Below are 44,393 nucleotides of genomic sequence, written 5' to 3' on the forward strand. Positions count from 1 at the left end.
TTGGCTGACCTACTTCCCGCAGGCCGCGGCTTTTGATATGCAGCAGTTGCAAGCCAATCCTCAATTACAAGAGTTGATGATAGAGGTCAACGGCCAGTATTTACTGCCCCGCCACCCATCACAGCTCTATGAGGCCTTTGCTGAAGGTCTGCTGCTATTCTTGTTTTTGTGGTGGTACTCTGCCAAGCCGCGTCCACGTATGGCGGCATCGGCGATATTTTTATTAGGTTACGGTATCAGCCGCTTTATCATCGAGTTTTTCCGTCAGCCAGATGCCGACCAAGGCTTTATCTTACTTGGCTGGATGACCAAAGGCCAAATACTGAGCACACCAATGATTATCATCGGCTTTGTACTATTGGTTTATGCCTATAAACGCGGTATCTATGACTGGGGTAAGCAAGCGGCTTATTAAGCGCGCTTGCACTATAAACGTCCGAAAAACAGATTAAGACTTATTTAATGACGCGCTTTGATAGCGTAGAAGAGCAATATTATGAGCAGTTACAGTAGTAAAAACGAGCAAGCTTATTTGGACTTGCTGCGTCACGTCATGAATGAAGGCAGCGAAAAAGGCGATCGTACGGGCACAGGTACGCTAAGCCACTTCGGCGCGCAGATGCGTTTTGACTTATCAGACGGCTTCCCGTTACTGACCACCAAAAAAGTCCACTTTAAATCCATCGTGTATGAGCTATTGTGGTTTTTGAGCGGTAGCACTCATGTCGATTATCTACAAGAGAACGGCGTACGTATCTGGAACGAATGGGCCACAGCGGAGCAGACGGCGCGCTTCAATCGTCCTGCAGGCGATTTAGGACCAGTATACGGTCACCAATGGCGCAACTACGGCGCGACCAAAGACGAGAATGGCCGCTATAACAATGATGGCGTCGATCAAATCGCCCAAGTCGTGGAGCAAATCAAGACCAATCCCAACTCCAGACGCTTGATCGTCTCTGGCTGGAACCCAGGTGAAGCCGAGCAAGTCGCCCTGCCGCCTTGTCATACGCTGTTTCAGTTTTTTGTCGCGGACAACAAACTCTCCTGCCAGCTTTACCAGCGCTCAGCGGATTTATTCCTAGGTGTGCCGTTCAATATCGCCAGCTATGCCCTGCTGACCCACATGATTGCGCAGGTTTGCGGGCTGGGCGTGGGCGAGTTTATCTGGACCGGCGGCGACTGTCATATTTATCAAAACCACCGCGAGCAAGTTGAGCTGCAACTGACGCGTGAGTGTTATGCACTACCGACATTGACGCTCAACCCTGATGTTGATGATATTTTTGCATTTAATTTTGAGGATATTAGCGTAAACGGTTATGAATCACATCCCGCTATCAAAGCAAAAGTCGCGGTATAAAGACTGTTTTTTACTTCATATGACTGACGAAAACAATAAGGACATATTATGAGTTATGCCAATACCCAAGTCGCCCAAATCGCTGCTATCAGTAGCAATCGCTGTATCGGCAAGGACAATGAGCTGCCGTGGCATATCTCAGCAGATTTGCAGCATTTCAAACAAATGACCACCAAAGCAACAGGCGGTGCGGTTCAAGGTATCGTCATCATGGGTCGCAAGACCTTTGAGTCGATGGGCAGCAAGCCGTTGCCAAAACGTGTCAGCTTTATTATCAGCAGTCAAATGGACTATGCCGAAAAGAGCGGCCTAGTAGGCAAAGACAATGCGTATGTGGTGCATAATTTGGATGATGCTTTAACGCAAGCTGCCAGTCTCGCCCATGGTGCTCACTTAGATACGATTTGGGTCATCGGCGGCGAGCGGGTATTTCGTGATGCCTTTATGTACACCGATCGTATTGAGCTGACACACGTCGATACCGAGATCCCTGACGGCGAGGCGTTTTACCCTGAATTGCCGAGCGACTTTGCAGTCGCAGAAGCGTCTGAGTCGATGCATGATGAAAAAAGCGGATTGGATTTTAGATTTGTGACTTATAAAAGCGTGGCAAACTAAAAAATGACGAAAAAACTTTTACCACTCGCACTTCTCTTCGCATTTATGACAGGCTGCCAGAGCCTGCCTCAACGAGAGCCTGTTATAGTTCCCCCTAAAGTCATGCGCTCCGTAGACTTTACTATCCCTCCTCGAGTATCAAGAAGGATGAGTCGGGGAGAAAGTTTGGACCTTGTACTTAAATTATATGTTAATAAGAACGGCACAGTTGACAAGGTCAGTATTCAAAAATCGTCAGGTAATCGACATCTAGATAGAAATGCTATTATACAAGCTCGCAAAATGATATTTCATGCAGCAACTAAAGACAGTAAGTTTATAGAATCAACCGTGAGGTTACCTATTGTTTATAAAATGCTTAGAGATGATATGCTTCACTGAGCTATAGTCGATTCTAAATAAAACAGATACATTCTATTTCAGCGCGGAACTGGTATAAATTTTTCTGGCATCCTCTGCCTGCAATTCATCCCAGCCCCACGGTATCGTTTTTGTACTGAACTCACGATATATCTGTTTACTCATGCAGCACTTTATAAATGGTCTTGGCCAATACTGGACCGATGCCCTGCACGCCTGCTAGTTCTTGCTGCGAAGCCCCTAGCAGTTGCTGCATCCCGCCAAAGTGATTGAGCAAGTCGCGGCGGCGCTTTTCTCCCAGCCCCGGTATCACCTCCAGCACCGACGACGAACGGCGCTTATCGCGCTTCTTACGGTGCGCTGTGATGGCAAAACGATGCGCCTCATCACGAATATGCATCAGTAAATGCAGCGCCTTGCTGTCCATGGGCAGATCCAGCGGTTCATGATCGATAAAATGTAATACTTCTAAACCCGCCTTGCGCCCTTCTCCTTTTGCCACACTCACAAGCAGCGTGTCATTTAAGATACCCAGCTCGGTCAGCACTTCTTTGGCGATATTAAGCTGACCTTTCCCGCCATCAATCAGCAACAGATCAGGCAGTGGCTGTTTTTTATAGCGCCGCGTCAGCACTTGCTGCATCGCCGCATAATCGTCACCGCCTTGGATATCATGAATCGCATACTGACGGTAATCGCGACGCCGCGAGCCACCTTGGTCGAATACCACACAGCTACCGATGGTCGCCTCGCCCATGGTGTGCGAGATATCAAAGCATTCGATACGGTCTATGGCGCGATCAGTGACATCAGCCAGTACGTTCTTTAGCGCACCAAAGCGCGCATGCAGCTCTAGATAGTCGCCCAGTTTGGTTTTTAGTGCATTGTTGGTATTCAGTTTGGCCAAGTCCAGCCACTCTGAACGATGCTCGCGCACATTGGTTTTGATAACGACTTTGCTCTCAAAGTGGGTGGCCAATGCTTCGCTGACTGCTTGTTGGTCAGGCAGCGCATGACTGAGAATAATCTCACTTGGCAAGTCGTCGGTCACCTGAAAATAAAATGAGGTAATAAATGCCGACAAATTATCCGCGAGTGACTCACTACTATCGACATCAGGGAAGTAGTTTTTGCCACCAAGTACGCGGCCGCCGCGCACTGTCAGTACATTGACACAGGTCATGCCAGCTTGGCTAGCAATGGCAATCACATCCGCTTCGCCCTGTACGGTATATACAGCCTGTTTGGCCTGCACTTCGCGTAGCATAGACAGCTGATCCCGATAAAAGACTGCTTTTTCAAAATCTAATGATTCAGCAGCACTTTCCATTTTTTCGATTAGCGCACTGTGAATATCGCTTGAGTCGCCTTTAAGAAAACGAATAGTATTATTCACATCTTCTGCATACTCTTCTGGCGACACCAAGCCCACGCAGGGTGCACGGCAACGCTTGATTTGATATTCAAGGCACGGTCGCTTACGCTGTTTAAAAAACGTATTGGTACACTGGCGCATCTGAAACATTTTTTGCATGAGCACCAAGGTTTCTTTGGCCGCATGAGCAGAAGGAAAAGGCCCAAAAAACCGACCCTTTTGATGATTGCCTTTGCCGCGGCCATAAGCCAATCTTGGATAAGGCTTATCCGCTGAGATAAATACATACAGATAAGACTTATCGTCACGTAGTAGCACGTTATAAGGGGGACGGTACTCTTTAATCAGGTTTTGCTCAAGCAGCAATGCCTCGGTCTCACTACGGGTAATGATGGTCTCAATATCGTGAATACGTGCCACCAGTGCCCGCGTCTTTGGATGGTCAATGGTCTTGGCAAAATAGCTATTGACTCGGCTTTTTAGCGATTTTGCTTTACCCACATATAAAATATCGCCGTTTTTTCCCAGCATTTTATAGACCCCTGGCAAGTTTGGCAGGCGCTGGATTAGATGTTTGAGGCGGGCTTTTTTATCATCGACAGGACTCGACTCTGAGACATTAACCATAAAATTTATTGCTCTTAAGACACTGATATACAGCTATTTATGGGGCGGTAGCCTGCGTTTTACAAGCTATCAAACTTATCCGCTTACGCACAAAAAAACCAGCACGAGGCTGGCTTTTCTTTTTTATGCTAAGCAAAACTTCTAATGACGGAAGTTCGGTAATAGTGCAGGAATGCCCGGCAACATCCCAACCACCGCCATGACACCAGTCAATATCACAAAGGTAATGACAGGTATAATCCAACGGCTCATCTTTGATAGGCTCGCACTACGCTCTTTTGAGCCAATCAAACCTAGGTTATCAAGCACCAAGGTAATCGACCAGCCAAAGGCTGGGTTGACCAATGCCGAGGCAAAGACCACAATTGCAGCAGACTGCGTGGTTTTACCTTCGCGCGTCATCTCCATACCCGCTTCAAGCAGCGGAATAAAGACCCCGACGATCAGCGCCACACACATCACCGGCTCCCAAATCGCCAAATCCATCGGATAGCCCCAGACACCTGCGATCAAACAAAACAGTCCTGTGAGTACTGCACCCGCTGGAATCGGACGCTTGGCGATCGCCGCTGGTACGATATACGTACCCCATGATGATGCAAAGTTTGCGCCGCCAAGGATAGAGCCTGCGACCTGACGAATAGAAGCACTGGTCATGGTGTCATCGATATCCATCAACACGCGCTCGGTACGCTTTGGGTAGCTGATCTTTTGAAAAACTTGATGACCCAAAAAATCCGGCGACCACATAGCGACGGCCAATACCGCAAACGGCAATACCACCACGAAGCTTTCAATCGTCGGCAGACCCAGCATCCAGCCCGTGTCCTCCCCCCACCAGTACATGGGGTTCATATTTGGCAGGCCAGGCGCTGTCTCAAAGGCAAAAGGCGCGCCCATAGCAAAGGCCACACCGCCACCGAGCAAGCAGCTTAATGGTACAGCCAGCCAGCGCTTTTGGAAGTTTTCTAATACCGCGTACAGGATGATGGTCAGCAAAATCACCACAAAGGCGATATGCGCCATGCCGATACCTTCGGCCCATGCAAATAGATTTTTGACCTGCGAGAGGGTGCCAATAAAACCCAAATAAAGCAGCAGACCGCCACACACGCCTTTACTGGTCAAGTTTGCCAGCAGACTGCCTCCTTTACTAATGGCTAGTAATAGACCAAAAGCACCGATGAGCAAGCCAAAGGCCATCGGGTGACCACCAGCGGCAACGACGATAGGAATCAGTGGGATCAGCGGCCCGTGCGTACCAGCAAGGTTGGCCGTCGGAAGCAAAAACCCTGAAAACAAAATCACAAAGAAAGCGACAATTAACAACTCATAGCGCACGTTTTCTAATACAAAGGCATCGCTTAGCCCAAGCGGCCCTGCAAACGTAGCGGCAATAGCGCCTACCATCACGACCTTACCGATCGTTGCGGCCATCGCAGGGATGGTGTCTTCATACTCAAAACGATAATCACGAAACGGCAAGTTTACCCGCCAGCGCTTGGGCTGCATGATTTGTAGTTCATGATTTAAATAGGCGTCACGACTCTCAAAGCTTGAGCTGGGCTTGTGTAGATCAAGGTAGCTGCCTTGTGGCTCGCTGTCGTAATTGGATGGATTTGATGGTGGCGGAGTAGACCCTGAGGCAGGGATCTGAGTGTTACTCATCACATTTCCTTATGTCGACTGAGGCTTCGATGGACGGGCAGTGCACTGATGTGACTTGATAAAATCACAGGGCAGTACAAATTGCAGGCTATTGTATGTCACAGGACAGTGAAATGCGAGCGCGGAACCATGTAAAGATACTATGCGTCTCTGTTTGATTGATAACTTAAAGTTTTAAGTTATCATTTTTGCAAACTTATCAATCATTTATTTTAGAAAAACAACCCCAAATTGCTTAGCAATGACCGCGCTCAGGGCGACATGCTGCCGCATATATTCATCATTTATCTTATTTATAATGAGGCATACTTACGCTTTAAACCTAGCGGTCAAGACGATTTTTACTTATGATAAATAGCTTTCACGCTAGATACCCTGCAACAGGTGTCAGCCATTTGACTGAATAATTAAAAATCGAAAAGAAGTAACAGGATTCCTTTATGAGCTTACTACCCACCAACCTTGAGACCTTAAAACGTCGCGCCAAACAAAGCATCATGCCATTGTTGACACCGCATTTACTCAAACTGCGTATCAACACCTACGCGCCTTACGTCGGAGCTGGCATCAAAATCGAGCATATCAGTCTCGATCAAGGTTTATGTGTGGTCAGTATGGGTTTGAATAGCTTGAATAAAAACATCGTCGGCACCCAGTTCGGTGGCAGCCTCTACTCTATGGTCGATCCGTTTTATATGCTCATGCTGATGCATCAATTGGGCAGTCATTATGTGGTATGGGACAAAAGCTCACATATCGATTTTGTCGCGCCAGGCCATAGCAAGGTCACCGCAAGGATGAAGATACCGAGCGCTGAAATCATTACCATTCAAGAGCTGGCCAAAGATGGAGGGGCGGTATTTCGCGACTACAGTGTCGATATCGTCGATGAGCAGCAAAAGGTTGTGGCCACTGTCACCAAGACACTGTATATCCGTTTGCGCAAGCACAGTAAATCAAAGGATCAAAGCATACGCATCGACACCGATGCTGATAGCGCTTAACCTCATGCATCTGCGTTCATAGGCACACATGTATTTGCGACCATGTGCACAATAGACTCAGCAAGCACAGCGGATACAGTTACGCCCATACAAAAACCCCAATCCAGCTATCGCATAGATTGGGGTTTTGTCTTTTTGGTATGGCCCGCTTATTTATAAATAAACCTATGAATAAGGGCTGGTATCTATGTGTGTCCGAGCCTTTGCTGGCGGTGATAATCACAGACTAACAAAGACTCAGAGCACCGCTTAGATACTTATGATCACGTATGTGCTCACGTAACTTGTGCTTAGATACCTGGCGCTGTTTCAACCGCATCAGGAACACCAGCGTCAGTTTTTTTCTGAGCTGCTGGACGAGCACCAAGCTTTTCGCGGATACGTGCTGATTTACCAGAGCGCTCACGTAAGTAGTATAGTTTCGCACGACGAACCGCACCACGGCGTTTCACTTCGATGCTATCGATCAGTGGTGAATGCAACTGGAATGCACGCTCAACACCGACGCCGCTTGAGATTTTACGTACGGTAAATGCTGAGTTTAAACCGCGGTTACGCTTAGCGATGACCACACCTTCAAAAGCCTGTAGACGCTCACGCTCACCTTCACGTACTTTTACTTGTACGACAATGGTATCACCGGGTGCAAAGCTTGGGTGTTCACGCAATTGAGCGTTTTCGATGACCTGAACCAATGGATGCTTGTTGCTCATGAGAGTTATCTCCTCACATTAGATAATAGAGGCTTCACGCATATCACCTGTTTGTAATAATGAATTGCATCTTATTATAAAAAGACGCAACGTAAATGGGTTATAACCAACGGCCACAATGTGATGACTCGTTTTATTATTGCTCAAAATTTTATTTTTTAACTGTTTATCAAATTTAAAAACGATAAAACGAAAGGTTAACCCTTATTTTTTATCTGTTTTTGCCAGTGCCTTTAGCCACTTCGCTTGCTCTGCCGTGGGGGTAAACGCCTGCCATAAGTCTGGCCGACGCGCTTGCGTACGACTGACTTGCTGAGCAAAACGCCACTTAGCAATATTGGCATGATGACCTGAGAGTAATACCTCAGGGACGCTCATACCTGCAAACTCATGCGGCTTGGTATAATGCGGACAATCAAGCAAACCATCGACAAACGAGTCTTGCTCAGCGGACTGATCATCGCCCATGATATCAGGCAAACGACGTATCACACTATCCATCAATACCATGGCAGGCAGCTCACCGCCTGTCAGCACATAGTCCCCCAATGACACCTCCCTATCGACATATCGTGATAGTAAGCGCTCATCAATACCCTCGTAACGACCGCACAATATAATCATGCCATCGTACTCGGCCATGCTGACCACACTACTCTCACTGAGCGTCTGTCCTTGTGGCGACATATAAATCACCGGACAGTGCTCACTATCGACACGGCAGCCGTGCTGACTCGCTCGCAAGCGCGCATCCTCTATGGCTTTTGATAATGGCTCAGCCATCATCACCATGCCAGGACCGCCACCATACGGGCGCTCATCAATACGGCGGTAGTTATCGGTGGTATAATCACGTGGATTTATGCACTCAATCGTCACGTGCTCTCCAGCGACTGCCCTTCCAGTGATACCAAAATCACGAATCGTGGCAAACATCTCAGGAAAAATACTAATGACGGCAAAATACATCTGATATCTACTTAATTGACGCAATGATCATACTGGCGCTAACGCCAAAAAATTGTCTTACTCATACTATTACTAGTTATTAGCTTAATAGCTACTTGATTAATAGATCTCTGACTAATATCTATTTAACTAATAGTCACTTGGCCATGCCACCAGCACCGTTTTTTCAGTCATATCGACCTCAATAACGGTTTGTTTGTGCCATGGAATCAGGCGCTCTTCATCATCCAAGCTGTCTGAGTTTGCTTTCACGCGCATGATGTCATGCGCGCCAGTTTCAAACATTTCGGTGATATCGCCCAGATACTCTTCTTGCTCGTTTATCACGCGCAAGTCGATCAAGTCTGACCAATAATATTCATCCTCAGCCGTTTCTGGCAAGACGTCTTGCTCGACCCAAACGGTCACACCGTTCATCGTCTCCGCAACATTGCGATCAGGTACCTGCTCAAACTGAGCGACGATTCCTGTGCCTTGTTGACGCCATGCTTTCACCGTCAAAGGCTTCATGCCAGTGGCAGTTTTCATCCACCACGGCTGCATGTCAAATATCGCCGTCCGATCCTCTGTATCACTAAACACCCACAGCCAGCCTTTAATACCATAAGGCTTTTTAAGCTGACCGATTTTCATAAGGGTATTAGCGGCTGGAGCAGATGACATAACGGCTAACCTAGTAATGACTAACAAACGGTAAGTAAAACAATCACGATTAAAACAACAATCATTAAAAACTGCGTTAAAAGCGATAAACAGTTAATGGCGCACCCTGGTCAGACCAGTTACGCTATGTGTTCTCAAGTCTATTGAGATTGCCATAGTCAAACTATAACCACCTCAGCGACCAACAAACTTAAGCAGTGGCTTCAGTTTGAGCGGCAGACTTGCTATAAGCTTTTGCTAATGAAGCAACGCGATCTGAAGGCTGTGCACCTTTGGCGATCCACGCATTGTACGCTTCCATGTTTAGGCGTACTGCTTCTTCAGACTCTTTAGCGAGTGGGTTAAAAAAGCCGATGTTTTCAATATAGCGACCGTCACGCGCGCGGCGTTGATCAGCAACAACTACTTGATAAAATGGGCGTTTCTTGGCACCGCCCCGTGCTAAACGAATAACAACCATGTGAATTCTCTCTTTCGCAGGTATACCAAAAAGGGCATAATTATATCACAGTCTTGATTTATTGAAAACATAAACTGTGCTTATTTAATTATTTATTAACAATAGCTTAAATGGCTATCGATGTAAAATCCTTCTAGGATTTGCGTATGGCAATCCTCTGCTATTGCGCCGTTATTTTTGGTGGATGACATCCTTTCTAGACCAAATAACGCTATACTTTATAACGCCTCATGTAACCTATTGGATTGTTATGACTCCATCAAATCCGCCAACCCGTCGCAAAGGCTGGCTTGCGCGCTCTTACTCCAACACTTGGCTGACGACTTTGATGGTCGCCTTTATCGTGCTGATCAGTGTCAGTTTATCGATTTTGTTTTTTTGGCGCAGTCTGTATTTGCCAGAGCTCAAAAATCATGCGCGTTATTTGACCAGCGAGCTAAAGCTGATGAATAGCGTCAATAAAGATTGGCAAGCGCGCCCTGAGGTGCGCCAGTGGATTTATCGGCACTCGCATGTGGTGGTGGTGGATAATCCAAGCGACTTTCCGGAGGTGGCTGATAAAGCCTTTGTCGGTGTCTTTACCGACGTGTTGCAGCGAGAGATTGGCGCTCAATTAGGCCGACCTGTTGAGGTGTATTTTAAATTTAAGCCCACGCCGCAATTATGGGTACAAGACAGCCGTGACGACAGTTTTTGGATTCGTGAGCCTGTGGTGTATTACTCGCAGTATAGCCCAAGTCTGCTGGTGTTATTTTTGATTGGTTTGCCTATCTTGTCCTTGCTCACCATTATTTTACTGGCGCGGCAATTAAACCGTCCGCTGCGCTATTTGCAGCGCGCCGCGACCAATTATATCCGTCTTGGTCACGCCACCACTCTGCCCACTCAAAAAGGCCCAACAGAGATACGTCAGGTCAATATGGCCTTTAATCGCCTATTTACCACGCTCAGCCAAGCGCAAAAAGAGCGTACCATCATGCTCGCCGGTATCTCTCATGATTTGCGGACGCCGCTGACCCGAATGCGGTTGACCGCCGAGATGCTGCCGGATGATTTTTTTCGTGAAGGGCTGATTTATGATATTGAAGATATGGATGCTATTTTGGAGCAGTTTATCTCGTTTATGAAAGATGGCTCTGATGAGCCTGTGAGCCTGACCAACCTAGACACCATATTTAATGAAATCATGGTGCAATTTGCGCCAATGGAGTTTATCTATCAATCTGAGTGCCATAAAGTGGTACCCGTCCGGCCGCTTTCTATCAAACGTTTGATTATCAACCTTGTAAATAACGCCAATCGCTACGGCAAACCGCCCATTTATCTATCGGCAACCGTCATACCGACCTTTGTCGAAACCGCTGTGGATGAAGAAGCCGATGTGGTGACGGAAAACGTGGTAAACCAAGAAGCACAGGAGCAATTGGTAATCTGTGTGCGCGATTGCGGCGATGGCGTGGCAGAAGACCAGTTAGAGCGAATTATGCAGCCGTTCGAGCGTGGCGAGACGGCACGTACCACACAAGGCAGTGGTCTAGGCTTAGCCATCGTCAGCCGTATCGCAGGGTTACATCATGGTACGGTTGAGGCCATCAATCACCCTGATGGCGGTTTACAAGTGTGCGTACGTATCCCGCTACTCTCTAAGGTGGCTGGCGATGAAACCTTAGCCGCCGATACGCCCACTACCTCAGAGTCATCTGATGAGAAACACGCCATAGACAAGCCGCCTAACCCTTAAAAGTTAGGGTTAGGGGCAGACCCAAGCCGGCCCTTGGTCTTAAATCTCAGTCTTTGCTGCCAATTACCGGCGGGATGTACTTAGCACTATTGGTAAAGGCCAGCGGCTGGGTAATCTCCGCTTTGGCCGCCTCTACGGTCTGAGTGCTGCTCGGCTGCTGCACAAATAAATAATACCCCAAGGTAATCGCATTTACTATCACCAACCCGCCAAATAAGTATGGCATCCTTTGCCCTCCTCTACTATTGCTCTGCTGATCACTGACTGTCTTTGCTTATCATTGGTTTTCAATATCACGCTCACTTCTTTCTTGCGTCAACTCATCTGCCGCCAATATCTGTGTCAAGGGCTTAATCGGCCAAGTCATGACAAACCTTGCGCCACCAAGCTCACGGCTTTCATCTACCTTCATACTGCCGTTAAACCAAAAGGCGATGCGCGAAACGATAGACAGACCAAGTCCATAGCCACCCGATGCACGGGTGCGACTGTCATCCAAGCGCGAAAACGGGATAAATACCTTTTCGCGGTCTTCTTCTGGGATACCGTGACCATCATCTTCGACACTGACAAAGGCATTGCCCTTTTTGACGCCAGCACTAATGATAATAGTGGTTTCTGCATAGCGTAGGGCATTGCCAGCCAAGTTCTGAATGACACGGTGTAAATAGCGCTTATCAGCCACTGCCGTGACCTTCGCACTGGGGAGTTTGGTCACTATCTTGATGGGTTTACCTAGCGCGTTGGTTTCGCGCTCGACTTGCTCTAGCAGCTCTCGAAGATTGACAGGCTCTAGATCAAGCTTTGGTGAGCCTTCTTCTAGCTTGGCGTACGTCAAAATCTCATCAATCAAACTATTTAGAGACTCAATATCTTCATCGATATAGTCACGCTGCATAAAGCGCGAGTCCTCATCATCGGTATCGGCCAGCATATCGACGGCAAACCGTATACGGGCAACAGGCGTACGCAGCTCATGCGAGACCGCGCGTGTCAGCTCACGCTGTGACTCAATTAAACGTTTGATATGCGAGGTCATGGCGTTAAATGTCGCTGACAAGCGAGCAATCTCATCTTGGCCGATGACCTGTACTTGGATATCTAGATTGCCTTTACTGACTTCGTTGACGCCCACTTGTATCAATTGTAGCTTACGCTCAAGCGGAAAAATCAGCGCATACACACCCAAGCTAATAAGGAACATACTGATCAAAATCATACTGATGATCAGATTGAGCGGAAACCAGTTAAACAAAGGAACCGGGCCGATCAAGATAGCCATGTCATTGATTTCGGAAGGCACTATCACTCTGATCGCTGAGTTGCTCTTACTACTGTTAGTATCCTGCAAAGAGATGACCACCTCATCACGGCGCAAACGCGCTATCTGATCAGAATCCAGATCGAGGGTGTTGACCGCCTGAAACGCAAGCGGAAAAGAAAACTTGTCTTCTAACTCAGCGAGGCGTGCACGCTTATCCGATAAAGTCATGTGATAAGACAAATCATCTAACAAAAACACAGCAATAGCACGCACTTGCTGTTCGGTCACCTGTGACACCCTCGCGGTCAAGACGCTCTGGCTGTCGGGCAGACGATAATAAACATCTGCATATACCGGCTGATTGTTATAACGAACCACGGTATTGTCATTTTCAAAACGGCGTAGCTCGCTGGCGGTGAAGTCCACTTTATCAATCGGTATGACACTAAATGTCGAACCAAACAAGCTACTGGCATCTGATAACCAATACGCTCGCTGCTGCTCATTGTCCTGATGCGCAATTCCTTCACTGACCAAATGAAACGCCCCTTTGGCCATGGTTTCTCGATAGGACTGCACCCGCTCTTTATTGATGGTGTCCATCAATAACTGCGCGAACAAGGCCACGCATAAACAAACGATAAGCAGCCCGGCATAAATCCGAACGAAAATACTGTGTTTTAAAGAAGAAACTAATGACATACGTGCCGTGACCAACTTAGTAAATAAAATCCGCTGATAGTACTCAGCATAGTGCTGCTACATTATGATGGCTTAATTAAACCACATAACGCTGTATTTAAGTTTAAAAATTAAAATTTAGCCACAAAAAAACCAGCAAAGGTGCTGGTTTTTTTGTGAGAATGCGAGACAATCTGTTTTCACTCAGATGTGAGCTGATTAGTTGCCTTCTTTAACAAACAGATAACCCTTACTACGGACGGTCTTGATACGTTTAGGGTTTTCTGGATCATCACCGATTTTTGGACGGATACGTGAGATACGCACATCAATGGAGCGGTCTTGACCATCATATTCAATACCGCGCAGGCGCTCAAAGATATCTTCACGCGATAAAATACGACCAGCATTCGATGCAAGTAACCATAATAGGTCATATTCGGCGCTAGTAAAATCTACCAGCTCATCACTAAGCGTGACTGAACGACCACCATTATCGATGACCAACTCACCAAATTCAAGACGCTGTGGCACATCTTCTGATGGCGCGTTTTCTGAGCGACGTAGCAACGCACGAATACGAGCAAGTAGGACGCGTGGCTGCGCCGGTTTGGCAACATAATCGTCAGCACCCATCTCAAGGCCGAGTACTTGATCCATATCTTCAGTACGGGCTGTCAGCATCAAAATTGGATTCTGGTAATGGGGACGTACTTCACGGCACACTGTCAACCCATCGCTACCAGGAAGCATGACATCAAGCACCACCATATCAGGCTGTTCGTTGACGATACGGCGAATCGCACGATTGCCATCGGTCTCGATGGCGACTTCTAGACCGTTTTTGACCAAGTAGTCTTGGGTCAACATGGCCAGACGCTCATCATCTTCAACAATCAAGATTCGGGGGGTGTTGTCTTCTTCAGTCGTTGTCATTGTTATATCCTCTAATACATCTCATTTAAAAGCAGTAAAAGTAAGAGCGGTAAAATTAATAGCACCATATTGTGGCACGATTGATGTTTGTATAGCTGTTACAACTTGGTAGCACAGTATACTATTAAACGTACGGCTTCCTATACTATAGCCTATAGTCAGTAACAAAACCTATAAACTATAATGATTAAAACTTTAGTTTACGTCCAAAGATTCTACCTTTTTCATGCAAATTAACGGTTTAAAGACTTTTTTAGCGCTTTAATACTGGCATAGACATTGACGCATCACTGTTTACGCATCGCTCAGCACCTATGACAATAGCAATCATGTTTTCAACGCTCACGCAGCATTTACATACTATCGTCTCTAATATAGCCAGATATGCTCATTGTCGCCAGTGTCTTTTTATCTCTGTTAATAAAGTCAGCAGCAAACCACGATATTGATTACTTTTGTCATATGATTTTAGCTGACACCGAATATATGACAAACAAACCTATATAACAGACATAAAAAAAACAGCCCATGATGGACTGTTTTTTATGATTACTAACCATACCAAATAAGAGAGGCTGCTTAGTATGATAGAAAATACATTAAGCGCGGTTTTTATATTTACGAATCGTTTGTAGCTGTGCCACGGACTCTGCTAAAGAAGCCAAAGCGGCATTGGTCTGAACCGTATCAGACTGATTGACCAGCATTTGCTCTGCTTTTTTACGAGCTTCGATGATTTTACTTTCATCAAGATTGTGTGCACGCATGGCGGTATCCGCCAGTACGGTGACCATCTTTGGCTGAACTTCTAAAACGCCACCTGAAACATAAATCACTTCTTCTTCACCGTTTGGTGTTTGCACGCGCATCGCACCCGGTTTTAGCAAAGTAATAAGCGGTGTGTGACCTGGCAATACACCAATCTCGCCTTCGGTACCCGTAGCTATTAGCATGCTGATCTCGCCCGAATACAACTCTTCACGAGCACTTACGACGCGACATTGTAACGTTGCCATATTTAACTCCTTACGATCAAAACTCAATCAAAACTGCGATGCGTTATCTACTGGCAAGTAGACAGACAGTAGCCCACTTGCCTTTTAGCAATTGCTAACGCAACTTACGCTGCAGTAGATTTCATTTTTTCTGCTTTGGCCACTACTTCTTCGATGCTACCAGCCATGTAGAACGCTTGCTCTGGTAGGTCATCGTATTCACCAGCGATGATTGCTTTAAAGCTGGCAATGGTATCGCGTAGTGGTACATATTTACCAGGCGCACCAGTAAAGACTTCGGCAACGTGGAATGGCTGAGATAAGAAGCGCTGGATCTTACGAGCGCGATAAACAACCAGTTTGTCTTCTTCTGACAACTCGTCCATACCTAGGATGGCGATGATGTCTTTTAGCTCTTTATAGCGCTGCAACACTTCTTGCACACCGCGAGCGACGTTATAGTGCTCTTCACCAATGACTTGTGGATCTAGCTGACGTGAGGTTGAATCTAGTGGATCAACCGCAGGATAGATACCTTGTGAGGCGATGTCACGGCTTAGTACGACTGTCGCATCCAAGTGAGCAAACGTCGTTGCTGGTGATGGATCCGTCAAGTCATCCGCTGGTACATAGACGGCTTGCACTGAAGTGATAGAGCCTGATTGCGTTGAGGTAATACGCTCTTGCAGCAGACCCATCTCTTCAGCAAGTGTTGGCTGATAACCAACCGCTGATGGCATACGACCAAGTAGTGCTGATACTTCGGTACCCGCTAGTGTATAACGGTAAATGTTATCCACGAACAATAGTACGTCACGACCTTTGCCAGTGGCAGGATCTTTGGTGTCACGGAAGTACTCCGCCATGGTCAGACCCGATAGGGCAACACGTAGACGGTTACCTGGTGGCTCATTCATCTGGCCGTATACCATCGCAACTTTAGACTTACTGAAGTCTTCAGTGTTTACAACGCCAGCTTCTTGCATTTCGTGATAGAAATCGTTACCTTCACGAGTACGCTCACCCACACCAGCAAACACGGATAGACCTTCGTGTTTTAGAGCGATGTTGTTGATAAGCTCCATCATGTTGACGGTTTTACCAACACCGGCACCACCGAACAGACCAACTTTACCACCTTTAGCAAACGGGCAAAGTAGATCGATAACTTTGATACCCGTCTCTAGCAGCTCAGTGCTGTTTGACTGCTCAGCATAGCTTGGTGCATCACGGTGAATCGACCATTTTTCGTCAGCGACAACTGGACCTTCTTCATCGATAGGACGACCAAGAACATCCATGATACGACCTAGCGTACCTGTACCCACTGGTACAGAGATAGCCGCGCCAGTGTTGGTCACAGGCAAGTTACGCTTTAAGCCTTCAGTTGATCCCATCGCAATAGTACGTACGATACCATCACCTAGTTGTTGCTGTACTTCTAGGGTGGTTTCGGTACCATCTACTTGCAAGGCATCAAAAATTTGAGGAACTTCATTACGGTCAAACTCAACGTCAAGAACCGCGCCAATAATCTGTACAATACGACCGCTACTCATTGCGTTCTCCTTGAACTTCTATATATAGGTGTAGTCAATTATGAAACAGCAGCAGCACCGCCAACGATTTCCGAGATTTCTCGGGTAATCGCCGCTTGACGCAGCTTGTTATAAACCAACTGTAAATCGTTAATAAGGTCACCAGCATTATCTGTCGCCGCTTTCATCGCAACCATACGAGAGGACTGCTCAGAGGCAATGTTTTCCATTACCGCTTGATAGACAATCGATTCGATATAGCGACCAAGCAATTCATCAATCAATGTCTTGATGTCAGGCTCGTAGATATAATCCCAGCTAAGCTCTGTCTGTAAGCCGCTCTCTTCGTCACCAAATGAACCCTCTGGTAGCGGTACTAATTGATTGACTATAGGCTTTTGAGTCATGGCATTTACAAACTGGTTGTATACCACATAGATACGGTCGATATTACCGTTACTATAATCTTCAAGCATGGCCTGAACTGGTGCGTTTAACTGTTCAAACGTTGGTTTGTCGCCGTAGTCAGTCACCGCTGACGTCACTTTACCACCAAAGTTTTTGAAAAAACTCACCCCTTTAGCGCCAATGACTGCAAACTCAGTTTGTACAGACTGGTCTTGATAATCTTGGATACTTTTAGATAAGGCTTTGAATAAGTTAATATTCAAACCACCCGCCAGACCGCGATCAGAGGTAATGACAATATAGCCAACCTTATTGACCGGACGCGATTCCATATACGGATGTTTGTAATCTGATGAGGCATGCACCAAATGTGAAATAACCCGGCGCATACTATCAGCATACGGGCGACCCACTTCCATGCGCTCTTGGGCACGGCGCATCTTACTCGCTGCTACCATTTGCATAGCGCGAGTGATTTTTTGGGTGCTTTTAATACTGGTGACTTTGGCACGTATCTCTTTTAAGCTTGCCATAATGATTCCAATATAAGAGGGTTAAAAAGCATTGGCGCATGCAGCATTTGATAAACACTCACCTTTAAAAAAGGCAATATTTTGTGCATAACGCGATCTAATACCGACGGTGGTTAAGACAGTGGCGCTTTTGTCTTAGCAAAAAGCGTATCAGACAACGCGCCACTTTTTAAACGATCAGTCATCACCAGATCGGCTTAACCCATTAAATTAATAACTGTGATTTTGTTTAAAAGTCTGTACTGCTGACTTTAAACGACCTGCGATATCATCGTTGTAGTTCGCAGTGTCATCAATCTCGCGCATCAATTCACTTTGCTCATCATGCATATAGCGTAAGTAGGCTTCTTCAAAAGCACCAATCTTTTCAACTGGTACATCAGCTAAGAACCCTTCGTTTGACGCATAGATAACGGCCGCTTGTTCAGAGATTGACATTGGCTGATACTGTTTTTGTTTCATCAGTTCAGTCACGCGCTCACCATGATCAAGCTGTTCACGAGTCGCATCATCAAGATCAGAGGCAAACTGAGCAAAAGCTGCCAATTCACGATACTGAGCCAGAGCGGTACGAATACCACCAGAGAGCTTTTTGATGATCTTAGTCTGCGCAGAACCACCAACACGAGATACCGAGATACCAGCGTTTACTGCAGGACGAATACCTGAGTTAAACAAGCTAGACTCTAAGAAAATCTGACCATCAGTGATTGAGATCACGTTGGTTGGTACGAATGCTGATACGTCACCTGCTTGGGTTTCGATGATAGGCAGAGCGGTCAAAGAACCGGTTTTACCTTTCACTTCGCCATTGGTGAATTTTTCTACATAATCAGCGTTGACGCGTGATGCACGCTCAAGTAGGCGTGAGTGTAAGTAGAATACGTCACCAGGGTATGCTTCACGACCTGGCGGACGACGTAGCAAGAGTGAAATCTGACGATACGCAACCGCTTGCTTTGATAAGTCATCAAAAACAATTAGGGCATCTTCACCGCGATCACGGAAGTATTCACCCATCGTACAGCCTGAGTATGGTGCAAGGTACTGTAGTGCTGCTGGCTCTGATGCCGAAGCGACTACAACGGTGGTATATTCTAGCGCACCGGTTTGCTCAAGCTTACGTACGACGTTGGCGATAGTAGAGCGTTTCTGACCGACTGCGACGTATACACACTTGATGCCAGAAGCTTTCTGGGCGATGATCGCATCGATGGCCATGGCGGTTTTACCCGTCTGACGGTCACCAATGATAAGCTCACGCTGGCCACGACCGATTGGAATCATGGTATCAACGGCTTTATAACCTGTCATCACTGGCTGATCGACTGATTGACGGTCGATAACGCCTGGAGCGATTTTTTCGACTTTATCTGTCAATTTGGCATCGATAGGGCCTTTGCCATCGATAGGATTACCCAAGGCATCTACAACACGGCCTAGCAGCTCAGGACCTACTGGTACTTCAAGAATACGACCAGTACAATAGGCTTTTTGACCTTCTTGCAGCTGTAGGTAATCACCAAGTACTACCGCGCCGACAGAATCACGCTCTAAGTTAAGCGCCATTCCATAGATTTCGCCTTCAAACTCAATCATTTCGCCGTACATGGCATCTTCAAGACCATGAATCTGCACGATACCGTCAGATACTTTGACAATCGTGCCTTCATTCTTTGCAGTTGCACCCGCATCAAGGTCTTGAATACGCTGCTTAATCAGGTTACTGATTTCCGCTGGATTCAATTGTTGCATTGCCTTGTTTCCTTTAATTTATGATAACCCGCCCACTGACTTAAATGCTCTTACGCTCACGCAGATTTTATTTGGCTGCGCTACTGAGTGGCATTAGGCAGTTAGCTGTGTTTTTAACTGTTGTAACTTGCCGCGCATCGAATCATCAATGATTTTGTCACCGACTTTGATCGTAGCGCCTGCCAATAGACTTGGATCGACCGACTCGTGAATCACCACACTCGCATTTAACGAGGCAGCAAGACGCGTTTGAATCGTTTCACGCTGGGCGTCGGTCAATGGATAGGCAGAGGTCACATATGCGTCAAGCTGCTTTAAGCTTATGGCCTTGTGACGGCGATAATGCTCATAAACTTCAGGAAGCAGCGCCAGACGCTCTTGTTCTGATAACTGTTTAACGAAGTTACTAAGTGCTACTGATACTTTAGGATAGCTGGTGTCAGCGCTTGGTTGAGCACCTTGGTTCTCATCTAATAGCTGCTTAAAAGCAGAGTCATTAGAACCCGCTACTTGTGTATCATAAAGATCGACCAAAGCAGCTGACTTATGCTCAGCAGAAACAGCTGGATTGTCCAGCCAAGTACTGAACGACTTGTCATTGACAACGCGGCTGGCAATAAATAAGAAGTTTTCCCACTCATTTACCACACCATTTTCGTTGGCATAGTCAAACGCGGCTTTAGCGTACGGTCGTGCTAAGGTTGATAAGTCAGCCATGATATCCTCACAATTACAGCTTCGCCGCCAGTTGGTCTAACATACTGGCATGTTTTTGCTCATCGACTTTGTCTTGCAAAATCTTCTCAGCACCAAGTACAGCCAGTTCAGCAACTTGCGCACGTAATGATTCACGCGCTTGATTGATTTCTTGGTCGATAGATGCTTGTGCTTGTTGGCGAATGCGCTCACCTTCTGCTTGCGCTTGCGCTTTTGCATCTTCGACAAGCTGGTTGGCACTCTTGTTGGCTTGCTCGATTAAAGCCGCGGCTTTAGTCTTCGCAAGATCAAGCTCCTGCTGGACATCTTGCTCTGCGGTCGCCAAGTCTGCTTTTGCTTTTTCTGCGGCATTCAAGCCTTCAGCGATTTTACGCTGACGCTCATTAATGGCCCCGATAAGTGGTGGCCACACGAATTTCATGCAAAAAATCACAAATATTGCAAAAGCAATGGCTTGACCGACGAGGGTAAAATTGATATTCACGTGATCACCTCTTTGTTAATGAAAAATCAGTTTCATTGATCATGTTTGGCAGTCAAATCTTGACTATATTGGATAATAAATCTTTGAATACCAAACATTTACAACTGAGCTTTCGGATTAACCTGCTAGAGGGTTAGCGAACAACAACAGCATAGCAATACCAACACCGATCATCGGAATAGCATCAAGAAGACCTGCTACGATGAACATACGAGTTTGCAACTGAGAGCCAAGCTCTGGCTGGCGTGCAACACCTTCTAAGAACTTGCCACCTAGAATAGCAAAGCCAATACCTGTACCAAGTGCGCCAAGACCGATAAGTAGCGCTACTGCGATAACTGTGTAACCACCTAATACTGGATCCATTGATGTATCCTCATTTACCTATTGAATGTCTAATTAATGTTCAGTTGATGATGCAAGCGACAAGTAAACTATCGTGAGCATCATAAATACGAACGCTTGAAGTGTAATAATCAAAATGTGGAAGATAGCCCACGGTACCGATAACGCCCATTGAATCCAAAACGGCATTAGAGCAATCAGTATGAAAATCAATTCCCCAGCATACATGTTACCGAATAAACGCAAACCTAATGAGACAGGCTTTGCAATTAGAGTAACGGCTTCTAAGATGAAGTTGATGGGGATTAAAATAATTTGTAAGATAGGATTCTTGGCACTAAATGGATGCAGCGTTAGCTCACCAATAAAGCCGCCCACGCCTTTCTCTTTGATGCTATAAAAAAGAATTAGCAAAAAGACAGAGAATGACATGCCAAGCGTGATATTAGGATCAGTCGTTGGAACAATCTTGAAGAACACATGATGTGGATCATGGCCCATCATAGCGCCGATCTGCCCTGCCAGACTTGGAATAAAGTCGATAGGCAATAGATCCATCAAGTTCATCAAGAAGATCCAGACAAAAATAGTCAACGCCAAAGGCGCAATTAGTTTTGACGTACCACTGTATGAATCGCGCACGTTGTTATCAACAAACTCAACGATCATCTCAACCGCAGCTTGCGTCTTGCTTGGCACGCCTGAGGTGACTTTTTTGGCAACCATCCAAAAGATGGCACAAAATAAAATACCCAGACCAATTGACCATAGCATAGAATCAAGATGGATAGCGTTAAAGCCCATTTGCCCTGCTTCTTCAGCAGTATAAGCAACTTTCCAGCCCTCGCCCGGCAGATAACCGTACGTCCAATTCGTTAAGTGGTGAGAGATATATTCTGATGATGTTTGCTCGGATGCCATAATGTAAGCTTCTTATTAATCAACGATTTAATCAACTACCAAAAATATGGTTGTCATCTGATGAGGTGTGGTCTTTCTATGTATGTTGCGATTAAGCAAATATATAGAACAAACCAAAGCACTCATGTAACCAATAACATCCAACCCATAGTTCTATTACGATGCGATGTTTGATGGCGTAAGTTAAATTTTAGCTATCAAAAAAGGGCTTATGATAATTCAGTAATAGCCCTTGCATGTATACGCAAAATTATTATATATGTGCTTGCTTACTGCCACATTTTTGTAGCTATCGCTCAATTCGGCGCTTATAAGCAAAATATTTAGCTGCCTATATTAATGCAGCGTTGTATTCGTGTAAAGTCAATTATGACTTTTTTATCCGCCGTATGAATAAGTTAGCGGCCACTGACCTTTAGTCGTATAGGTTTGCTTCATTTGCTGGGTAGAAATATTTAATACTAAACCCAAAGCTTATTGAGACGTTGTGTTGTTTTAATCGTCATTTTGCGCTTATCAATGAATCTTCGTCGCCTATATCGCTATCTTTATATTCCTATCGATAAAAATCATATCAATAGAAATAAAGCACATGTCATTTTTTGACTTTATAGAATCAGTCATAGAGAAATTGGACGGCAGGGTGACTTGCCTAGTACTATTTAATCAGTAACCATCGCAGATAGATCATAATCGATACCATCATGAGCTACCAGCACTAGCGTATGTGCCACAACATCCAACTGTGACTAATTTGCATTACCATAAAACCGATAAACAGCGCTGGCGCAGATAGGGGTTGTACGGTAATAAAAATTAGTGCAAAACCAAACACAGTCAATAGCCATTTGGCCATCTGACCTCGATATAGCTGGCTGACAATGTGTCTGCGCGCGCGATATCCGGTGTACCAAAAAACAAAAAAAGCAAATACAGCCTGTGTAATAAAGCTCAGTAGTGCACCGATTGCGGTGCTCTTTGCGATGATAAGCTGACTATGTAGCCAGCTTATATCTATCATCCAAGCGGCAATGATCAAGATAAATAACAGCCAGGCTTGGCGTTTGATATAAATACCAATCTTGTCTTTTTGGGTGCGTTTGGCAGGTTTGGTCATGGTACGCCTATAGCCTTATAGCATTGGGATAAGGCAGCAAAAATACTTGCGACCTCTTTATCCGTGAATGACTCACTCTACAGGTGTTACCTTTTAACCAAAATAAAACGCCACTTATTATAAGGAGGCTGCAGCCGTTAAGCAAGCAAAATCTACCTTTTATCCCTCCCCTACCCCAATCACTGCTCATGGCTGCCATCAAGAGCGGCAAGCCTGTGCCCGTTATCATTCATCCTAAATAAAGGGAGTGGCGCTATGCCAGCATGCTCCTGTGTTTATCTTATCGTCGATCGACTATTTTTCAGATAGCTTAAAATCAGATGCCTTAAAAAATACTGTGGCATTTGTATAATAGCCGTCAATCATGCACGTCAGTCAGATACTTAAGCGTTATTGCGCTTAATTGCGCTTATTTATCGATACACTGATGGATTTGCTGCGCCATCGTTTGCCAGCCACTGATAAAGTCTGTGCTGTTACTCATGTCTTCTGCTTGTACTGTGGTACTGACGGGCTGTAATTTGGCCAGCAAGCCTTTGGCAGGTGCATTTGGACTGACCAAGCACATTCGCTTGGTTGGGCGCTGCTCATTTAACCGGCGTAATTGACTGGCTTTTGGTGCTAAGTGGTGATCGACACTCAAGCTACCAACAAGCTGTAAATTGATGCTGTCTTCGATATATTGATACGCATCATGATAAGCCCAGTAGGGTGAGGGAGTTTTTGTGCTATCAAAGCTGGCGGCGGCCACCGCACTGTCTAAACGCTGGGCGAATTTTTGTGCATTGGCATGATAAAGGTTTTTATATTGCGGATTGGCATGGCTATGGATAACAGCCAAGGCACGAGTGATGGCTTTGGCATTATCAGGCTCGAGCCAGATATGAGGGTCTAGCGTGCCAGCGATGGGTTTGCCTTGGACATCACGTAGCGGATGACGATTAAAGGCATCAAACTCAAATAAGGCAATGGCATTAGGCGCTGTCTTTAAGCTTGAGGCCAAGTTGTTTTCTAGCGGCTCACCAAACCAAACCACAAACTTACTGTCGCGTATTGCCTTGATATCACCAGGGCTGATACTGCCATGATGCCCGACTTCGCCGGCTTGTAGCAGCCGCTTGGCAGACGGCGCGCCTTCGGTCACCGCCTCACTCAATAAAAACAGCGGATAGTTGCTGACGCTGACGGTGGCTGCATGCGCGCTCACACAGGCCAGCCCCAACCATAGCAGTAGCGATGCTAGCAGACGCTGCAAAATCGGATAGACACGCAAATAATCATAAAACATTGGATTCATAGTCAGCTCTTTGGTATATAGTTGGTAAAAAGTTAAGCAAATATAGATGCTGGGCATCGGACATATCGTTTTGTGGTTGCTATCACCCCAGCTCGATCATCCCCATCAGATCACCCTTTGACAGTGGCAGGTCAATTTACTTGCTTATTCAATATTTTGGTTGCTCGGTAATTTTATTTTATTATGTTATAATATAACAATAGAAAACGCCATTGCTAAAATGCTACGTAATTTTTAGGAGTTTTCCTCATGTCTACGAGTTTGTCAGTCTGCGATCACTTGCATGATGTGCAAGACTTTACGCCGCATGATGTGACTGAGCGCCTGCGCGCAGCAAAGGAGCAGTGCCGACTCAGTGGTGCGCGTTTTACGCCGTTACGGCAGCAGATATACCAGCTGGTACTCGAAGCCAACCAACCCGTCGGCGCGTATGATCTGATCACCCAGTTGCAGCAAATGCGACTAGTCGGACCTGATGAAGCTGATGACGTGTCGGCGCAAAAAACGACAAAAAATGTGGCACCACCCACGGTATATCGCAGCTTGGAGTTTTTACTCGGTGAGGGCTTGATTCACCAGCTTACCTCTATCAACGCCTACGTGCCCTGCTGTCATCCTCGCGCTCAGCATACGGCGGCGTTTTTGATCTGTGCCCAGTGTCAGCGGGTACAAGAATGCAGTAGCGTACCGGTACAAGAGATGATGAGCTTTGCTGAAAAAGATGTGGGGTTTGTGGTGGAGCGTAGTGTCATTGAGCTGAGTGGTCGCTGCCAAGCCTGTCAGTAATACCGACGGTTTATTATTTGCTCGTTGATTTATCATCCATCGTTTATCTTACCTTGAGTCCTTGCCCTATGAGCGCGCTTATGTCACCGTTTACATCTACCACTACGACTGATACAACACTTGATCGTAAAAAGCTACTGAGCTTGAGTGACATCAGTTTTCATATTGGTCAGCAGCGTCTACTGTCGAATATCGATATCGATATTGCTGTCGATGAAACACTTAGCCTCATTGGGCCCAATGGCGCGGGCAAGTCGACTTTGGTCAAGCTTATTTTAGGCTTGCTTGAGCCGACCAAAGGGCAAATCACCGCTCACCAGCCTCTACAGCTAGGTTATGTCCCGCAGCGCTTTGCCGTGCCGCCGATACTGCCATTACGCGTCTGTGATTTGTTGGCACAAGCGGACAAAAAACGCCTAACGGCCAAGCAGCGACAATTTATTTTTGACAACTTGTCTTTGACGCATCTGCTGTCACGGCAGATGCTGCATTTGTCAGGTGGTGAGACGCAGCGCGTGTTGTTGGCGCGGGCACTGCTGGACAAACCCAACTTGTTGATTTTAGATGAGCCGATGCAAGGGCTTGATCCTGATACTGAGGTTTGGCTGTATCAGTTTATTGATGAGCTACCAGCGTTTTTGCGCTGCGCCATGCTCGTGGTGTCACATGATTTACATTGGGTGATGAAAGGCAGCCGGCGGGTGATTTGTCTCAACAAGCATATCTGCTGTGAAGGTCAGCCAAGCGAGCTTGCGATTAGTAGTGAGTTTCAAAAGCTGTTTGGTCACCACTATGAGCAACCGTATGTGCATCAGCCGCATGCTTGCGAGCATCATGCTCCCAGCGAATTATAATACATGCACTCAAACACGTTGATGACTGCCTTAAAAACACAGCGTTAATGCAAACTAAAAACTGTTACGGATATCTTTTATGAGCGCTTGGTTAGCCATCATTGCCCCGGCTTGGATTGCAGGTAGTATTTTAGCGTTGCTCTCAGCGCCTCTGGGGTGTCTGGTATTGTGGCGACGCATGGCTTTTTTTGCCGATGCACTGGCGCATGGTACGCTGCTTGGCGTTGCTTTGGCAGTGTGGTGGCAATTACCTATGGGCGTTGGGATTGCTATCATTAGTATCGCGGTGGTCTTAGGACTGGTCCTTATCGATGATGAACGCTTGCCTGTCGATGCAGTACTGGCCGTCGTCGCGGTGTCGCTGCTGTGCTTGGGACTACTGACATTGACTCAGCTGACCGACCAGCAAGCCAATGTACTGGGGTTTTTGTTCGGTAATTTACTTGAGCTGGATTGGGCTGATCTGCCGCTGCTTGCCACCAGTGTACTGGTGGGTTTAGGACTGCTTATCTATATATGGCCTGCGCAAATCAAGCTGGCCACTCATGAGGCCTTGGCACGGATTCAAGGTATCAATCCTGCGCGCCAGCGGTTATTTTTTATGGGGGTATTGGCAGGGTTTTGTGCCATTGCCTTGCAGGCGGTGGGTAGCCTACTGATCAGTGGCCTTTTGGTACTGCCAGCCTTGAGTGCACGCTTATGGGCATCTTCGCCCAAGCAAATGGTCCTCATGTCTTTACTGATCGCTCAGGTTGGCGTCACGCTGGGCGTGTGGGGCAGTATTTGGCTGGACATCCAGACCGGTCTTGCTATTGTTTTGATATTAGCGATTTTGTTTTTTATTGCGTTGTTTTTTAGCAAATTAAAAACGCTTAGGTTTTGGTCAGCAGAGCGCCGGCACTAGGTAACCACTGGGTTATAAACAAGTTTTACCTTGATGTTATCCAACTTTATTTCATCAATATTGCTAGAGCTTTCATTCACTTTATGTTATAAACTTGCTTTAATAGGGCTGGCATCAGCCATGCCAAATCACCATTGTTTATCCATAGTCGTTCTGGCAACTTTGATTGTTTTGAGTCGATGAGGGAGCGCCCCAATGCCAAGCTATCCTGTCAACACGCTTTGCCCACCTGATGAACAACTCAATATTTTACAAATCACGGATTTGCACCTATCAACGCCTGTCAACAAGAGCACAGACGATCGTAGCGGTGACGCTGTTTTGTGTCAGCACAGCTTTGAGACGGTACTGGCGCAAGCATTAAACGATGATATTCGCTGCGATTTGATTGTGGTGACGGGCGATTTGGTCAACCGAGTAAAACCTGATATCTACGATCATATTTTTGCCGTCCTACAAGCGACTGGCATTCCTTTTGCTTGTATCGCCGGCAACCATGATGTGACCGATGAGCTGGGCTATGATTTGCCGTTTTTTCAGCGTGAGCTGGTGGCCAAACCAGCTGACCCGCGTTTGCTCAGTCGGCATGTGATTGAGTCTGCTCATTGGCAGTTGTTGTTTTTGGACTCATCCATCGCAGGCAAGGTTTCAGGTGAGATCGCGCCAAGCGATATCGATTGGCTATGTCAGCAGCTCAGCCACTGTAGCAAGCCTGCGCTCATTGCCGTCCATCACCATCTGATTCCTGTCGATTCTGACTGGATCGATACCCATATGGCAAAAAACAGCGAGGATTTTTGGCAGCAGATGAGTGCGTTTACGCACTTAAAAGTAATCATCAGCGGTCATACTCATCAAGAGCAAGTACGCTATTATCAAGGGGTCACGGTATATAGCACCCCTTCTACCTGCTATCAGTTCAAACCTTTTGCAAATGACTTTGCCTATGATAAACGTGCCCAGCCGGGTTACCGTTGGTTGCAATTAGCCAACAATGGAGAGGTTGCAAGCTGGGTAGAAAGACTGGATACTTGACGCCCAGATTTATCGCGGCGAGCGTGATGCAGCCCTGATGTATCGGACTTCTTGCCGATATTGCTGGCTTAGATAGGTGATGTCTGACTCCATTAAAACACCAACAATGATAAAAACTGCTTCATTATTATGAAAAACAGTGATACAACTTATCAAACCAGATGATGATTAAAATATAAAGATAACCTATAGCCGAGATTAGACAAAATTATAATAGCTAGGATGGCTAACCTGACCACACGCTAAGTATTCATAGTCCGTGTTTTGTTATATTGTTTAGCGACCAGTAGGCCAATTACCCTATTTACACTGAGGTATTTGCATCAAGGTATTTAAATAAAAATATACATAACCATATACTGGGGTACTGATATGTCGCTGTCGTCATATCGAGACAACTTTATTATTAGATCAGCTGTGTTACTTGTGTTACCAAGTGGTAAAACGTTTTATAAAGGGACAACTTATAGCGTTTATAAATTGATAACGTCTTGTCTTTTGATGCGTCGTTTTATTGAATTAATTTGAAAAAGTAGGATACCCATATGAGCACCCTGACCACGAATCCGAGTGAAGTGAAGTTTACTCCTTATGTGCCAGCCGAAGGCGAAGAGTATATGTCTGATGCGCAATTGGCGCACTTTAAGGCGATTTTATTGGACTGGAAAAACCAATTGATTGGTGAGGCAGACCGTACCAAGACTTATATTCAAGATGAGTCAAGCGCCATGCCAGATATCAATGATCGCGCCACTCAAGAAGAAGAGTTTGCTTTGGCGCTGCGTACGCGTGACCGTGAGCGTAAGCTCATTCGCAAAATCGACAAATCCATGGCAGAAATCGAAAATGACGACTATGGCTTTTGTGAAACCTGCGGCGTAGAGATTGGCTTGCGTCGTCTCGAAGCGCGTCCAACCGCGACCCAGTGCATCGACTGTAAGACTCTCTCAGAAATCAAAGAGCGCCAAAACCAAGGCGCATAGGCATATAAATCCGAGAGATAACAAATCAATAGCATTATCTCAGCACAAGCGACCATCATGTGGTCGCTTGTTGCGTTTTATAAACATCTTTTGGCCAGCAGATACAGTATCCTATATGACCTAGTCCGCGATAACGGCGTCCCTTAACCTGTCATCGTTTATTTTAATTATCCTATAAATGCCTATGCCCACGACCTCCATACCCACACCGCCTATCGGCCGATTTGCCCCCTCCCCAACCGGCGAGCTACATCTTGGCTCACTGACCACCGCCCTTGCCAGCTACTGCCATATAAAATCACTTGGCGGTAAGTGGTTATTGCGTATTGAAGACACAGATACAGAGCGCTGCGATCGGCAGTTTACTGAGCAGATCTTGATCGACCTAGAAGTGCTGGGGTTACACTGGGATGGTGATGTGGTGTATCAATCTGAGCGCATCGATATCTATAATGAGTATCTGGCCTCGACCCTACGGCCACTGACCTACGGCTGTCAGTGCTCACGTAAAGACCTAGAGCAATATTGGGCGCAGCAAGATCAAATCCCTGCCCATACAGATACTGCGACACAGCTGACTGTGCTGCCAAACAGAAAACGCTATCCGCGGCGCTGTGTCACCAAAGCATTAGATAGGCTACGGCACAAGCTACGCATACAGCTGCCCGATTATCTCATTGGGTTTCATGATGGTATTCAGGGACAACAGTGGGACAATCCGCAGCAGACCTTGGGCGATATGGTGGTGCGTCGACAAGACGGCATGATCAATTATATTTTGGCCGCCAGTCTCGATGATGGCTTGCAGGGGGTTACGCACATCATGCGCGGTTTGGATATCCTGCCCATGACCACCGCCCAAATCAGCATCATGCAAGCAGCACGCCTGCCCGCGATTGACCGATGGTATCATCTGCCGCTGATCTGCAGCCCAAACGGGCAAAAGCTGTCTAAACAAAACCTAGCGCAGCCAATAGACACCCGCGACCCAAGTCAGCTAATCGCGACCGCATTACAGCTTTTGCAGCAGCCGAGTGTCGAGATAGACACACCTGCGCGGATGCTCAAGCAGGCGACTGCACAGTGGGACCACGCGCCGCTACAAGGCCAGCAGCAGTTGAGCTTGGTAAATAAACAATAGACCAACAGCAAAAAGCGCCACTCATAATAGCGACGCTTTTTAATCACTTTGCAATACAGTTAAGCCCTAGGAATATAGTAACGGTGTTTGGTTTAGGGCTTAATAGTAACGGCACTGACTCTTTTCAATCTCAGGGCTTTCTTTGTAGATTTTTAGCAGCAGCGCTACCATCACAAGGCTGATCAGCATAGATGAACCACCATAACTAAAAAACGGCATGGTCAAGCCTTTGGTCGGAATCGCTCCCATATTCATCGCCGCATTGATGATGGTTTGCGCAATAAACACCACACCGATACCAAAAGCGGTATAGCTCATGCGCATCTGTCGACGTTTTAGCGCGTTGTAACTGATGCGCATCGCACTACCGATGATCAGCGCCTCAAGCACCAAGACCATCGTCACCCCGACAAAACCCAGCTCCTCACCTGTGATGGCCAATAAAAAATCGGTATGCGCTTCAGGCAAATGCGAGAGTTTTTGTACACTCTCACCATAGCCCACGCCAGTAAACTGCCCACGACCAAAGGCAATCAAACTGCGCGCCAACTGATAGTCGGTATCTTGCACATCATCGAACGGATCCATAAACGACATCACTCGCACCAAGCGATACTGCGCCGTTGTCACCATCAACACAGCCCCACCGATGGCAGCGGCAGTCAGTGCGACAAAGTGCTTGTAAGGCGCACCTGCGATATAAAAAATCGCAAAAATCGTGCCTAAAATAACGACAAACGAGCCAAAGTCTGGCTGTGAGAGTAGGAGCATGGTAATCAGCACCACCACCAACATAATGCGCAAAAACCCATCTAAACCATTGCGCACTTCAAACGAGCGGCGTACCACAAAGTCAGAGACAAAGACAATCATTACAAGCTTTGCCAGCTCGGCCACCTGAAAGTTAAAGACACCCAAATTTAACCAGCGTTTTGAGCCGTTAATCGGAGTACTAAACAAGGTAGCAACGAGCAGCAAACCGGTAACCCCCAGCAGTATAAACTGGGTCTCTGTCTTATAAAGTCGCCGCAAAGACACCCCATAATAAGGGATGGCGGCGATGATAAGTCCAATGGTCATGTAAAGCAGCTGGTTTTTAAAAAAGTACAGCTCGCTCATACCACGGCTCAGGGCGAATGGGATAGAAGCAGAGGCGACCATCAACAAGCTGAGCACCAGCATACAGCCAACGCTCGCTATCAAAACAGCACGCGCTGACGGCATCGATAAAATACCATCAGCGCCAGTGGCTGTCTTTGGTTGGGACGAAGAACGAAAAAGAGAAGAGAGCGCCATAATTTTATATACACTAACGAACGAAAAACACGGCGTCTATACAACGCCACCGTTTAAAAAAACACATACCAACAAACAAACCTGAGGCTAAGGCTAAGGCTAAGACAAACAACGACTGACCATCATCGACCATCGGCGCGATTAACCATTACTCAAGCAATGACACAGTCATCTCTACGCTTGATTAGTAGGCTGGCTATAAAAGACAGTAGCAGCAATCTATAAGCAAAACAATCATTTATCAAAAAACACCTGTGCGCCTTGCCCATCCACCAGCTGCCGGCATAGAATGCCAGATAGCCACTCATACCACTAAGGGGTCGCTGTCTCTGCCGACTCGCTTGCTAACTGATGGACCAATTGACTAAAATGCTCACCGCGCGCGGCATAGCCGCTGTATTGATCAAAGCTGGCACACGCAGGCGACAACAGCACAGCCTGTACTTGCGAGAGACTGCTTGAGGTCACTTGCAAGATGGTGGCAAAGGCGTTTTCTAGCGTTTGGCACTGATGTAGCGTTACGTCATGACTGATCTTAGCCGCGCGCAAATGCTGCTCTATCAGCGGTGCATCTTCGCCAATAAACAAAACCTGGCTGACGTACTGATTGATAAAAGGCGTCAGCTCACCAAACGCCTGCCCCTTGCCCTGCCCGCCTAATACCAGCAGCAGCTTGCCATCTTTTGGCGCATAGACAGCGCCAAGCCCTTCGATGGCTGCTATGGTCGAGCCGATATTGGTGCCTTTTGAGTCATTAAAATAATCGATACCAGCCACGCTTGCCACGTATTCACAGCGATGCTCAAGACCTGTGAACTGCTGCAAAGTCGTCAGCATACTCGCCAGCGGCAACCCCGCCAGCTCGCCTAACGCCAGCGCCGCTTGCGCGTTGAGCAAATTATGCCGACCTTTAATCAACAGTTTGTCTGCCGACAGTAGTTTTTGTGTACCACGCGCCAAATAAGTCTGCCCATCGGAATCGACAATCAGCCCATATTGGTCTTTGTCAGGCGCATGAATACCTGTACTGATTCTGGGTAAGTTATCAGCCACCAGTGGTCGCGTCAACGCATCTTCGCGGTTGATGACCACTGACTTAGCGCCTTGAAAAATACGATGTTTGGCTTGATGGTAGCCGAGCATATCGCCATGACGATCGAGATGATCAGGCGACATATTGAGCACAGTCGCTACTTGCGCACCCAGATTGCTGACCGTCTCTAACTGAAAGCTCGACAATTCAAGTACAGCCAGCGCCATTTCACTATTTTCTAGTAGCGTCAGCGCCGGTACGCCGATATTGCCACCGACACCGACGTTGACGCCCGCATCTGCCGCCATCTGACCAACCAAAGTGGTTACCGTGCTTTTAGCATTAGAGCCTGTAATCGCGACGATAGGGACACGGCAGGCGTCACAAAATAATTGAATGTCGCTGACCACTGGGATATGGGCTTGACGCGCCGCCGCCACCGCAGGCGTGCTAAGGGCGATACCTGGGCTGATAATGATACGCGCCGCCTGCTGCAATAGCTCAGCGTCAATCGCGCCAAACTGACGCGTCGTCACGGCCTCTGGCAGCTTCGCTGCCAACGCTGGCGCCGCTTGCGCATCGGTGACAGCGACCTGATAGCCTTGCTTGACCAAATAATGCGCCACCGACAGCCCCGACTGCCCCAAACCGACCACGACTTGTAACCCACTGCCTTTATGAAGTAAGGCTTCTGTTGTAGTACTGGTGGTCATATCTATTCCTTCTATTAAAATTAAACAAGCAAACGATGGGTAATATGGCTAAGATACAGGATAAGACGAATAAAAGAGGCTCTATATAGTGGCTGAAGCGACGGGCATAGCATTAACTATGCTGCTGTATCAAGCGTTAGGCGCTACCGTCAAGATAACAATCATGATAACGGTATCGTTCAGATTTCGGTACTGATTTTTTATGACTTTATGCTATTATGCGCCTGTTTTTATATTCAGGGTCTAATGCTATAATAGCCGCCCTGATCTGTCAGCACAGGGTTTTTGCTAAGTCTTACTCTAAGTCTTGAGCTTGGCATTTTAGTGTAGCATGTTGTTAGCGTTTGCGTGCTATTTGCCCCTCAGTCACTTTTGATTTGCGGCGACTGTAGGCTACCTTGCTATCAAAATCAAACTACTGTGCTTGTTGGGCAGCGTTTTATCACCTTCTATTGCAGCATCTCATTGCTGACTCTATACGTTATTGTAGGTGCTATTTTATATACACTACTTTAAGCACCCATTTTAAATACTATTTTTTAGGCAATCTGATAGGATTTATCATCATAGTTATTATTGGTGAGTGTATTTGTGATACCCATCAATAAACCCATCGATGTGTTGATGATTGACCTCTGATAATTCAATACCACAACATGACAAGGCGCATGTTGTGGTAAAAAAAGATGAACCGCTATTTTATAGCGACGCGATCATTTTATGGATGATTACTTTTTTTGCCTCTAACCCTATGCAGTTTACTTATGACATCTTTTATTGATAACTTACGTGACGAGTGGTTTTCCAATGTTCGTGGTGATGTGTTATCAGGTCTGGTCGTTGCCCTCGCCTTAATTCCTGAAGCCATTGCCTTTTCTATCATCGCTGGGGTCGATCCAAAGGTCGGCTTGTATGCCTCGTTTTGTATCGCGGTGGTGATCAGTTTTGTCGGTGGTCGTCCAGGTATGATTTCGGCGGCGACAGGCGCGATGGCACTGGTGATGGTCGACTTGGTCGCCGAGCATGGTTTACAGTATCTACTGGCCGCGACTTTACTGTGCGGCGGCATTCAGATTGTGATGGGTATTTTAAAGCTGGGTAATTTGATGCGCTTTGTCTCGCGCTCGGTGGTGATTGGCTTTGTCAACGCCTTGGCGATACTCATCTTTGCCGCCCAGCTCCCTGAGCTAAATCCAATGACTGAGCGCGTCGGGATGACGGTCTACATCATGACCGCAGCGGGCCTTGCGATTATTTACTTGTTTCCGCTGATTCCGAAAATCGGACGGGTGATCCCATCGCCGCTTATCTGTATCGTGGGCCTGACGGCGGTGGCGATGTATATGAACCTTGATATTCGTAACGTCGGCAGCATGGGTGATCTGCCAGATTCGCTGCCGATGTTTTTGTTGCCAGACATCCCTCTAAACCTCAATACTTTACTGATCATCGCGCCTTACTCTATCGCGCTTGCCATCGTAGGTTTGCTAGAGTCTATGATGACGGCGACCATCGTGGATGAGCTGACAGATACGCCAAGTGATAAAAACAAAGAATGCCGTGGTCAAGGGATGGCCAACGTGGTGTCAGGGTTTTTTGGCGGTATGGCCGGCTGTGCGATGATTGGTCAGTCGATGATCAACGTCAAATCTGGCGGTCGGACGCGCTTGTCGACCTTGATTGCCGGTGTGGTGCTGCTCATCTTAGTGGTGTTTTTGAGCGACTGGGTCAGTCAAATCCCAATGGCCGCACTGGTGGCGGTGATGATTATGGTGTCGATTGGCACCTTTAATTGGCAGTCTATTCGTGAGTTTAAAACGCATCCGATGTCATTTAACATCGTCATGCTAGCCACGGTCGTGACCACAGTCTTTACGCACAATCTGGCGTACGGTGTCGGTGTCGGTGTCCTGCTCTCTGCCTTGGCCTTTGCCAATAAGATTGGTCAATTCTTAACCATCTTTAGTGAGTACGATGAGCGTAGCAACACGCGTTATTACTATGTGCAAGGGCAGGTATTTTTTGCCTCGACCACGCAGTTTTTGCACAGCTTTGATACCAAAGAAGCCCTAGATAGTATCGAGATTGACGTCAGCCAAGCGCACTTTTGGGACGTCAGCGCCGTGGACACTTTGGACAAGCTGGTCATGCGCTTGCAACGAGAAGGCATTGATGTCAAAGTGGTGGGACTCAATAATGCAAGCCGAACCCTGATTGACCGTTTTTCTATCCACGATCGCCGAGACATTGGCTTACTGGATTAATGCATTACCAGTAGATAATTGAATATATAGTTTAATAAACAGCTGCGTTGGTTGAGAGAGTTGGGCATCAGTCACATTGCCCAGCTTTTCGCCAAGCAGCTGTCTTTTTATTGTCGGAATGATGTGGTGGTCTTATGAGTAATTTAAAACCAGATAGTGTGATTGCCTGCTTGGACTGTCCTGATCACGTGCAAGCCGTGTTGGAAGCCAGTATGTGGGCAGCGACTCGCCTGCAGGCGCCTATCGGCCTCTTGCACTCGGTGCCAAGCTTGCAACAAAAAGCCGCGGTAAACTACTCTGGCTGCCTAAATATCGACGACGAAAATACTTTGCTTGAGCAATTTACCAATAAAGAACATCTAAGCAACTGTGAATTAAAAGCCCAAGGCAAGCTGCTGTTGCATCAAGCCACCACCTACTGCGAGCAGCAACGACAAAAACTCAAAACCTATACGTTGCATCGGCACGAAAACCTCAGTGAAAGTATCGATTATGTCGATGACAAAGCGCAATTGATCGTCATCGGTCATCATGTCACTTGCAAATCGACTTTGAGCCGACTCATCAGAGTCAGTCTTTGCCCCATTTTGGTGACTCATGCACCATTTTTGCCCCCTACAACGGCGCTATTTGCCTTCGACAACAGTCCCACTTGTCATAAAATGCTCAATTGGCTCTGTAAAACGCCGCTTATTCGCGCCCTAACCGTCCACATCGTGATGGTGGGCAAAGAAAACTCTGAAAACTGCGATGCGCTGCGCGAAGCTTACGCACGCCTCAAGCAAGCGGGCATCAAGTCGAAAAAGGCGTTACTCGATTGCCGCGACGTGACAGCAGCCCTCAATTATTATCAAACCGAAAATGACATTGGCCTGTTGATGTCAGGGGCATTTGGGCAGTCGCGCTTACGTGAGCTATTGCAAGGCAGCGATACGGAAAAATTACTGGTCAGCACCCAAACCCCTTATCTGCTTTTTCCTAAAGCATAAGAGCTATCCCAAAGACTATACGCCACACCGTCTGCCGCCTGATTCTCTTATCTTACCAGCGCTGAGTAATGTGTTTATGCTCGGCGCGTTTTTTGACCTCATCCCCTATACCTCATCCCTTATATAGTGATGATAGGTATCCCTTTTTGTTTTTATTATTTATAAAAACCGCTTAGCAAATCGTCACATGAAATAAATCGATAGCCTCCCCAAGCACCTAGAAAGTTGGTTATAATAAAGTTTTCATAGGCTTAACGCCAAAGGTTGATTGACGCGGTATGACGCATGACGATAAGTATAATCGCGGCGTTATAGTGCGTGATGTGTGTCATGATACTGGTGATTTTTGTACCAATAAGCCCACTCCTACCTCCCCCCTTGAGTAGGTTTGGCACAGTTCTTGAATGACCTATATCAAGCATGACTACGATGAGATGCACCACAACTTCTCTCAACCTGCGGCATCACACAAATAAGGAATTTTTTATGAAGCTAATCACTGCGATCTTAAAACCGTTTAAGCTCGATGATGTGCGTGAAGCGCTTTCTGACATCGGTGTCAAAGGCGTCACAGTCACTGAAGTTAAAGGGTTCGGTCGCCAAAAAGGCCACACAGAGCTCTATCGCGGCGCAGAATACGTGGTGGACTTTTTACCTAAAGTAAAAGTCGAAGTGGCTGTTATTGACGAGATGGTCGAGCCTGCTATCGAAGCCATCACCCGCATCGCGAGCACAGGTAAGATCGGTGACGGCAAAATCTTTGTCACAGCACTCGAGCAAGTCATTCGTATTCGTACGGGCGAGACGGGTCCTGACGCTATCTAAAGCGCACGACCTACTTACAAACGCTGATTTGTAAGTCCTACCTAACGCTCTATATTGCATCAATTCAAGGGGGAATTAACATGCAAAACCAAATCTTTGAGCTTCAGTACGCACTTGATACGTTCTATTTTTTAATGTGTGGCGCGCTCGTCATGTGGATGGCAGCGGGTTTTACCATGCTAGAAGCAGGGCTGGTCCGCTCCAAAAACACCGTTGAGATTTTAACCAAAAACATCACTCTATTCGCCACCGCCTGTACCATGTATATGATTTGCGGTTATGCCATTATGTATGGCGGCGAGTGGTTTTTGAGCGGTATCGCAGGTGGCGACGCCTTGGTCGCCGATGCGCTAGCTGCCTCTAGCGAAAACGGATTTGGCGGTGACTCTGTCTACTCTGCAGCCTCTGACTTTTTCTTTCAAGTGGTGTTTGTGGCGACCTGTATGTCTATCGTCTCAGGCGCGGTGGCTGAGCGTATGAAGCTATGGTCGTTTTTGTTGTTTGCAGTGGTCATGACAGGGCTGATTTATCCATTAGAAGGCAGCTGGACATGGGGCGGCAACGATGTGTTTGGTTTATATAACCTTGGCGACTTGGGGTTCTCTGATTTTGCTGGCTCAGGTATTGTGCATATGGCAGGAGCGGCGGCGGCATTGGCAGGCGTACTACTACTAGGTGCGCGCAAAGGCAAGTACGGACCAAAAGGTGAAATACGGGCGATACCGGGGGCCAACCTGCCACTGGCCGCCCTTGGGACTTTGATACTGTGGATGGGCTGGTTTGGGTTTAATGGCGGCTCCGTCCTCAAGCTGGGCGACATCGCCAGTGCCAACTCTGTGGCCATGGTGTTTTTGAACACCAACGCCGCAGCCGCAGGCGGCGCTATCGGAGCATTGCTGCTGGCACGTTTGATCTTTGGTAAAGCGGATTTGACCATGCTCTTAAACGGCGCACTCGCTGGGCTGGTCGCCATCACTGCCGAACCATCGACCCCTTCTGCCTTACAAGCCACGCTCTTTGGGCTGATCGCTGGGGTTATCGTGGTCTTGTCTATCTTGGCACTCGATAAACTAAAAATAGATGACCCAGTGGGTGCAATATCGGTACACGGCGTCGTGGGTCTGTTTGGTTTACTTCTCGTGCCTATTACCAATCCTGCAGCGACTTTTTTGGGTCAAATTGCAGGCGCGGCGACGATCTTTGTCTGGGTGTTTGTCGCAAGCCTAATCGTTTGGGCACTGATCAAGCTGATCATAGGTCTACGCATCTCTGAAGAGGATGAATACGAAGGCGCAGATATCGCAGAGTGTGGCATGGAAGCGTATCCTGAGTTTGTGATATAAGGCACAACCTAGCGTTTCTTAATCCAGTGCCTCTTCATCTAGCGTACTTTCACCGACTGTATTAAAGAGATGCCCCATCAAAAATCCCGCCAGACCTCTCGGTTTGGCGGGATTTTTGTGTTCTAACGCTTAATATAACGCGTATAGTTTATTTCTTTTTCCACTCTTGGCTACGTGAGAATGGACCGATATAGCCTTTTAGCTTTAGAGTATTGCCATTTAAACTGGCTGTCATGCGATAGTCTTTACCCTTTTCTGGGTCAGTGATCGTACCACCGCTATATTTACCACCACCGTCAGCTTTTAGGCCTTTGATGACAGTCATGCCGACGTGTTTTTTGCCTTTGGCGGAGTTCGTTGCAATGAGCTTACCGGTCAGCACCCCGTTAGACTCGGTAATTTTTACCGTGCCTTTTGGCTTACCGTCGTCATACGTCTGCCATGTTGTATTGTGTAATGGATCAGCGGCAAACGCCATGGTCGCCATACTGATACCGGCAGCTGCTAAAGCGGTTTTTGTAAATAGTTTCATAGAGTGACTCCCTTCATACAATGATTAATCAAACAATGATTACTCGAAACGTGATGTTTCTGCTGTTCTATGCTCATCCTTTGCTAGAATCTTTTATATAAGCGCTGCGATTTTACTCATCAACGCCGCACATCGTGAGTTAATATGTGGCGTTTGATGGTCGTTATCGCGATTGCTCACAAGCTTTTGTTCAAAGATTTGAGCGACATAAGCGATGTCTTGACCCATTATAAGCAATTTTATCTGTTTGCCTAGTAATTTTTTTGTACTTTATTATTTCTATAAAACCAAAACCATATCAAAGAGTTACAGGAAAGGGTTGTCGATATTTTTGTCCGATTGGTCATCATTTTCTTTTGACTTTGCCTCGTTATTACTATAAGGCAAACCATTATCAAAAGCTTGCATAATTTTGGTTGTCAGCTCGTGTAGCTGCTGAGCCTGATGATGCCCTGCCGCATCGAAGGTCACATCGATATCGCCATAAATCGTGATTTTGTCCTGCTGATTTTCGATGACCAGCTCTCCAATTTGCATGCTTTGGTGGTTATTGGCAAAGGGTTCAATCATTTTGTCATCCTTTTTATAGTAATTCAATCATGCATGTCAGCACATTGAGATATCACTAAAAGCGCGTTAAGCCTGTAATTGAGTCAGTAGCCACTCAATAATGGCCAAAACAAACAGCAGCCATGTCGGTTCCTCTACTGGCTGATCAGGCAAGTCGGCGCTATCACCTGCCTTTAGTGGCAGTGCAAACGCTTGCGCTTTGGTCTGGCGATCGAGCACCGGCAAAACATCAATGCCGACTTTAGCCGTTAGCTCATCTACACTAATGACCTCTATGCGCTCTGACTCATCATTGGGCGCGTAATACACCCCTGCTTGATTGGTCGCTGGAATATAGACGGCCTTGAAAAAATGGCTGGGTACCAATACGCGCTTGGCAAGCTGTTTGGTCTTTTTGCCCGTAAAAGCCACGCCCGTGATGGTATAGACTTCGCCATACTGCTGGGTTAAGTAGCGGGTAGCAGACTCGATATTACGCCAGATATAGCGATTGTTACGCGGTGACTGCGGGGCGATATTCGCCAGACTAAAACTATCATATTGCTGACTGCGAGTGGCCATATTGGCATTGGGCGCTAGATGCCCACGATCATAGCCTGAGCCTGAATAATCAGACAACGAGGCACGCATAGACTTAGGTAGACGGCTCTCCTCATGAAAGCTGTCTTCGCGGTCGATGGTTTTTGCTTGCTGCAAGCGGCGGCGGTCTAGATGCTCAGCTGACCACAATGGTGTCCGTGACACGCCCGAGTACATAACGGCAAACCCGTCCATACACAAGGCTTGAGTATTCTTATCAAGCTTGGTATTGGTAAACTCTGGATAAACCCCGCCATAAAAAGATTGACTACACTGAGTAAGGTCATCTGCCTGCGCTGATGATAGCCCTACTACAATAGCAAATACCGCCATTATGCTGTTGTTCAAAATACCTTGATACCCACCAACTCTTATCATGCAACTCTCAATCGTCTATACTTGTTATTTCGTATGCGTATCCTAGCAGGCGTCCATCAATAAAGAAAGATAAGGCGTAAGTCGTGACTTTTTAAATGGTATCCGCTATACTTAGCCAGTCAAAAATCAGTATCGTGCAAATGCGGTCTGTCTAAACGGTGAAGTGGGTGAGTGGCTGAAACCGCACGCCTGGAAAGTGTGTATACGTTCATAGCGTATCGAGGGTTCGAATCCCTCCTTCACCGCCAATCTTATAAAATCTTAGTTTTCCCAGCTTGTCCTAAACTATCCTATATACATCTTAAACCCTTTAAATATAACGCGTCTAGCGTTTTTTTATGTCTAACGTTTTCCTAATCTATCCGAACATAACCCACCTATCCCATGGCTTGTGTTGGTCTATCTGTTGGTCTATGATTTCATTAGACCTCAAAAAGACCAACATTTAGGCTTTATGATTCAGCATTAGACCAACGTACTTGTTGTATTTGTTGATTCATATAGCTTGTAGCCATAGGGAATAGACCAACATGTTAAGCGATAGTAAGATACGCAAGCTTAAACCTAGTGAGAAATGCACACCTTCACGTCCTGACAAATACAGTGATCAGCAAGGCTTACAGCTATTAGTACGCAATACTGGCACAAAGACATGGATAAGCGCCTATCGCTTCGATGGTAAGCAGACACGGCTCACACTTGGTACTTACCCCATCATGTCGCTTGCTGAAGCTAGACAAGCCAATACTGAGATTAAAGCGCTGCTCGCTGATGGTATCGACCCAAAAAATAAAAAGCGTCAAGACAAGCTTGCTAACATCCACGCGCAGAAATTTAATGACTACGCCTTAGACTGGCTCGCTGAGCGCAAGCGCAACGTTAAGCCGCGTACCTATCAGCAAGACTATAACCGGATGCATAAAGACGTGTTGCCCCACTTTGAAGGCATGGCACTAAAAGATGTAAGCTTTGAAGATTGTCGATCGATGGCAGATGAGATCGAAACGCGTGTGAACAAAAACGGTGAGCCGCCACGTGAGGTGACCAGACGAACCATTGATTTGGTTGCTAATGTCTTAAGACGTGCCAAACGCGAACGCATCATTGAGCAAAATCCAATCGATGATCTAAAGGAACTCTACCCCAAAGCCAAAAGCCAGCATATGAAGCACGTGGATATCCATGAGCTACCTGCTCTTCTTCAAGCTATCGAGGGTTATCATGGTCATAACCAAACCCGATTGGGTATGAAGTTTTTAGCTTATCCATTTTGCCGCACTATTGAGCTGCGTATGATGAAATGGTCACACATCGATTTTGCCAACCGCTTATGGCGTGTTGATATCGATAACCTTAAGATTGCGCGTAAGCACGTCGTGCCACTATCCGATCAAATGCTCGCAGTGCTAGAAGAGATGAAAGCCATCACGGGGCAATATGAATATGTGTTCTATCATACAGGCATGCATCAGCCCTACAGTGAGGAGTTTATCAATAACGCACTCGATATCTTAGGCTACGCAGGCAAACAAACAGGTCACGGCTTTCGTCATATCGCCTCAACCAATCTAAACGAGCTTGGCTATATGGGTGACGCGATCGAGAAGCAATTGGCACATGATAAAAAAAGCAGCATTCGCGCGGTTTATAACCACGCGCAGCATTTAGAAGAACGCCGTAAGATTATGCAGGTCTGGGCTGACTTTTTAGATTTGCTAAGAGATAAAGGTGAGGTAGTAGATTTTCGAACTGCTAGGCAGGAAATTGAGCAATCGCTTGCAAGTAATCAGCCAGATTCATTACGGAATGCTAATAAACAAGATCTGATCAAAGCGCTATTAGAGCAAGGTATCACAGCTGATGAGCTGCAAGGTTATATTGATAAGGCCTAGTATAAATCTTTGCCATCAACATCGACATAATCGAGCTCATAAAATCGATTTATTAATATATCAAGCGTGGCTGTCTCTGACAGTCCTTGCACCTGTGCCATCTTCTCTAATCTAGCTTTGGTTTTTTTTGTCAGTGGTAGATGATATGGCTTTTTTGTCTTACCCGCATCACGATATTTTTGTTGGCTCCAAGCGCGCTTCATCTTATCAATAATTCGTTCTTTACGATCAGACTGAACATAACTTTCAATTTCTTTGTCATTAATTGGAAAGTCCACAATGTCTAAGGCAGCTAAAATATGACTTCTTATTTCTTCGTGCAAACTTGTATCTCTTCCTAAATAATTGTACCTACCATCCTTTCTTAAATAATCTCGAGTCCATTCTATCTGTTCTTTATTATTTTCAGCCAGCCATTTAGAATAATTATCCTTCTCAAAAACAACATGCCATCTTTTCTTTATATTGTTTAGTAAAATTATTTTATTATCTATATACGTTGTATTATTTTTATCGTCAAAAAAATAATACAATTCATTCATTAGGTCATGACTATTTTGGTCAAAATTATACCCATACTCTGATGATAAAATATGCAGAGCAAAGATCTGCGCTCTTAAACTATCTGAAACCCATTTAAAATGCACCTCAGGTATTAAGCTATGTAACATTTTTGAATAAGACTCATCTACAAGTTCTCTAAAATTCTCATGCTGCGCTAGTGCGTTTATTAATGCTTGGTACCGATCAGTTGCACCAATATTAGAGAAGCTGACGCTCTTATTAGAAGCTAAATATTCCTGCACCCATCTCACCTGTCTTTCAGATAAAGACCTAATATTCTTATTAAAATATGAGCGATTATCATACTTTATTTGTGAGGGACGATAATCATAATAAAGAGCCTTATAATGTCCTTTTTGATAATATTATATTATCACTCGTGATATTATAGTATTACAACTATATTATTTTAGTAAAAAACTTATATCATTAAAATTATATCTTTTCAACATTTTGATAATATTTATGTAGTAGTAATTTAATCTATATTTTTAGATATCAGTGACTTACCTCGATTTTATGCTATGCAATCCTTCAGTAGACCTCTTGCAAAAGTCATAGTCTAAGCTCGGAATTAATGATACCAGCAAACAGCTTCATTCTAAGATCATAGCGCTGACGACGGTTGCGATATTTATGAGCCACGATTTTAAACAACTTGATTAAGCCTATTTTGTGCTCAACCACAATACGGAACTTAGCGAGATAGTGATTGGCCTGTTTGCATATCTCCAATAACTGACCACCACGAGGTTTCTTAAATGGTGTGAAAGTTTGGTTATGTAGCTTTGCTAACCCTTGATAACCACTGTCTGCTAGATAGTTAGTATTCTCAGGTAACCAATCAGGACAAGTATCTTTATACAGCTTAAAATCGTGGATTGACCCTTTACAGGTTTGCACATCAAGTATCAAACCAGTTTGCCAATGAACGATAACCTGCGCTTTTAAGGTGTGTTGTTTTTTCTTACCGCTGTAGTAGTCTCTTTGGTTTTTTTTGGACGCTCAATAGGGGTTTCGGTGGCATCGACAATGACGACTGACCAATTGATGTCCTCATCGACACGACTAGGCAACTTTTTAGGCAATTCAAACTTACCTGAATCGATAAGTACGTCTTCTACTTTACGAATGATWCGGCTAGCAGAAGACTCATGAAT

Annotated in this window: 42 protein-coding genes, 1 tRNA gene and 2 pseudogenes (1 of these 45 only partly in view); 18 read left to right on the plus strand and 27 right to left on the minus strand. The window is 46.2% G+C overall.

Annotated features, from left to right (window positions below):
- The 4 genes from lgt to CAP50_RS12960 all read left to right on the plus strand — a co-directional run.
- On the plus strand, positions 1-415 hold the 3' end of the coding sequence (gene lgt / locus CAP50_RS11835; protein WP_075101925.1) for a prolipoprotein diacylglyceryl transferase. 470 nt of this gene lie to the left of the window's left edge; the window shows 415 of its 885 coding nt (coding positions 471-885); the start codon falls outside the window, past its left edge; its stop codon occupies positions 413-415.
- A gap of 81 nt (positions 416-496) precedes the next feature.
- On the plus strand, positions 497-1,363 hold the full coding sequence (locus CAP50_RS11840; protein WP_100750112.1) for a thymidylate synthase: 867 nt from the start codon (positions 497-499) through the stop codon (positions 1,361-1,363).
- Between the two features lie 48 nt (positions 1,364-1,411).
- On the plus strand, positions 1,412-1,981 hold the full coding sequence (locus CAP50_RS11845; RefSeq protein WP_075101894.1) for a dihydrofolate reductase: 570 nt from the start codon (positions 1,412-1,414) through the stop codon (positions 1,979-1,981).
- A gap of 147 nt (positions 1,982-2,128) precedes the next feature.
- Positions 2,129-2,362: an energy transducer TonB family protein gene (locus CAP50_RS12960; protein WP_443551713.1), complete on the plus strand. Its 234-nt coding sequence runs from the start codon at positions 2,129-2,131 to the stop codon at positions 2,360-2,362.
- A 136-nt stretch (positions 2,363-2,498) separates the two neighbouring features.
- Here the strand turns inward: CAP50_RS12960 and uvrC are convergent, their stop codons facing one another.
- The gene (uvrC, locus tag CAP50_RS11855; RefSeq protein WP_075101892.1) at positions 2,499-4,343 is read right to left on the minus strand and encodes an excinuclease ABC subunit UvrC; all 1,845 of its coding nucleotides are present in this window, start codon (positions 4,341-4,343) and stop codon (positions 2,499-2,501) included.
- 141 nt (positions 4,344-4,484) lie between these two features.
- Positions 4,485-6,011 (minus strand): DUF3360 family protein, encoded by a 1,527-nt coding sequence (locus tag CAP50_RS11860; protein ID WP_075101891.1) that lies wholly within the window; start codon positions 6,009-6,011, stop codon positions 4,485-4,487.
- A 440-nt stretch (positions 6,012-6,451) separates the two neighbouring features.
- Between CAP50_RS11860 and CAP50_RS11865 the strand changes: the two genes are divergently transcribed.
- Positions 6,452-7,015: a DUF4442 domain-containing protein gene (locus CAP50_RS11865; RefSeq protein WP_083608592.1), complete on the plus strand. Its 564-nt coding sequence runs from the start codon at positions 6,452-6,454 to the stop codon at positions 7,013-7,015.
- Positions 7,016-7,305: 290 nt separating this feature from the next.
- Here the strand turns inward: CAP50_RS11865 and rplS are convergent, their stop codons facing one another.
- From rplS to rpsP, 4 genes are all read right to left on the minus strand, one after another.
- Positions 7,306-7,728: a 50S ribosomal protein L19 gene (gene rplS, locus CAP50_RS11870; protein ID WP_075101890.1), complete on the minus strand. Its 423-nt coding sequence runs from the start codon at positions 7,726-7,728 to the stop codon at positions 7,306-7,308.
- Between the two features lie 204 nt (positions 7,729-7,932).
- Positions 7,933-8,697: a tRNA (guanosine(37)-N1)-methyltransferase TrmD gene (gene trmD, locus CAP50_RS11875; RefSeq protein WP_075101889.1), complete on the minus strand. Its 765-nt coding sequence runs from the start codon at positions 8,695-8,697 to the stop codon at positions 7,933-7,935.
- A 129-nt stretch (positions 8,698-8,826) separates the two neighbouring features.
- Complete coding sequence (rimM, locus tag CAP50_RS11880) at positions 8,827-9,360, minus strand: ribosome maturation factor RimM (protein WP_075101888.1); 534 nt, start codon at positions 9,358-9,360, stop codon at positions 8,827-8,829.
- Positions 9,361-9,550: 190 nt separating this feature from the next.
- Complete coding sequence (gene rpsP / locus CAP50_RS11885) at positions 9,551-9,820, minus strand: 30S ribosomal protein S16 (RefSeq protein ID WP_075101887.1); 270 nt, start codon at positions 9,818-9,820, stop codon at positions 9,551-9,553.
- Between the two features lie 250 nt (positions 9,821-10,070).
- On the opposite strand from rpsP, the gene CAP50_RS11890 reads away from it, so the two are divergent.
- Positions 10,071-11,561, plus strand: a complete 1,491-nt coding sequence (locus CAP50_RS11890) for an ATP-binding protein (RefSeq protein WP_075101886.1) — start codon at positions 10,071-10,073, stop codon at positions 11,559-11,561.
- 46 nt (positions 11,562-11,607) lie between these two features.
- Here the strand turns inward: CAP50_RS11890 and CAP50_RS11895 are convergent, their stop codons facing one another.
- From CAP50_RS11895 to CAP50_RS11955, 13 genes are all read right to left on the minus strand, one after another.
- The gene (locus tag CAP50_RS11895; RefSeq protein WP_075101885.1) at positions 11,608-11,787 is read right to left on the minus strand and encodes a hypothetical protein; all 180 of its coding nucleotides are present in this window, start codon (positions 11,785-11,787) and stop codon (positions 11,608-11,610) included.
- 51 nt (positions 11,788-11,838) lie between these two features.
- Entirely contained in the window at positions 11,839-13,527 is a 1,689-nt protein-coding gene (locus tag CAP50_RS11900; RefSeq protein ID WP_075101884.1) for an ATP-binding protein, read from the minus strand.
- 198 nt (positions 13,528-13,725) lie between these two features.
- A complete protein-coding gene (locus CAP50_RS11905; RefSeq protein ID WP_071002805.1) occupies positions 13,726-14,442 on the minus strand; it encodes a response regulator in 717 nt (238 codons plus the stop codon).
- Between the two features lie 599 nt (positions 14,443-15,041).
- Positions 15,042-15,458 carry a F0F1 ATP synthase subunit epsilon gene (locus CAP50_RS11910; RefSeq protein ID WP_075101883.1) on the minus strand — a complete coding sequence of 139 codons (417 nt, stop codon included), beginning with the start codon at positions 15,456-15,458 and terminating at the stop codon, positions 15,042-15,044.
- A 104-nt stretch (positions 15,459-15,562) separates the two neighbouring features.
- Entirely contained in the window at positions 15,563-16,996 is a 1,434-nt protein-coding gene (gene atpD / locus CAP50_RS11915) for a F0F1 ATP synthase subunit beta (protein ID WP_075101882.1), read from the minus strand.
- Positions 16,997-17,034: 38 nt separating this feature from the next.
- Complete coding sequence (gene atpG, locus CAP50_RS11920) at positions 17,035-17,916, minus strand: F0F1 ATP synthase subunit gamma (protein ID WP_075101881.1); 882 nt, start codon at positions 17,914-17,916, stop codon at positions 17,035-17,037.
- Positions 17,917-18,126: 210 nt separating this feature from the next.
- Positions 18,127-19,671 carry a F0F1 ATP synthase subunit alpha gene (gene atpA, locus CAP50_RS11925; RefSeq protein ID WP_075101880.1) on the minus strand — a complete coding sequence of 515 codons (1,545 nt, stop codon included), beginning with the start codon at positions 19,669-19,671 and terminating at the stop codon, positions 18,127-18,129.
- A 93-nt stretch (positions 19,672-19,764) separates the two neighbouring features.
- Entirely contained in the window at positions 19,765-20,388 is a 624-nt protein-coding gene (locus tag CAP50_RS11930; RefSeq protein WP_075101879.1) for a F0F1 ATP synthase subunit delta, read from the minus strand.
- Between the two features lie 13 nt (positions 20,389-20,401).
- Positions 20,402-20,872 carry a F0F1 ATP synthase subunit B gene (locus tag CAP50_RS11935; protein WP_075101878.1) on the minus strand — a complete coding sequence of 157 codons (471 nt, stop codon included), beginning with the start codon at positions 20,870-20,872 and terminating at the stop codon, positions 20,402-20,404.
- A gap of 117 nt (positions 20,873-20,989) precedes the next feature.
- Positions 20,990-21,238 (minus strand): F0F1 ATP synthase subunit C, encoded by a 249-nt coding sequence (atpE, locus tag CAP50_RS11940; protein WP_010197960.1) that lies wholly within the window; start codon positions 21,236-21,238, stop codon positions 20,990-20,992.
- A gap of 33 nt (positions 21,239-21,271) precedes the next feature.
- Positions 21,272-22,138 (minus strand): F0F1 ATP synthase subunit A, encoded by an 867-nt coding sequence (gene atpB, locus CAP50_RS11945; protein ID WP_075101877.1) that lies wholly within the window; start codon positions 22,136-22,138, stop codon positions 21,272-21,274.
- Positions 22,139-22,856: 718 nt separating this feature from the next.
- Positions 22,857-23,255, minus strand: a complete 399-nt coding sequence (locus tag CAP50_RS11950) for an ATP synthase subunit I (protein ID WP_075101876.1) — start codon at positions 23,253-23,255, stop codon at positions 22,857-22,859.
- Positions 23,256-23,664: 409 nt separating this feature from the next.
- The gene (locus CAP50_RS11955; protein WP_075101968.1) at positions 23,665-24,552 is read right to left on the minus strand and encodes a metal ABC transporter solute-binding protein, Zn/Mn family; all 888 of its coding nucleotides are present in this window, start codon (positions 24,550-24,552) and stop codon (positions 23,665-23,667) included.
- Between the two features lie 249 nt (positions 24,553-24,801).
- Between CAP50_RS11955 and CAP50_RS11960 the strand changes: the two genes are divergently transcribed.
- From CAP50_RS11960 to gluQRS, 6 genes are all read left to right on the plus strand, one after another.
- A complete protein-coding gene (locus CAP50_RS11960) occupies positions 24,802-25,338 on the plus strand; it encodes a Fur family transcriptional regulator (protein ID WP_075101875.1) in 537 nt (178 codons plus the stop codon).
- An 80-nt stretch (positions 25,339-25,418) separates the two neighbouring features.
- Positions 25,419-26,192, plus strand: a complete 774-nt coding sequence (locus CAP50_RS11965; RefSeq protein WP_075101874.1) for a metal ABC transporter ATP-binding protein — start codon at positions 25,419-25,421, stop codon at positions 26,190-26,192.
- A gap of 79 nt (positions 26,193-26,271) precedes the next feature.
- Entirely contained in the window at positions 26,272-27,096 is an 825-nt protein-coding gene (locus tag CAP50_RS11970) for a metal ABC transporter permease (protein ID WP_075101873.1), read from the plus strand.
- A 195-nt stretch (positions 27,097-27,291) separates the two neighbouring features.
- A complete protein-coding gene (locus CAP50_RS11975) occupies positions 27,292-28,131 on the plus strand; it encodes a metallophosphoesterase (RefSeq protein WP_075101872.1) in 840 nt (279 codons plus the stop codon).
- Positions 28,132-28,676: 545 nt separating this feature from the next.
- The gene (gene dksA, locus CAP50_RS11980; protein WP_075101871.1) at positions 28,677-29,114 is read left to right on the plus strand and encodes an RNA polymerase-binding protein DksA; all 438 of its coding nucleotides are present in this window, start codon (positions 28,677-28,679) and stop codon (positions 29,112-29,114) included.
- Between the two features lie 184 nt (positions 29,115-29,298).
- A complete protein-coding gene (gluQRS, locus tag CAP50_RS11985) occupies positions 29,299-30,255 on the plus strand; it encodes a tRNA glutamyl-Q(34) synthetase GluQRS (protein ID WP_083608589.1) in 957 nt (318 codons plus the stop codon).
- Positions 30,256-30,354: 99 nt separating this feature from the next.
- On the opposite strand, the gene ftsW is transcribed toward gluQRS, so the two are convergent.
- Complete coding sequence (gene ftsW / locus CAP50_RS11990; protein ID WP_172953132.1) at positions 30,355-31,551, minus strand: putative lipid II flippase FtsW; 1,197 nt, start codon at positions 31,549-31,551, stop codon at positions 30,355-30,357.
- Positions 31,552-31,863: 312 nt separating this feature from the next.
- The gene (murD, locus tag CAP50_RS11995; protein WP_075101869.1) at positions 31,864-33,297 is read right to left on the minus strand and encodes a UDP-N-acetylmuramoyl-L-alanine--D-glutamate ligase; all 1,434 of its coding nucleotides are present in this window, start codon (positions 33,295-33,297) and stop codon (positions 31,864-31,866) included.
- A gap of 764 nt (positions 33,298-34,061) precedes the next feature.
- On the opposite strand from murD, the gene CAP50_RS12000 reads away from it, so the two are divergent.
- The 4 genes from CAP50_RS12000 (at position 34,062) to CAP50_RS12015 (ending at position 38,718) form a co-directional block, all read left to right on the plus strand.
- Positions 34,062-35,561 carry a SulP family inorganic anion transporter gene (locus CAP50_RS12000; protein WP_075101868.1) on the plus strand — a complete coding sequence of 500 codons (1,500 nt, stop codon included), beginning with the start codon at positions 34,062-34,064 and terminating at the stop codon, positions 35,559-35,561.
- A gap of 134 nt (positions 35,562-35,695) precedes the next feature.
- The gene (locus CAP50_RS12005; RefSeq protein ID WP_075101867.1) at positions 35,696-36,550 is read left to right on the plus strand and encodes a universal stress protein; all 855 of its coding nucleotides are present in this window, start codon (positions 35,696-35,698) and stop codon (positions 36,548-36,550) included.
- Between the two features lie 486 nt (positions 36,551-37,036).
- On the plus strand, positions 37,037-37,375 hold the full coding sequence (locus tag CAP50_RS12010) for a P-II family nitrogen regulator (RefSeq protein WP_010197981.1): 339 nt from the start codon (positions 37,037-37,039) through the stop codon (positions 37,373-37,375).
- 80 nt (positions 37,376-37,455) lie between these two features.
- Positions 37,456-38,718, plus strand: a complete 1,263-nt coding sequence (locus CAP50_RS12015; RefSeq protein WP_075101866.1) for an ammonium transporter — start codon at positions 37,456-37,458, stop codon at positions 38,716-38,718.
- Positions 38,719-38,866: 148 nt separating this feature from the next.
- Here the strand turns inward: CAP50_RS12015 and CAP50_RS12020 are convergent, their stop codons facing one another.
- From CAP50_RS12020 to CAP50_RS12030, 3 genes are all read right to left on the minus strand, one after another.
- Positions 38,867-39,250: a DUF2147 domain-containing protein gene (locus CAP50_RS12020; protein ID WP_075101865.1), complete on the minus strand. Its 384-nt coding sequence runs from the start codon at positions 39,248-39,250 to the stop codon at positions 38,867-38,869.
- Between the two features lie 306 nt (positions 39,251-39,556).
- Positions 39,557-39,820: a hypothetical protein gene (locus CAP50_RS12025; protein ID WP_075101864.1), complete on the minus strand. Its 264-nt coding sequence runs from the start codon at positions 39,818-39,820 to the stop codon at positions 39,557-39,559.
- Between the two features lie 66 nt (positions 39,821-39,886).
- Positions 39,887-40,777, minus strand: coding sequence for a DNA/RNA non-specific endonuclease (locus CAP50_RS12030; RefSeq protein WP_075101863.1), 891 nt, complete (start codon positions 40,775-40,777; stop codon positions 39,887-39,889).
- 157 nt (positions 40,778-40,934) lie between these two features.
- Between CAP50_RS12030 and CAP50_RS12035 the strand changes: the two genes are divergently transcribed.
- Both CAP50_RS12035 and CAP50_RS12040 read left to right on the plus strand, forming a co-directional pair.
- Positions 40,935-41,025 (plus strand) — tRNA-Ser (locus CAP50_RS12035).
- A 282-nt stretch (positions 41,026-41,307) separates the two neighbouring features.
- Positions 41,308-42,669: a tyrosine-type recombinase/integrase gene (locus CAP50_RS12040; RefSeq protein ID WP_075101862.1), complete on the plus strand. Its 1,362-nt coding sequence runs from the start codon at positions 41,308-41,310 to the stop codon at positions 42,667-42,669.
- Here CAP50_RS12040 and CAP50_RS12045 read toward each other — a convergent pair.
- The 3 genes and pseudogenes from CAP50_RS12045 to CAP50_RS12055 form a co-directional block, all read right to left on the minus strand.
- Positions 42,666-43,475 carry a hypothetical protein gene (locus CAP50_RS12045; protein ID WP_075101861.1) on the minus strand — a complete coding sequence of 270 codons (810 nt, stop codon included), beginning with the start codon at positions 43,473-43,475 and terminating at the stop codon, positions 42,666-42,668. The two genes, CAP50_RS12040 and CAP50_RS12045, sit on opposite strands and share 4 nt — an antisense overlap.
- A 313-nt stretch (positions 43,476-43,788) precedes the next feature.
- Positions 43,789-44,172, minus strand: a pseudogene (locus CAP50_RS12965) (transposase family protein); the annotation flags it as partial.
- Positions 44,173-44,180: 8 nt separating this feature from the next.
- Positions 44,181-44,393: pseudogene (locus tag CAP50_RS12055) on the minus strand (IS5/IS1182 family transposase); the annotation flags it as partial.

This window comes from Psychrobacter sp. L7 (assembly GCF_002810365.1).
GTDB lineage: Bacteria > Pseudomonadota > Gammaproteobacteria > Pseudomonadales > Moraxellaceae > Psychrobacter > Psychrobacter celer.

Excerpts from the sequence above, each read along its gene's own strand:
- CAP50_RS11840 (WP_100750112.1), top strand. The coding sequence starts at position 497 with ATGAGCAGTTACAGTAGTAAAAACGAGCAAGCTTATTTGGACTTGCTG.
- CAP50_RS11845 (WP_075101894.1), top strand. The coding sequence starts at position 1,412 with ATGAGTTATGCCAATACCCAAGTCGCCCAAATCGCTGCTATCAGTAGC.
- CAP50_RS12960 (WP_443551713.1), top strand. The coding sequence starts at position 2,129 with ATGAGTCGGGGAGAAAGTTTGGACCTTGTACTTAAATTATATGTTAAT.
- uvrC (WP_075101892.1), bottom strand. The coding sequence starts at position 4,343 with ATGGTTAATGTCTCAGAGTCGAGTCCTGTCGATGATAAAAAAGCCCGC.
- CAP50_RS11860 (WP_075101891.1), bottom strand. The coding sequence starts at position 6,011 with ATGAGTAACACTCAGATCCCTGCCTCAGGGTCTACTCCGCCACCATCA.
- CAP50_RS11865 (WP_083608592.1), top strand. The coding sequence starts at position 6,452 with ATGAGCTTACTACCCACCAACCTTGAGACCTTAAAACGTCGCGCCAAA.
- rplS (WP_075101890.1), bottom strand. The coding sequence starts at position 7,728 with ATGAGCAACAAGCATCCATTGGTTCAGGTCATCGAAAACGCTCAATTG.
- trmD (WP_075101889.1), bottom strand. The coding sequence starts at position 8,697 with ATGTATTTTGCCGTCATTAGTATTTTTCCTGAGATGTTTGCCACGATT.
- rimM (WP_075101888.1), bottom strand. The coding sequence starts at position 9,360 with ATGTCATCTGCTCCAGCCGCTAATACCCTTATGAAAATCGGTCAGCTT.
- rpsP (WP_075101887.1), bottom strand. The coding sequence starts at position 9,820 with ATGGTTGTTATTCGTTTAGCACGGGGCGGTGCCAAGAAACGCCCATTT.
- CAP50_RS11890 (WP_075101886.1), top strand. The coding sequence starts at position 10,071 with ATGACTCCATCAAATCCGCCAACCCGTCGCAAAGGCTGGCTTGCGCGC.
- CAP50_RS11895 (WP_075101885.1), bottom strand. The coding sequence starts at position 11,787 with ATGCCATACTTATTTGGCGGGTTGGTGATAGTAAATGCGATTACCTTG.
- CAP50_RS11900 (WP_075101884.1), bottom strand. The coding sequence starts at position 13,527 with ATGTCATTAGTTTCTTCTTTAAAACACAGTATTTTCGTTCGGATTTAT.
- CAP50_RS11905 (WP_071002805.1), bottom strand. The coding sequence starts at position 14,442 with ATGACAACGACTGAAGAAGACAACACCCCCCGAATCTTGATTGTTGAA.
- CAP50_RS11910 (WP_075101883.1), bottom strand. The coding sequence starts at position 15,458 with ATGGCAACGTTACAATGTCGCGTCGTAAGTGCTCGTGAAGAGTTGTAT.
- atpD (WP_075101882.1), bottom strand. The coding sequence starts at position 16,996 with ATGAGTAGCGGTCGTATTGTACAGATTATTGGCGCGGTTCTTGACGTT.
- atpG (WP_075101881.1), bottom strand. The coding sequence starts at position 17,916 with ATGGCAAGCTTAAAAGAGATACGTGCCAAAGTCACCAGTATTAAAAGC.
- atpA (WP_075101880.1), bottom strand. The coding sequence starts at position 19,671 with ATGCAACAATTGAATCCAGCGGAAATCAGTAACCTGATTAAGCAGCGT.
- CAP50_RS11930 (WP_075101879.1), bottom strand. The coding sequence starts at position 20,388 with ATGGCTGACTTATCAACCTTAGCACGACCGTACGCTAAAGCCGCGTTT.
- atpE (WP_010197960.1), bottom strand. The coding sequence starts at position 21,238 with ATGGATCCAGTATTAGGTGGTTACACAGTTATCGCAGTAGCGCTACTT.
- atpB (WP_075101877.1), bottom strand. The coding sequence starts at position 22,138 with ATGGCATCCGAGCAAACATCATCAGAATATATCTCTCACCACTTAACG.
- CAP50_RS11950 (WP_075101876.1), bottom strand. The coding sequence starts at position 23,255 with ATGACCAAACCTGCCAAACGCACCCAAAAAGACAAGATTGGTATTTAT.
- CAP50_RS11955 (WP_075101968.1), bottom strand. The coding sequence starts at position 24,552 with ATGAATCCAATGTTTTATGATTATTTGCGTGTCTATCCGATTTTGCAG.
- CAP50_RS11960 (WP_075101875.1), top strand. The coding sequence starts at position 24,802 with ATGTCTACGAGTTTGTCAGTCTGCGATCACTTGCATGATGTGCAAGAC.
- CAP50_RS11965 (WP_075101874.1), top strand. The coding sequence starts at position 25,419 with ATGTCACCGTTTACATCTACCACTACGACTGATACAACACTTGATCGT.
- CAP50_RS11970 (WP_075101873.1), top strand. The coding sequence starts at position 26,272 with ATGAGCGCTTGGTTAGCCATCATTGCCCCGGCTTGGATTGCAGGTAGT.
- CAP50_RS11975 (WP_075101872.1), top strand. The coding sequence starts at position 27,292 with ATGCCAAGCTATCCTGTCAACACGCTTTGCCCACCTGATGAACAACTC.
- dksA (WP_075101871.1), top strand. The coding sequence starts at position 28,677 with ATGAGCACCCTGACCACGAATCCGAGTGAAGTGAAGTTTACTCCTTAT.
- gluQRS (WP_083608589.1), top strand. The coding sequence starts at position 29,299 with ATGCCCACGACCTCCATACCCACACCGCCTATCGGCCGATTTGCCCCC.
- ftsW (WP_172953132.1), bottom strand. The coding sequence starts at position 31,551 with ATGGCGCTCTCTTCTCTTTTTCGTTCTTCGTCCCAACCAAAGACAGCC.
- murD (WP_075101869.1), bottom strand. The coding sequence starts at position 33,297 with ATGACCACCAGTACTACAACAGAAGCCTTACTTCATAAAGGCAGTGGG.
- CAP50_RS12000 (WP_075101868.1), top strand. The coding sequence starts at position 34,062 with ATGACATCTTTTATTGATAACTTACGTGACGAGTGGTTTTCCAATGTT.
- CAP50_RS12005 (WP_075101867.1), top strand. The coding sequence starts at position 35,696 with ATGAGTAATTTAAAACCAGATAGTGTGATTGCCTGCTTGGACTGTCCT.
- CAP50_RS12010 (WP_010197981.1), top strand. The coding sequence starts at position 37,037 with ATGAAGCTAATCACTGCGATCTTAAAACCGTTTAAGCTCGATGATGTG.
- CAP50_RS12015 (WP_075101866.1), top strand. The coding sequence starts at position 37,456 with ATGCAAAACCAAATCTTTGAGCTTCAGTACGCACTTGATACGTTCTAT.
- CAP50_RS12020 (WP_075101865.1), bottom strand. The coding sequence starts at position 39,250 with ATGAAACTATTTACAAAAACCGCTTTAGCAGCTGCCGGTATCAGTATG.
- CAP50_RS12025 (WP_075101864.1), bottom strand. The coding sequence starts at position 39,820 with ATGATTGAACCCTTTGCCAATAACCACCAAAGCATGCAAATTGGAGAG.
- CAP50_RS12030 (WP_075101863.1), bottom strand. The coding sequence starts at position 40,777 with ATGATAAGAGTTGGTGGGTATCAAGGTATTTTGAACAACAGCATAATG.
- CAP50_RS12040 (WP_075101862.1), top strand. The coding sequence starts at position 41,308 with ATGTTAAGCGATAGTAAGATACGCAAGCTTAAACCTAGTGAGAAATGC.